Origin of the sequence: Limnothrix sp. FACHB-1083, assembly GCF_014696485.1 — a bacterium.
Lineage (GTDB): Bacteria > Cyanobacteriota > Cyanobacteriia > CACIAM-69d > CACIAM-69d > CACIAM-69d.
This window is the reverse complement of sequence record NZ_JACJQD010000012.1, coordinates 1-57671: the sequence shown is the minus strand read 5'-3', so window position 1 is coordinate 57671 and position 57671 is coordinate 1. Positions and strand designations below refer to the sequence as shown.

Genomic DNA, 57671 nt, shown 5'->3' with positions numbered 1-57671 from the left:
TTTCAAATTGGTGAGCTTTGTTCCCGAAATCCACTCCATGGTTAACACCCGCTTGCCGGTGTATTGCCAATAGATTTTGGGCACGTAAATTTCTGCCATGGAGCCATAGAGCTTGGCAAATTGTTCTGCGTTGTGCCCTTCTTGGGAATAGTCCATTTCCTCAAAAATGCGGGCCGCAAATTCATCGGTAATGGCAACTAGGTTGCTCCGCAGTCGCTTGACATTTTTCATAGCCCATTTGGCAAGGCCACGCATGATGTAAACGTCAAGTGTGATTTGCTCCGTGAGTCCGGGGCGTTGCACTTTCACGGCAACGGCTTCCCCAGTTTTCAATTTGCCGCGATAGACTTGCCCCAGGCTGGCGGCGGCAACGGGTTTTTCGCTGAGTTCGGCAAAGCAATTTTCGGGGCGATCGCCCAATTCTTCCTCAATGAATCGGTAGGCAATTTCATTTGGAAAAGCTGGCAATTGATCTTGCAGTTGGGTCAACTCTTCCAAATAAACCGGCGGCACGAGGTCGGGTCGGGTGGAAAGGGCTTGGCCCACTTTGATGAAGGCGGGCCCCAACTGGGTCAGTAATTCTCGTAACTGGCGAGCGCGGCGGGCTTCGTTGCGCTTGACTTGGTTGCTCTGGCGATCGCGCCAAATCGCAAAGGCAAACATGAAGCAGGGCCACAAAACGGCGATCGCCCGTTGCAGCACCGCCCACCAGCGTCCTCGATAGGCCGCGTCGATCGCGTCTGGGTCGTAGTGGGGCGATCGATAGGTTTCGATGTCTTCGTCGTCGGTGGGCCCCTGATTTGGCGATACCGGCGCGGAAACATCCTCTGCCACTGCCCGTGCCTCGATCGTGGCCCGTTTGGGATCCGTCGCATCAAACACAGGAGTCATCGCTGAAGTCATGGCGAACGTTGCCTGAACCAGTTACTTAGTAACCAATTGTAAATACTGTCGCCATCAATCGTTGGATTTCGATGGCGATTGATAGGAATTGATTGACAACGGGACAGCCTTAGAGGGCAAACGGGGAGCTGAGTTCAGTGGATCGCCACGGCCCGTAAGGCTCTCCGCGATGGTTCACGGTTAACCGAAATAATCAGAACCATTCCCGAGCTTTCCGATCTTTTTGACGAATCGTCTCGAATCCTTAAGGAACTGGGCCTTGGCCCATCGAAAAGCCCTGGTTTCCTCCATGATGGTTAATTGTTCTCGGCTTTTCGCGCCCTGCAACCCTAACGGAAACGTCGCTTGAAACGTTGGTGAATCAGGCATTGAACGATCCTGATTGGCTGGACTGAGGGGAGAAAAAGCCAAGGGCGAAAAGCCCAGAGTGCAAAACCAAAATCCAAGGGGGGCGTGATGATGTCGATCGGGCTGGAGGACGATCGCGATCGCAGTGTTTCTCCGCAACTTCAGGGATGCTGAAACTAATCAATTTCTCCAGCGATCGGATCTTTTTCCGATCAGTCCCTAGTCTCTCCCTGGAATCTAGTCTCTCCCTGGAATATTGATGTCTTGATCGGGTGCAAAACCTTAACCCAGTCCAGTTCAGGTCAGGTGCTTGACAAATTTTCCAAATTCAGGCCCAAAATTCCAAAACTAGGTTAAACTTAGGTTAAGAAGCCCTTAAGGGAGCTTCGTTCGCGCCCAACTCACGCCGTTACCGCGATCGCCCAGCGTTATCCTCCAACCAGGTGCAATCAGACCTTAACCCTCTGCTCTAACATCTTCCGGAAGCTCGCGATCGCCTCTTCGTCCATTCACAAATCGTGTATGACCTGGAGGTTATCCCATGAAAGACCATGCGACCTTTATCGCTCCTTGCTCCACCTATCGCGGCGTAGTTCGCCCCGAGAATTTGGTCTTTAACGCGAACCTCCAAGAGTTTGCCCAACGAGTTGGCTTCATTTGCAACTTGGAGACCAACGGCAAGCTCTCACCCGAGGAAGCTTTTCATGAACTGCAATCCCTGTGGGCTTCCCTGGAAGGGAGTTATGAAAACCTTGGCGTTGGCCAAGAACCTTTTGGATCCAATCCGCAATAGTGGCCATGCTCGCGACCAACCACTTTAGCGAAGGCTGTGGATGGTTGCGAGTGGTGTGGCGACCCAAGTTTGGGTTTTTGGCGGATCCACTGTTTGGACTCGTAGACTCACCATCGATGTATTCCCGATGCGCCATTGCGGCCTAGCCCCACGGCTGCGCGTAGTTGCTGAATGCTCCATGGTTCGATCGCCCTCCCCCTGCCAGAGACCGTTCTTGGCTAGGTTTGGCCCTGGGGAGAGCGTTAGACTTTGGAGCGTTCAAGCCGTGACTTCAGGGCGAGGGGCCTTCCGATGGTGTTTACAGAAGCTTGGCAATCGGGCAGTGGCGGACAGCAGCCATTTCCCCATCATTTGGCCCGTGCAATTCGGTTGATTGTGTTGGACATTGACGGCACAATCGCGGGTCGAAATAACCAAATTAATCCCCCGGTTCTGGCCGCGATCCAAGCGGCTCAGGCTCGGGGTTTGGCTGTCACCATTGCCACAGGGCGTATGTATTGCTCGGCGTTGCGGTTTCATCGGGAGATTCAAACCCCCCTACCGCTGATTGCCTATCAGGGGGCTTGGATGGATCAACCCGACCACAGCCAACCGGCCGATCGCCCTAAGCCCAAGCCACTGTTTCACCGCCCGCTGGATCGGACTGTGGCGCGGGAGGTGGTTGACTTTTTGGAGGAGCCGGCCTGGGGCGATCGCCTGTCGGTGCATTTGTATGTGAACGATCGCTTGCTGATTCGCCAACTGACACCGGCCAGCCAAGATTATGCTGATCGCACGGGCGTGACCCCGATCGAAGTGGGAGATTTGCGGCAAGTGCTGGCTCAGGGCCCCGAACCCACGAAGGTGTTGGCCCTCAGTCCCGATCGCCACTTAACCCGCGATCTTTTGGAAAAACTGCGCCAGCGCTACTGTGCCCAGGAAGCTTACCTCACCACGTCCGTGTCCACCTTTTTGGAGGTGGCGCACCCGGATGTGAACAAGGGCAATGCACTGCGGCACTTGGCGGAGCAACAGTTGGGTTTACGGCCGGATCAGGTGATGTTTGTGGGCGATAACTTCAATGATTCGGAAGCGATCGCCTATGCCGGTTTGGGGGTGGCCATGGGGGATGCGCCGGAACCGGTCAAGGCGATCGCCCAATGGGTTGCGCCGTCTGTGGAGGAGGATGGGGCTGCTCGGGCGATCGAGCAAGTTTTGGCCGCCAGTGGCTCAGTTCTTTAGTTTTTGATCAATAGCTGTCGATCAAGTCCTTGAGTTCAAGTCCTTGAGTTCAAGTCCTTGAGTTCAAGTCCTTGAGTTCAAGTCCTTGAGTTCAAGAATTCTTAATTCCAGAATTCGCCAATTCATTTGGCTCATAGAGAATCAAACGGTTCCCCGCCGGGTCGATCGCGTCAATTTCCCGGCCGTGGCTCGCAATGCGCACTGGCCCCGCCAAGGTGGCCCCCCGATCGCTCACCAGGGCGATCGCTTGATCCAAATTCACCACTTCCAAGCAGAGACAAAAGCCCCCCGTTGCGCCCTGAAAGCGTTCCATCTGTTCGGGTTGGGGCCGAAAAATTCCTAAGCGCAGACCGCCCGTTAGCCCAAATTCCCAATAGCCCGAACCGATCGATCGCACCGGATCTCCCAGGAGCGATCGATAAAACGCGCCCAACTGTCCCCCCATCCCATCCGCCAAAACCACCAGCGCTCCACGATAGTCCAACCGATCCACAGTGCAACTCCACAAGCCCGGCGCATCCGGTTAACTGCCCATTCCACCCTACCCCAAGCATCCCTTCAGAACATCAGTTTGGGCAAAGGTTGGGCAAAGAGAGGGATCAGCAAATTAGGGTCAACAGTCACGGGGCCATTAGCCGGTTTTCAACCTGGCATAAGCGTCTGATTTCGCAGTCAATCATCCTGTAGAAGTTGGGAGTTATTGCCAGGCTCGAATCGCTCTCTTGCAGCAGAGTCTTGCGGTTGTGATCCTAAAAAATTCCGCTAAAAATAATCTTGCAAATTTTCTTAGATTACCCAACTTTCTGCGGGAACTATCATGCATTTCACAGTAATTCAAAAAAATTATGGTCACAGACCCATGCAAAAAAATATCCAGAATTTTAGAAATTGAACGGGAACCAATTTGGGAACCCTTCGTCTGACAAGGCAGAGATGCCAAAAGCTCGTAACAGCAAACCGATCGACTCAGTAACTGACCTGAATCGATCGGCTATAGGAAATTTCAATCCTAAGCATTTGGGTGTATCGCAATTATTTCGATGCAGGCTGTGGGCTGTGAAATAACGCACCATCAGCAAATCATTGTTTCCCGATCGCTCGAAATACGATTGCCCAGCCCATGGACTGCGATCGAAATGGCAGGTGAACAAGCCCGTTCATCTGTCTCATCCAGTCGAGATCTAGGGACTTAATCAGCAATATCTGAGGACATCAACAACCATGGCTACAACACCCACCACGGACACTGTAGTTATTCCAACTTCCACCACCCCAACCACCACATCCGGAACCACGGGCACGACGGGAACCACCGGAACTACGGGAACCACGGGCACGACCGGTACGACGGGAACCACCGGGACGACCACGGGAACTACCGGGACGACCACGGGCACGACTGGAACCACAGGCACGACTGGAACCACAGGCACGACCGGAACCACGGGCACGACTGGAACCACAGGCACGACTGGAACCACGGGCACGACTGGAACCACGGGCACGACCGGAACCACCGGGACAACGACCGGAACCACAGGCACGACTACGGGCACAACGGGAACCACCGGGACGACTGGAACAACTGGTACGACCGGAACCACAGACACGACCGGCACGACCGGAACCACGAGTACCACGGGCACGACTGGAACCACGGGTACAACCCCCGATCCCACCGGAACCACAACGGGAGCCGCGATCGACCCGTCCCTTTGCTTCGACGAAAAGTTCTATCTGGAGCAAAATCCTGATGTGGTCGCCGCTGTGCAAAGTGGCTCCATCAAGAGCGCCTATCAGCACTTCCTAACGGTTGGACAGTTTGAAGATCGGGCCCCTTCGTTGGTCTTCGATCCGAAGGCATATCTGGAGCTAAACGTTGACCTGAAGATTTCGCTGAAAGCTAGCGGCTTCCGCAGCGCCTTCGAACACTTCATCAAAGCCGGTGTTCAAGAACGGCGGGTGGGCAGCTACTTCTTCAACCCCAATGAATACCTGAAGACTAACGGTGATGTTGACGGGTTCATTCTGTTCAACAATCTGTCGTTTTCCTACAGCTACAAGCACTTCTTGACTGTTGGGGTCAAGGAAGGACGCAACAGCGGCACATTCTTTGATGGCAAGTATTATCTGGAAGCCAATCCGGATGCCGCAGCGGCGGTTGCCAGCGGCCAATTCAGCAGCGCTTTTGCCCACTTCCAAGCGGTTGGTTTTGCCAAGGGTCTCAGCCCTTCACCCAAGTTCAACCAAGACCTTTACCTGGACTTCAACGAAGACCTTTCCAAGGCCTTCAAGGGCGGACAGGTCAAGAACCTGTTCAAGCACTTCCTAGAATTCGGCATCAAGGAAAAACGGGATGCAGATTTCACGAATTCGCCTTTGTCTGACCGGCCCAGCGAGGGAGATGATTTCTTCCGGGGTGGTTCCAACAAAGATGTGTTCAATGGCCTGGGTGGCGATGACAAGATCTTTGGCTTCGGTGGCGATGACATCCTGACGGGCAATGCTGGGGATGACCTGATCTTTGGCGGCGATGGCAATGACTTTATTGTCGGTGGCGCTGGCAAAGATATCCTGGTGGGCGATCAGGGCGATGATTCGATCCTGGGTGGCGAAGGTGACGACTCGATCGAGGGTGGCTACGGTAAGGATGCCCTGTGGGGTGGCGCTGGTAAGGATGTGTTCCTGTTTGGCAAGTTGGATGTGACGGCCACTACGGGTTCTGATTCGTTGACGGGCGGCACGAGCGGATCGACCACGGGCGGCACGACGGGTTCGACTTCCACCACGGGGACTACGCTCGGAACCACCACCGGGACTACGGGCACGGGTACGACGAGCACGGGTACAACTGGTACGGGCACGACGGGCACGACGGGCACGGGCACAGGTACAACTGGTACGGGTACGACGGGCACGGGCACAACCGGTTCCACGACGGGCAGCAGCTCGATCGACCCCTTGACCGGCGAAGCGACGATTTATGACTTCTCTACGAAGGACGATCGAATTGCCCTGGCGGCGAATTTGGGCTTCAAGTCCGGTGGCGATGTGCTGAAAGCCGTGACCCAAAAGGGCCGCGACGAAGATGGCAACTTCTTCTCGATCGTCAAGGTTTCCTCGGGCTTCTCGCTGAAGATCTACTCCGAAGCAGAATTGGTTGCCAGCAACTTCCGCATCTTTGGCCTGCCGGACACCAACACGGGCGGTAGCACGGGTGGTAGCACGGGCGGCGGTAGCAGCACAGGCGGCAGCACAGGCGGCGGCACTACGGGTGGTAGCCTCAGCGGTTCCACCACCAACGTGACGAACATCACCAATATTACGAACATCACCAACATCACGAACATCACCAACATCAGCTTGGGCGGTGGTTTGTTGGGTCTGCCGCCCGGATTGGCGAAACAGATCGTTGGTGGCAAGCGGACGTTTGACACCCTGCCCCCCGGTATTGGTAAGCGCTTCGGCAAGGGTGATGACGATTAAAACCTGAGCCATTGGGGATTGGGGCCAAATCGCAGAACGGTTCCCGATCGCCAAGATGCAGAGGAGCTAATCGGTTGCGCTGATTCGGCTGCGCTCATGTGGTGCGCTTGCATCGGTGGAAGCAAAACCGATAGAGTCTGAGGGGTGGACAGTGAGCCACCCCTTTGTTTGGGTATTCCCAACTTTTGGGCACTCCCAACTTTTCAAAGATCCCATTAGAGGATGTCTGAAAAGCCAAAACTACTGCTTTGTGGGTTTCATCAACCAGCCCAGACAAGGGGCTGAAGCTTCTTGCCCCCGCAACTGTTGGCGATTGGTTCGCCCCTCAGGCTACTTTTCGGGCACTCTCGTAATAGCCAAAAGAATGTTGAAAGCTCAATATCTGCAAGACAGCTAAATCTGAAAGATAGCCAATCTAAAAAACAACGAAGACAAAAAATAGCGAAGACAAGGGGAATGCAAGCGATGGATTTCAGTCAACTTTTGAATGGCAAAGGGCTGACGGAACTGGCGATCGAGGGGGCCAAGTGGACTTTGGTGGCCGATGGTCTGTTTTTGCTCTTGACCATTTTGGCGTTTGTGTTGGGCTGGGCCTGGCGATTTCGACTGGTGGGAGTCACCGCGTTCACGATCGTGGTGGCGGCGGGGTTGTTTGGTTTTGGCCTCAGCCTCCGGGAACGGCCGCGCATTGAGGGAGCCGCCCCCTACCAACTGGTTTATGACACGGGAGCAACCCTCGCCACGATCGCCGTTTCGCCAGATTTACCAGCGGAGGCGTTGGTGGCCACCCTCAAGCAAGCCGCGATCGACCTCTACTCCCCTGGACGAGTGGGGGGTAAGCCTTCGTTGACCATCCGTGCGCGATCGGTCACTCATCCTGAGGGTGGGATCTCGAAGCTCCAATACCTAGGGCAAATCGAGCGATCGCTCACCGTTCGCATCGATGAAAATCCCAAGATCACTCTGTTCTAGGAATTTAGTCTCTAGGAACTCAGCCCGCTCCCCGTTCGATCGACCGTGGCTTCCTGGATGTTGGTTAAACCATTGAGGAAGCCTGGCCGACTGGCCCAGTTCAGTGCCCAGTTCTACGTCAAGCAGCGCCCAGCTCTACATCAACATGCTGTCCATGTTGGGCTGCACCTTTGCTCGAATCAGCAGGGCCGTGATGTTGTCATGGCCATTGTGCTGATTTGCCAGCTCCACCAGTTGCGAAACCCCTTGGTCAAGGTTGGCGCGAGAGCTAATCAGTGGGGCTAAGTGGGTTTGCCAGTGGGTTTCAATCAAGTCGTTGTCGCTCAATCCATCGGAACAGAGCAACAACAGAGCATCTTCATCCAGATCCAAAAACTGGATTTCTGGATCCACTCCGGTGTTATCGCGGGGGCCCAGAGCTTGGGTGAGTTGATAGGCATCGGGGCGGCTGTAGGCGGCATCGGGGTCAATGCCGCGCTGAATTTCCCGCTGTCCGACTTCGTGGTCGGTGGTGATTTGCTCAAGACCCCGACGGCGGGTGAGCCGATAAAGCCGGCTGTCTCCCACGTGGGCCACGGCCACCTTGGAGTTGTGGACAAGCACTAAAACCAGGGTGGTTCCCATTCGTCCACTGCCCGATCGCTGCTCGCTTTGGTTTTCGTCGTAAATGGCCTGATTGGCAATGAAGATGCCCTCTCGAATGGCCTCGATCGGGGGCATTTCAGTTTGCCAATTGGTTTGGAAATAGTCCTGAAGGGTCTTGACCGCCAAGTGGCTGGCCACTTCCCCGCTGGCATGGCCCCCCATCCCGTCACAGAGAATATAGAGATTGTGGGCCCGAACCGTCCTGCCGTTGGGGGTTTCCAGGCGCTGGAAGTTGGTGTAAATGCCGAAGTAGTCCTCATTGTGATCGCGCTGGCGACCAATATCGGTGCGCCCCGCCTCATCCAGACTCGACAATTTCATGGGCAGGACGATCGTGGGCGTATCGTCCTCATCGTCATCCCGCAGGCTGCTGAGGGGAAGATTAGCGAGCGGATTGCCACCGTTAGGAACAACCGAGCTAGAAGGCATGGCCACGCTTTCGCTCAGGCTGGTGGCGGCGATCGCCGCTACGGGGGATTTTTGCTCCAAGTTGTCGGCAATGAGCCGCAGGTGCTGGCGCACCACGTCGGGGCTGGTGAACTGACCCCGAGCAATCAGTTGAGCCAGGTTAATTAGGGAGTCGGCTCCTGGGTGTTCCGCTTGGGTCAGCAACTGTAGCCAGGCTTCGCCCAAGTGCGTGAGGCTGCTGGCGGCGGTGGGCTGCTCCGGATGCGCGGTGGGGTCATGCAGACGCTTGAGGCTCAGAACGCTGTCTTCGTCAACACACAGGTTGTCGAGCACCAGCAGACTGGCGGTACATTGCACGGGAATTAGCTCTTCCCAAAGGTCGAGCATTTCGTAGAGATCGTGCAGGACTTGCAGGGTGGGTGTGTCGGGATCTCGCCACAGATCGCTCAGGGATTTCCAGTCCGATCGATCCTCAATCAATAGAACTTGCCAGCCTTCTCCTTGCCAGGTGTCGTAGACCTGGGGCAAGCGTTGGCCCAGTTGTGAATCGAGCAGCAGATAGGGTTGGGCAATGGAGGGAATCTGGGACTCGATCGAGAGTTCGTAAGTGGCGGGTTGAGAGCTGGGGGGCAAGGTGGGTTCCGCGTCGCCCTCGATCGGCTGGTGCAACCAGCGATCGAAAAATCGCAGTCGATAGGGCTGTTGATCCAGCACTTGGGTTTGATATTGGGCGCTGGCATCAATTGCCCGAATCGGAGTCAAGGGCTTGTAGCGCAGAAAAGGCTGGTCGGGATCATTGGTCTCGGGGGGATTTGGCCAAGCGGCATCCGGTTCCGGCGGCACCAAAAGAGCTTGCAGAACTGTCCCGATCGCCTCGCCACAGTCACTACAGGTGAGCTGACCGACGGGATTCTCAGTGCCGCATTCCGGACAGAGCAGTCGATCGAGCGAGGCACCACACTGCTGACAGTACTTGTTGTCATCAGGGTTTTCACATTGGCACTGGGGACAAATCTGCATAGCAGCCACTGTCAGAGGTCTCAAGAGTGATCAGGGTTGGTTGATCGATGGGTGATCAAGCTTGGGTGATTAAATCGAGTAATCAAATCACGAGGACTATTAAACGGAGCATCTAAACGAAACGCCTAAACAGAACGCCTAAACAGAATGCCTAAACAGAACATCGCGAATAGCCGTTGGCACGCCACCCTGATCGGAAATACTGGATCGAGTCAAGCCAAATGGGCCAGGTCAAAAGTGGCCGCCCCCGGCAAGATGTTTGACGATCTTTTCTGGATTCTAGCTGACTGCTCCTGGTCTCAATCGTAACGCTTCAGAGATTAAGGATCGTGTATAGATACCTCACTCTCTTGAATTGGCTTCGTTACGGCTTAATTAACGGTTTTGGGGGGCGAGCCTTGAATATGGAAATCCCAGCCAATTTAGGGCAGCTCCGGTCTCATACGCGCGATCACGATCGAATGGCATCTGCACCCAGCACCTGAACCCAGTTTTGGAGTTCACCGCGTTCCGTATCCGGCCCCGCTGAGCTAGTGTCCATCTCCGTGGTGCTCAGGGGGACTTAATCAGCCGCTGCTGACGCAAATTCCGTCTGTTTTAGCTTTTCTAGCGAAAAGTTGCCTGATCCGGCGAAGCATTTGCAAATTTTTCAAGATTTCCGGCCCAACTCCCCATCATGGCCCCAAAATCGACAACGCCCAACCTCCTGAACTCAGGTGTTGGGCTGAAAGTCATTGGGGTTTAAGGACTAGGGGCGGGTTCTGGGATCGGGGCGGCGCGGTTTGGCAGTTCCTGAAGGCTTCCTTGGCGGAAGGTGCGATCGCCCTGATAACCCGACAAATCCGCCAGGCGATCGAGCGGAGTCACCCCTTCATAGAGCTTGCCGCCAATTTTCCAGGAGGGGAAACTGCGAATTCCCGCCGCCCGACAAAGATCCGGTTTGGCGTTCTTGCCGTTAGGATCACACTCCACATAGGGCAGCTTTGCGGCCGCCTCCTTGCCAAACAGTTCTTTCTGCTCGTGGCAGTGGGGACACCAATAGGCTCCAAATTCCTGCGCCCCTGCTTTGGTCAGGTGCTCGGCTAAAGCAATTTCCGCTGGGCCGGAAGTGGTCTTGATGGTGAACATTTCCGAGCCGTTGGAACTGGATCCGCTGGGAGTGGCATAGACCCCCAAGGTTCCCACCAGTGTGATGATGGCCAGCCCGATCGCCGTAAAAATGGGTTTCCCTAAATCATTCCAACGGCGACTGCTGAGGGCCAGGCCAAACAGCGACAGGGAAAAGAACGCCGACCCCAAACAATAGAGACAAGTCTCGCGAATTTCCGAGACCATCACATACATCAAATAGCCGCTGAACGTGGCCATCGCTGCGCCGCCCGCCACCAACAGCAAGCCGCTCCACTCTTCAATCTGCACTTGCAGATCCTTACGGGCCTGTTGGGTTACCAGGGGAGCCAGCGCCAACAACAACATCGCGCCATAGCCCAACATTCCAATCAGCGGCAGCGGTATCCCCAACACCTCGGCATAGGGACTGTTCAGGACGCGATCGCACCCTTCTGTGGGGCAAGCCGCCTTTGCGCCCGTTAACTTCACCACGGTTAGATAGCTGGTGAGCACCAAACCGGTTCCGGCGATGCCCGCAATTACGGTGCGACCGTGGCGATGGAGCCAAGGCAGTTGGCGGCGGCGTTTTGTGCTAGAAGCAGTCATGGCAAGGCACAGAGAACCATCTCGATCGGGATACGGCAGAGCCGTCACTACAGACTTCAGGGTAGCGAACGGCCTTACCGCTGTCTAGGAAGGTCAACGAATCATTGCTTGATAGTGCGCAAATGACCGGCCGAATGGGCCAGAAAAAGCGATCAAAACGCAGAAAAGAGACAAAAGAAAAAGAGACAAAAAAGATGGCCAATGCTCAGCACTGGCCACCCAATCAGCTCGAAATGACAGTCAAATCAGGGCTAATTCCCGAGTTCTAGCGAGCCACCGACCAATTTTGGTCAACCCGGATGGGCGGCATCAGGAACAGGGCAATGAGCTGCCAAGCCGTGTTCAAAATCAACGGCAACTTTTGCAGGGTCTTCACAAAGCCCGGTTCGTTCGAGGCAGCGATTTCACCCAACTTGATGTTGTTGGCGGCACAGCGATCGAGCCGCTCATAGAACTCAGGGTTCTCCACATCCAGGACGATCGGGAACACCCGACCTGCCGTTTCGTTGGTCTTCTTAATCACTTCGATGTCATAGTCGCGAGCGTTCAGCCCGATCGCCGCGTAGAACCCGCTCCGTTGCAGATCGTTCAAGAACATCGTCGCAAACACCGACAGCAGGAAGAACCGACACCAGAGACGGGCTTTCCAGTCGTTCAGGAATTGGGGATTGGCCCGCAGCACCGCATCGAAAAAGTCGCCGTGGCGGTTCTCGTCTTGGCACCAGTTTTCAAAGAAGCGGAAGATCGGATAAATCCGGTCTTCGGGGTTCTTTTCCAGATGGCGATAGATCGTGATGTAGCGCCAGTAGCCGATCTTTTCCGACAGGTAGGTCGCGTAGAAGATGAACTTCGGTGCGAAGTAGGTGTAGCTCTTGCTTTGGGTCAGGAAGCCCAAATCTAGCGACAGGTTGAAGTCCGTCATCGCCTTGTTCAGGAAGCCCGCATGGCGTGCTTCATCCCGCGACATCAGCTCAAACCCTTCGGCCAGCACCGGGTTTTTGCCCTTCAGTTTCCGCGACAGTTCCTTGTAAAGCAAGAAGCCCGAAAACTCAGCGGTGCAGGAGCGCTCCAGAAACTCAATGAACAGCTCGCGGGTTTTGCCGTCAATGTGATCCCAGCTTTGGTTGAACTCCTCATCGCGCACGAAGTGGTGGCGGTTATAGTCCACCCGAAATTCTTCGATGATCGCTTGGAGTTCCTCTTCGTTGGCGGAGATATCCATCGCCGCCATTTCTTCGAAGTTGGTGGTGTAGAAGCGCGGTGTGAGGATCGTGTCCTTGGCGGGAACTTTGACTCCCGGCTGGACGGCTTGCGGTTTTTGGGGAGTGCTAACCATGAATTGCTTAGTGCGATCGAGGTACGGGTTGGGCGGATGACTGGGCCAAACAGGATCTGGATCGATCTGACTGGCGCAATCTGAACGGATCTATCAGCGTGCTAGGGAAGGGTCGTCAACGGGATGATCAGCAGCGATTTTTTCCTGACAACTGCACAGCGGTTGTGTGGGATCAAAGGCTGCGCTGGGATTTTAAAAACGGCCTGCCAAAGATCACTAAAGATCAAAAGCCTTAAAAAAACTGTTGTTTAGTCTATCAATCTCCTTTGGGGGGATGGGGGATGGGATATGAAGAGTTACAACAACAGGTAACAATCTGCAACAAATCTCAACTTCTAATTGCCCTAAAGTGCCCAATTGCCTGCTGATCCCCCCTATCGTTCGGGACTGGGGCGATCGGTGCGCACCTTCACGGAATAGCCATGGGACGGCAGACCCTCAGCTTCCGCCAATGCCTGCACCGCCGAAGACACGGACGACAGGGCCCCAGCGGAATAGGAAATGATGCTGGAGTGCTTCATGAAGGTTTCCGTGCTCAGGGGCGAGGCATAGCGGGCTGCGCCGGAAGTGGGCAGGGTGTGGTTGGGGCCCGCGAGGTAGTCGCCCACTGCTTCCGGCGTGGAGTGGCCCAGGAAGATGGCTCCGGCATGTTTAATCCGCTCCAGGAGATCCCAGGGTTCCGCCACTTCCAATTCCAAGTGTTCCGGTGCAAATTCGTTGGATAATTCCGCCGCCAGCTCCAGCGTTTCCACCACGACGACCAGGCCGAAATGGGCGATCGCCTTTTCCGTATCAATCCGCCGAGGATGATCCGCCAGTTGATCCTTGACCTCGTTCACCACCTTTCCGGCCAGGTCGCCATCGGTGGTGATCAAGATTGCGGCGGCCATGGGGTCATGCTCAGCCTGGGCTAGCAGGTCGGCGGCCAGGTGGGTGGGGTCAGCGGTGCGATCGGCAATCACGAGCACTTCTGAGGGCCCAGCGAGGGAGTCAATGCCCACCGTGCCGTAGACTTGCCCCTTGGCCAACATCACGTAAACATTGCCCGGGCCGGTGATCACGTCCACTTTCGGAATCGTTTCCGTCCCGTAGGCGAGGGCGGCGATCGCCTGGGCCCCGCCCACCCGGTAAATTTCCGTCACGCCCGCCTCTTGGGCCGCCACCAGCACGGCCGGGTTCAAAGCACCCCCGGGGCCCGGCGGGGTCACCATCACAATTCGCTCCACCCCGGCCACCTTGGCCGGAATCGCATTCATCAGCACGGTACTGGGATAGGCAGCCCGCCCACCGGGAACGTAGAGACCGGCGCGATCGACCGGCGTGTAGCGCTTGCCCAAGACCACATCTCGATCGCCAAATTGCACCCAGCTTTTGGGAACGCGCAGCCGGTGAAACTCCTCAATTTGTCGGCTTGCCAGTTGGATCGCCGACAGGAGTTCCTTGGAAACCTGTTGGTAGGCCGCATCCAGTTCCGACCCCGTGACGCGAAGTTGCTCGGCAGTTAAAATCTGCTTGTCAAACTCTTCCGTGTAGGCTAGCAAGGCCCGATCGCCTTGGCGCTTCACGGTTTGGAGGATCTGACGCACGGTGGCTTCCTTATGCGTCACCTGCTCATCGTGGGTGCGATCGCAAATCCGCCGTAGCTCCGACCGGGCCTCGGCCAATTCGGTAATAATTCGCAACATGGAGTCTTCGCGTCCTGGTCGTCCAATTCGGCGACCTCGCAGCGCCCCGTGGCTACCGACGAGATCGGCGTAGTCATCATTATAGAAACACTCGGCAGCCTGAAAACCTTGGCTCCTGAGAGCAAGGCTTAAAAAGCGATCGGGATTCTGGCGCGATCGCCGGGCTAATGCGGTGAGTATTAAAACATTTTTTAACAAAATTCCGGAGTTCTTTGCACGAGTTCCGGCAGTGGGTGTTATTATGGATCGCCGGGCAGTTCCAACACCGTCCAATCTCTCCTTGTCCAGCCTTGCCAAAGGGTGACTGCCAGAGCCGAAATTTTTTCTTGCTCACCAGCGTCACGACTCACCAGGCCCAAGGAACCAGTGCCGATGCTTCTTGACCGCTCATTGTAGCGGTGTCAGCCTGCGGAGCGACCCTGAGACTTTTCCTGGTCTCATCCTAGAACGAAGGCGCGGAAGACTCGACCACGAGAAACAAGCAAGAACCCAAATCCTCTGGTTTGGGTGTCCCCCTTGCCCCGGCATGGGAATCTAGTGTCAACGTTGCAATCGAAATCCTAAGAGATCGACCGTGGCTAATATTAAGTCTGCAATCAAGCGCGTTCAGATCGCAGAGCGTAATCGACTGCGTAATAAAGCTTATAAGTCGGCGGTGCGAACCCTGACCAAGAAATATCTGTCGTCGGTGGATGCTTACGCGGCTAACCCTTCGCCGGAAGCCCTGGAAGCTGTCCAAGCCAATCTGTCCAACGCCGCCAGCAAAATTGACAAGGCCGTGAAGCGGGGTGTTTATCACCGCAACAACGCCGCGCGCAAAAAGTCGAAGTTGGCCAGCTACCTGAAGAAGGCTGTCGCTGCTTAAGGGTTGGTTGGGCGATGGGGCCTCGCCACCCTTGGTGCGTTGTCCATCGCTGACTGAGACTGCTGGGCTGAGATCCCAAGCATTAACCCTTAGCCGTAGTCGAGGTGGGTAAACGCGCCGTGAAAGCGATCGACACGCACGTTCACGTTAATTTTCCCAACTTTAGTGATGATTTCAGCGCCGTTCGCCAGCGTTGGTTGGCGGCCGGCGTTGACGCGTTGGTTCACGCTTGTGTGCATCCGGGCGAGTTTGGGGCGATTCAGGCGATCGCTCAGGCTTGCCCTGAAGTGTTTTTCGCCGTTGGGCTACACCCACTGGAGGCGGAACATCAGTGGCAAGAGGCGTTGGGCGAGCAAATTCGCACCTTGGCTCAATCGGATCCGAAGGTGGTGGCCATTGGTGAAACCGGTCTCGACTTCTATAAATCAACGGCCCATCAAGTGCAGTTGGCGGCCTTTGGGGCCCAGCTTGATTTGGCCAGCGATTTGGGTCTGCCGGTGATCATCCATTGCCGCGACGCTGCTGAGGAAATGCTTGCGTTTCTGCGCGATCGCCCGGGTTGTCCGGCGGGAGTTTTGCACTGCTGGGGAGGTACCCCTCAGCAGGCATTGCAGTTTGTGGAGCTTGGGTTTCACATTAGCTTCAGCGGCACGGTCACCTTCAAGAATGCCCCAGACATTCAGGAATCCGCCAAGGTAGTGCCGCTCGATCGCCTGTTGGTGGAAACGGATTGCCCATTTTTGGCTCCCGTTCCCCATCGCGGTCGTCGCAATGAACCGGCCTACGTGGTTTCAGTGCTCAACCAGGTAGCCGCCCTGCGGAATCTTGATCCGATCGCCCTGGGTGAGCAGACCAGCGCCAATGCTCGCCAGTTGTTCCGACTGCCCCAGTCGATCGAACCCACCGTTCCCGCCCTGGCCCTCGCCTAGGGCCCCGCAGCCGGGCCGGGCGATCGCCCCTGCGATTTGCCCCTTGCCAAGCCCGGTCACCGTTGTTTTGCTGCTGTTTTGCTGCCCGCGTTCCATCTGCCAACGGGTTTGCACTTGGCATCACCGCCCCCAGGAGACGCATGACCGACAAACTCGCGACCACGACCCCTTCGTTTCTGCTGCCCGACCTGATTGAAATTCAACGGGCCAGCTTCCGTTGGTTTCTCGAAGAAGGCCTGATCGAAGAACTTGATAGCTTCTCCCCGATCACGGACTATACCGGCAAGTTGGAGCTGCACTTCATCGGCAAAAACTACAAGCTGAAGCGGCCCAAATACGACGTTGATGAAGCCAAGCGGCGGGATGCCACCTATTCGGTGCAAATGTATGTGCCGACCCGGTTGATCAACAAAGAAACCGGCGAAATCAAGGAGCAAGAAGTCTTTATTGGCGATCTGCCCCTGATGACGGAACGGGGAACCTTCATCATCAACGGCGCGGAACGGGTGATCGTGAATCAGATCGTCCGTAGCCCCGGTGTTTACTACAAGTTTGAAATTGACAAGAGCGGTCGCCGCACCTACTCTGCCAGCTTGATTCCCAACCGGGGCGCTTGGCTGAAGTTTGAGACCGACAAAAACGACATGGTTTGGGTGCGGATCGACAAGACCCGCAAACTGTCGGCCCAAGTGCTGCTGAAGGCCCTGGGCTGGACGACGGCGGAAATCCTTGATGGGCTGCGTCACCCGGAATATTTCCAACGGACGATCGAAAAAGAAGGCGACTTCTCCGAAGAAGAAGCGCTGATGGAGCTGTACCGCAAGCTGCGACCGGGCGAACCGCCGACGGTTTCGGGTGGTCAGCAACTGTTAGATTCGCGCTTCTTTGATCCCAAGCGCTACGACTTGGGCAAGGTGGGCCGCTACAAGATCAACCGCAAGCTGCACCTGAACATTCCTGACACGGTGCGCGTGTTGACCCCGCAGGATATTCTGTCGGCGATCGATTACCTAATCAATCTGGAATTTGACCTGGGCAGCACCGACGATATCGACCACCTGGGCAACCGCCGGGTGCGCTCCGTGGGTGAACTGCTGCAAAACCAAGTGCGCGTGGGCCTTAACCGGCTGGAGCGGATCATTCGCGAGCGGATGACCGTATCCGATGCGGATTCCCTAACGCCCGCTTCTTTGGTCAACCCGAAACCCCTGGTGGCGGCGATTAAGGAGTTCTTCGGCTCCAGCCAACTGTCCCAGTTCATGGATCAGACTAATCCTCTGGCGGAGTTGACCCACAAGCGCCGTCTGAGCGCCCTCGGCCCCGGCGGTCTGACCCGGGAGCGGGCGGGCTTTGCAGTGCGGGACATTCACCCCAGCCACCATGGCCGAATCTGCCCGATCGAAACACCGGAAGGCCCCAACGCCGGTCTGATCGGCTCCCTGGCCACCCATGCCCGCGTTAATCCCTACGGCTTCATCACCACCCCGGTCTTCCCGGTGGAAAATGGCCGCGTCCGGCTCGATCGCTCACCGATCTATATGACCGCCGACGAAGAGGACGATGTGCGCGTAGCTCCTGGGGATGTGCCCATGGACGAAAACGGCTACATCCTCGGGGAATCGGTGCCCGTGCGCTACCGCCAGGAATTCACCACCACCAGTCCCGACCAGGTGGACTACATCGCCGTTTCCCCGGTGCAGATTATCTCGGTAGCCACGTCCTTGATTCCGTTCCTGGAGCATGACGACGCAAACCGGGCCCTGATGGGATCGAACATGCAACGGCAGGCCGTGCCCCTGTTGCGGCCCGAGCGCCCCTTGGTGGGTACTGGCTTGGAAGCCCAGGCCGCCCGTGACTCGGGGATGGTGATCGTTTCCCGCACCGCCGGGGAAGTGGTCTACGTGTCCGCCAAGGAAATCCGCGTCAAGGATCCAGACGGCAACATCCTGGAATACGAGCTGCAAAAGTACCAGCGATCGAACCAAGACACCTGCCTCAACCAGCGGCCCTTGGTCTACAGCGGCGAGCGCGTGGTGGCCGGGCAAGTGCTGGCCGATGGCTCTTCCACGGAAGGCGGCGAACTGGCCCTGGGGCAAAACGTCACCGTCGTTTACATGCCCTGGGAAGGCTACAACTACGAAGACGCAATCCTAATCAGTGAGCGCCTGGTGGCCGAGGATGTCTATACCTCGATCCACGTCGAAAAATTCGAGATTGAAGCCCGCCAAACCAAGCTCGGCCCCGAAGAAATCACCCGCGAAATTCCCAACGTGGGCGAAGATGCCCTGCGCCAACTGGACGAGCACGGCATCATCCGGATCGGCGCTTGGGTGGAATCCGGTGACATCCTGGTCGGGAAAGTCACGCCCAAGGGTGAATCGGATCAACCGCCGGAAGAAAAACTGTTGCGGGCGATCTTCGGTGAAAAAGCCCGGGACGTGCGCGATAACTCCCTGCGCGTGCCCAACGGCGAAAAGGGTCGCGTCGTCGATGTGCGGGTATTTACCCGAGAACAGGGCGATGAGCTGCCCCCCGGCGCGAACATGGTCGTGCGCGTCTACGTGGCCCAGAAGCGCAAAATCCAAGTGGGCGACAAGATGGCCGGTCGCCACGGCAACAAGGGGATCATCTCCAAGATCCTGCCTGTGGAAGATATGCCCTTCTTGCCCGACGGTAGCCCGGTCGATGTGGTGCTGAACCCGCTGGGGGTGCCCTCCCGGATGAACGTCGGTCAGGTGTTCGAGTGCTTGCTGGGTTGGGCCGGTGAGCAGTTGGGGATGCGTTTCAAGGTCACGCCCTTTGACGAAATGTACGGGGCAGAAGCCTCCCGCTTGGCGGTGCATGGCAAGTTGCAGGAAGCCCGCGACGAAACCGGCAAGGACTGGCTGTTTGAGCCGACGAATCCCGGCAAAATCACGGTCTATGACGGCCGGACAGGGGAACCGTTCGATCGCCCCGTCACCGTCGGCAAGGGCTACATGCTGAAGCTCGTCCACTTGGTTGATGACAAGATCCACGCCCGCAGCACCGGCCCCTACTCGCTGGTGACCCAACAGCCCCTCGGCGGTAAGGCCCAACAAGGCGGTCAGCGGTTCGGGGAAATGGAAGTGTGGGCCTTGGAAGCTTTTGGGGCCGCCTACATTCTGCAAGAGCTGCTGACGGTCAAGTCCGACGACATGCAGGGCCGTAACGAAGCCCTCAACGCCATAGTGAAGGGCAAAGCGATCCCGCGCCCTGGCACGCCGGAATCCTTCAAGGTGCTGATGCGCGAATTGCAATCCCTCTGCTTGGATATTGCCGTCCACAAGAGCGAAATCCAAGACGACGGCACCAGCCGCGATGTGGAGGTAGACCTGATGATCGATATCCCCGGCGTTCGTCGTGCGCCCACCCGTCCCACTTACGAAGTGTTTGCCCGTGAAGGGTTTGACGACGAGTAAGGTGTGAGTTCTGCGGATCGATCGCCCCCTGAATCTTCTGTCTGGGGCGATCGACCCGATCCCGTTTGCCTGCTGATTGCCCACCGTCACCGAACAACCATGTCGAAACTCAAGCAGCGCTTTGACTACGTAAAGATCGGCATCGCCTCGCCCGAGCGGATTCGCCAATGGGGCGAGCGTACCTTGCCCAACGGTCAAATCGTCGGTGAAGTGACCAAGCCCGAAACGATCAACTACCGCACCCTGAAGCCCGAAATGGACGGGCTATTCTGCGAGCGGATTTTTGGCCCCGCCAAGGATTGGGAATGCCACTGTGGCAAATACAAGCGGGTGCGCCACCGCGGTATTGTCTGCGAACGTTGCGGCGTGGAAGTGACCGAATCGCGGGTGCGTCGTCACCGGATGGGCTTCATCAAACTGGCGGCCCCCGTCACCCACGTTTGGTATCTGAAGGGGATCCCCAGTTACATGGCCATCCTGTTGGATATGCCCCTGCGCGATGTGGAGCAGGTGGTGTACTTCAACTCCTACGTGGTGCTCGATCCGGGTAATGCGGCGGATCTCAGCTACAAGCAACTGCTGAGCGAAGAGCAGTGGATTGAAATTGAAGATCGCCTCTACGCCGATGACTCGGATCTCGAGGGCGTGGAAGTGGGCATCGGGGCGGAAGCGATTCAGCGCCTGTTGCAGGATATTCCCCTGGAGCAGGAAGCCGAGCGCTTGCGGGAAGAAATTGCCACGGCCAAGGGGCAAAAGCGGGCCAAGCTGATCAAGCGCCTGCGGGTGATTGACAACTTTGTGGCCACCGGGGCCAAGGCCGAGTGGATGGTGCTGGATGTGATTCCGGTGATCCCGCCCGACCTGCGACCGATGGTGCAGTTGGATGGGGGGCGGTTTGCCACCTCGGACTTGAACGATCTCTATCGTCGGGTGATTAACCGCAACAACCGACTGGCTCGCTTGCAAGAGATCCTGGCTCCGGAAATCATTGTCCGCAACGAAAAGCGGATGTTGCAGGAAGCCGTCGATGCGCTGATTGATAACGGTCGGCGCGGTCGGACGGTGGTGGGAGCCAACAACCGCCCCCTGAAGTCCCTGTCGGACATCATTGAAGGGAAACAGGGTCGCTTCCGCCAAAACCTGCTGGGTAAACGGGTGGACTACTCCGGCCGTTCCGTAATCGTGGTCGGGCCGAATCTGAAGATTCACCAATGCGGTCTACCTCGGGAAATGGCGATCGAGCTGTTTCAGCCCTTCGTGATCCACCGGCTGATCAAGCAAGGCCTGGTCAACAACATCAAGGCCGCCAAGAAGATGATCCAGCGCAACGACCCCGCCGTTTGGGATGTGCTGGAAGAGGTGATTGACGGCCACCCGGTGATGCTGAACCGCGCTCCGACCCTGCACCGGTTGGGGATTCAGGCCTTTGAACCGATCTTGGTGGATGGGCGTGCCATTCAGTTGCACCCGTTGGTTTGTCCGGCCTTTAACGCGGACTTTGACGGTGACCAAATGGCAGTACACGTGCCCCTGTCGTTGGAAGCCCAGGCGGAAGCGCGCCTGCTGATGCTGGCTTCTAACAATGTGCTGTCACCGGCAACGGGTCGCCCGATTATTACCCCTAGCCAAGACATGGTGTTGGGCTGCTACTACCTAACGGCCGAAAACCCGAACCAGAAGGCCGATGTGCTGCGCTACTTTGCCAACCTGGATGATGCGACGATCGCCTACGATCGGGGCAAGGTGGGCCTCCATACCTATGTTTGGGTGCAGTACAACGGCCCCGTGGAGCATGACGAGGGCGTTGGGGAGCAGTGGGTGATGGTGGGTGAAGACACCATTGATGTGTCCCTGAATGGTGAAACCCCCGTGATTAACAACGGCCATGTGGTGGTGGAAGGCACGGCTTTGGCGGCCGGTGTGAGTGCGCCCGCCACGGGGCAAGTGATTCGGATTACACCGGAGCAGGTGACGATTCGCGTGGCCCAGCCGGCCGAGTCGGTGACGATTCCCGCAGGCAGCACCGCCACCACCATCACCCTGGGCAAAAAGACCCGCCGCCCCCTCAGCCTTCGGCGCGAGTGCGATGGTGAACTGCTGGCCCAATATATCCGCACCACGCCGGGTCGCATTTTGCTGAACCAAACGATTCAACAGGCTGTCCTCAGCATCGGCTAATCCAGCCTGCGCGATCGCCCCGTTGGCCCTGGCCCCGATCGGGGCGATCGCTTTTCCCTGCTTGGCCCCATCACCGCAACAAGATCGAACCGATCATGGCTGACCAACCGACCCAACCCATCTTTTACAACCGCGTGATCCGTAAGGGTCAACTGCGGAACCTGATCGCCTGGGCCTTTACCCACTACGGAACGGCCCGCACCTCCCAGCTTGCCGATGCCCTGAAGGATCTGGGCTTTAAATTCGCCACCCGTGCCGGGGTCTCGATTAGCGTCGATGACCTGCAAATTCCGCCGATTAAGCGCCAACTGCTGGAAGCCGCCGAAGAGGAAATCCGCCGCACAGAAACCAAATATGTGCGCGGAGAAATTACGGAAGTGGAGCGCTTCCAAAAGGTAATCGACACCTGGAACGGCACCAGCGAAAACCTGAAAGATGAGGTGGTGCGCAACTTTGAATCCAACGATCCCCTGAACTCCGTCTACATGATGGCCTTCTCGGGAGCGCGGGGGAACCTGTCCCAGGTGCGTCAGTTGGTGGGGATGCGCGGCTTGATGGCGAATCCCCAAGGGGAAATCATCGACTTGCCGATTAAAACCAACTTCCGCGAAGGGCTGACTGTCACCGAATACATCATTTCCTCCTACGGGGCGCGTAAGGGGTTGGTGGACACGGCGTTGCGCACGGCGGACTCCGGTTACCTAACGCGCCGGTTGGTAGACGTGTCTCAGGACACGATCATTCGGGAAACCGATTGCGGCACGGAACGGGGGATTCCGGTTCGGGCCATGACCGACGATGAAAAAATCCTGATTCCGATTAGCTCCCGACTGTTGGGTCGGGTGGTGGCGGTGGATGTGGTTCATCCGCAAACCGGTGAGGTGCTGGCGGCCCGCAACCAAGACATTTCCGATGAGTTGGCCAAGGAAATCGAAGCGGCGGGCGTGGAAGAGGTGATCGTGCGGTCGCCCCTGACCTGTGAAGCGGCCCGATCGGTCTGCCAAAAGTGCTATGGCTGGAGCTTGGCCCACGGCAGCATGGTGGACATGGGTGAAGCGGTAGGGATTATCGCGGCCCAGTCGATCGGGGAACCCGGGACACAGCTCACCATGCGCACCTTCCACACGGGGGGGGTCTTCACCGGGGAAGTAGCCGGTCAGATTCGTGCGCCCTTTGATGGGGTGGTCAAATATCCCAAAAACCTGCGGGCCCGCTCCTTCCGCACCCGCCACGGGGAAGATGCCCTGTTGCTGGAAGCGCCCACCAAACTCACCGTGGAAGCCGGTGGCAAAAAGGAAACCTTCGAAGCTAGCCAAGGTTCGATCCTGATTGCCCGCAGCGGTGAAGAAGTGAAGCTGGGTCAAATGCTGGTGGAGGTGCAGGCCCAAGGGCGCACCACCCGGAAATCCACCGAAAAAGCCACCAAGGACGTGCCTTCGGACATGGCCGGTGAGGTGCTGTTCGATGGAGTCTATCCCGAAGAGAAAAAAGACCGCCAAGGCAACACCACCCGGATTGCTCAGCGGAGTGGGCTGATTTGGGTGCTGTCTGGGGAAGTCTACAACCTGCCGCCGGGGGCTGAACCCACGGTCAAAAATGGCAGCGTGGTAGAGGCCAACAGCATCCTGGCGGAAACCCGATTGGTGACGGAGCATGGCGGGGTGGTGCGCCTCCCGATCGAGGTGGCCGAAGCCGACGGCAAGGCCGGCAGCCGAGAAATTGAAATTATCACCGCCTCGGTGTTGCTGAACGAAGCTCGGATCCGCACCGAAAGCGCCCAAGGTCGCGATCACTACCTGATTGAGACCGATCGGGGACAACTGTTCTCCCTGATTGCCACCCCCGGCACCAAGGTGTTGCACAACCAAGTGGTGGCCGAGCTGATTGACGACCACTACCGCACCAGCACCGGCGGGATTCTGCGCTACTCCGGTGTGGAAGTGGCCAAAAAAGCCAAGGGCAAACAGGGTTATGAAGTGCTCCAAGGGGGCACGCTGCTTTGGATTCCCGAAGAAACCCACGAAATCAACAAGGACATCTCCCTGTTGATGGTGGAAGACGGCCAGTATGTGGAAGCGGGCACCGAGATCGTCAAGGACATCTTCTGCCAGAGCGCCGGGATCGTGGAAGTGATCCAAAAGAACGACATTCTGCGGGAAATTTCGATCAAGCCCGGTGATCTGCGGATGGTCGATGATCCGGACTTGGTGGCCACCGTCGATGGGCAAATCATCACCCCCGGTCAAGACATTATTCCGGGGCTGCCCGCCGAAGAGCTGGTTTGCGTGGAATATGTGGAAACGCCGGAAGGGTCGGGCCTGTTGCTGCGGCCGGTGATTGAGTTCACTGTGCCCGATGAGCCGGCCGTGCCGAGCCAAGATTCCGCCGAAGAAGCCGGGCGATCGATCAAACTGCGGGCCGTTCAGCGGATTCCGTTCAAGGACGGTGAGCGGGTTAAGTCCGTGGAAGGGATTGACCTGTTGCGCACCCAACTGATCCTGGAAATGGATAAGGGTACGCCGCAGTTGGCCGCCGATATCGAACTGGTGGATGATCCAACGGACGAAGACATCAAGCGCCTGCAACTGGTGATTTTGGAATCCCTGGTGGTGCGGCGGGATGTGTCTGCGGATCCGACCCAGGGCAGCACCCACACGCGCCTGCTGGTGAAGGATGGCGATCGGGTGGATCCGGGAGCCGTGGTGGCCCGCACCGAAATCCAAGCCAAAGACGGCGGGGAAGTGCGCGGCATTCGCGGCGACGGGGAAAGCCTGCGGCGTTTGCTGATCATGCGCCCCACCGATCAGGTGACCGTGGCGACCCAGGCAACTCCGACCGTCAAAGTGGATGACTTGGTGGTGGCGGGCAAGAGCGAAATTGCGCCCGGCCAGGTCAGCGCCGAATCGGGCCAAGTGCTGTCGATCGGGGAAGATCACCTGGTGTTGCGGGTGGCACGCCCCTACCGCGTGTCCTCCCAAGCCGTGTTGCACATTGACGATGGCGACTTGGTGCAGCGGGGTGACAATCTGGTGTTGCTGGTGTTTGAGCGCACCAAAACCGGAGACATCATCCAGGGTCTACCCCGGATTGAGGAACTGCTGGAAGCCCGGAAGCCCAAGGAAGCCTGCGTGTTGGCCCGTCGTCCTGGTACGGCCCAAGTGGTCTATGGGGAAGATGACACGGTGGAAGTCAAGATCATCGAGAACGATGGCACCTTGGCGGAATACCCAATTCGAGCCGGTCAAAACGTGCAGGTGGTCGATGGCCAAACGGCGAACGTGGCGGAACCGCTGACTGATGGCCCGGCCAACCCCCACGAAACCCTGGAAATCTTCTACAACTACTACGCGGAGTTGATGTCGCCCTACGAAGCGGCCCTCGACAGCTTGCAACGGGTGCAAAAATTCCTGGTGGATGAAGTGCAGTCCGTGTACCAGTCCCAGGGGATTGAAATCTCCGACAAGCACATTGAAGTGATTGTGCGGCAGATGACCTCCAAGGTGCGGATCGATGACGGTGGCGATACGACGATGCTGCCGGGTGAGTTGGTGGAACTGCAACAGGTGGAGCGGGTGAATGAAGCCATGTCGATTACCGGCGCGGCTCCGGCCCTTTACACGCCCGTGCTGTTGGGGATCACCAAGGCTTCGCTGAACACGGACAGTTTCATTTCGGCGGCTTCGTTCCAAGAAACCACGCGGGTACTGACGGAAGCGGCGATCGAGGGCAAATCCGACTGGCTGCGCGGCCTGAAGGAAAATGTGATCATCGGTCGTCTGATTCCGGCGGGTACGGGCTTCAATGCCTACGAAGAAGGCCTGGTGGATGAAATTAGCCCCTACGAAACCACGGGTTACACCCTGACCGATCCGCTCTACGGCGACGATGGAGAGCTGGCCGATGTGGTGCTGGACGATCGCACGGCGCGGGCCTATGAGCTGGAAGGGACGATCGACCTGGGCGCTGAGGCGGCCTATGGCCTGAGTCGCAATCCTGCGATTATCGATGATGAGGACATTGGTGGCAGCTACGGCAGCCGCTACACCAGCAGCGGCGATGAGGAAGAGGAAGTGAGCTACACCGACGGCGGCGAAGATTTCGACGACGAAGACTAGGTGCTCAACCCTGTGACCCGATCGCCCGGCTCATCGGGTAGTGGTGATGGGGGCAACACCTAACCTCAGCAACTTGATGCAGCCCCTTGATGCATCCTGATTAAGCGTTATTCCGAGGAGCGATCCAGATCATTGAGATCATGGGATCGCTCCTTTTTGATGGCGGCGTGACCAACCCGGCATAATGAGAAAGGCCCCAATTTCTACCCTTGAGGACAATCCCTTGAGCGCGATCGAGCTACGCCGTACCCCCTTGTTTGCCGCCTGTGTTGAGTTGGGCGCAAAAATGACCGGTTTTGGCGGTTGGGAAATGCCAGTGCAGTTTGCTGGCCTGATGGAAGAGCACCGAACCGTGCGATCGGGCGTGGGCTGTTTTGACATTTCTCACATGGGCAAGCTGGAACTGCAAGGCCCCTGGCAAACGGCCTTGGGGCAGTTAGTGCCCAGCGATCTCAGCCCGCTCCAGCCGGGGCAAGGGAAATATACGGTGCTGCTGAACGAGCAGGGCGGCATTGTGGATGACTTGATTGTCTATAGCGAAGGGGCCGATCGCGCCACGGTGATTATTAATGCCGCCACCACCGCTAAGGATCTGGCTTGGTTGGCGGCTCACTTGGATCCGGCGGTGACGGTCATGGATCGATCGCCCGAGCAAATCTTGATTGCGGTGCAGGGGCCAACCGCCGCCGCCACCTTGCAACCCTGGATCGCGGCGGATTTGGGACAACTCAAGTTCTATCGATCAATTCGCACGCACCTGGGAACGGATGCCGTTTTCATGGCCCGCACCGGCTACACGGGCGAAGATGGCTTTGAAATCATGCTGGATCTGGAGGCGGGGCAACGGCTTTGGCAGCGGTTAATTGCAGCGGGCGTGGCTCCTTGTGGGCTGGGATCCCGCGATACCCTGCGCTTGGAGGCGGCCATGGCCCTCTATGGTCAGGACATCACCGAGGAAACCACGCCCTTTGAAGGCAGCTTAGATTGGCTGGTGCATCTCGATCGCAAGGGAGATTTTCTGGGGCGGGCGGCCCTGGAGGCTCAACAGGCGGCCGGCATTCCCCGCCGGCTGGTGGGGTTGAGCTTGCCCGATCGCCACATCGCCCGCCATGATTACCCGGTGTTGCACCAGGGAGAGCCGGTGGGCATTGTCACCAGCGGGACATTTTCACCCACCCTCAACCGCCCGATCGCCTTGGCCTACGTGCCCACGGCCCTGGCGGAAGTGGGGCAAGCCTTGGAGGTGCAAATTCGGAATAAATTCATCACCGCTGAGGTGGTCAATCGTCCCTTCTACCGCCGTCCCAAACCCTAGTGGTTTGCAGATTGGCCCTGATCGCCCCGATTGCCCCGATCGTCCTGACCCGCCGCCTGATCCGTTGCCCGCCCGAGAGTGTCCCATGCAACCCGTTGATTACACCACCCTGATAGCGAGTTTGTGGGAACTGCGGCGCGACTGGTTACCGGCCCGCTTGGAACAGGTTTTTCAGCGCGATCGCTTCACGGTCTACCTTTGCCTGCGAACGATCGATCGGCGCGGCTGGCTGGGCATTTCCTGGCATCCCCAGGCGGCGCGGCTCTGCGTTGGGGCCGCGCCGCCCAAGGAACCGGACACCTTTACCTTTAGCCAACAGTTGTTGCATCAACTGAAAGGCTTGGCCCTGGTGTCTTTTGCGGAAGTGGCCCCTTGGGAGCGGGTGGTGGATTTGCAATTTGCCCGGCGACCGGGCGATCCGCCCCTGTGGCATCTGTATGTGGAAATTATGGGCAAGTACAGCAATGCCATTTTGACCACGGCGGACGGCACGATCGTCACCGCAGCCCACCAAGTGAGCGCCCAGCAGTCGCGGGTGCGGCCGATCCAAACGGGCGATCGCTACAGTGCGCCGCCCAAACTGACGGAGGCCACACCGCAACCAACCGAATCCTTTGATCGCTGGTGGGAGCGGGTTTCCCTGATTCCTGGCCCCATCAGTCGCCAACTGCTGAAAACCTATCGTGGCCTCAGCTCGCCCTTGGTCAAAAGCCTGCTGACCGCGGCCGAAATTGACCCCCAGCAGCCGGTGGAAACCCTGGAACTGGCAGGTCAGCGGCGGCTGTTTGAAGTTTGGCAAGGCTGGCTGAAACGGCTGGAAATGGGAGACTTTGCGCCCGGTTGGACGGAAGCGGGCTACGACGTGCTGGGGTGGCAGGAACAGCGATCGGCCCCATCGGTGCAAGACCTGCTCGATCGCTACTATGGCGATCGGCTCGATCGGGAAGCCTTCCAACGGCTTTGGCAACAGTTGCGGCAAAAGGTGAGCAACCTCGCCAGCAAGCTGCGCAAAAAAGTTGAAGAATTTACCGATCGCCTGGCCCAATCCGCCGAAGCCGACCAGTTTCGATCGCGGGCTGACCTGTTGATGGCCCATTTGCACCATTGGGAACCGGGGCTGGATCGAATCAGCCTGCCGGACTTTGAGACCGGCGCACCCGTGACCATCGCCCTAGATCCGGCGAAAACCGGTGTCCAAAACGCCCAACAGCTCTACAAAAAATATCAAAAGCTCGATCGCTCCCGCAGCGCGATCGAACCGCTACTGCTCGCCGCCCGCAGCGAATTAGCCTACCTGGAAGAGGTGGAAGAAAGCCTCAGTGAATTTGAGGACTACGGCGGCCCTGAAGATCTGAGCGCCCTCGAAGAAATTCGTGATGAACTGGTGCAGGAAGGTTATTTGGAGGATCCGGGCTATCGCCGGGCCTTGCCTGACCCCGGTGAAGGGTTCCGCAAATTCACCACCCCCAGCGGCTATGAAGTCTGGATTGGCCGCAACAATGCCCAGAACGATCGACTCTCCTTTCGGTTGGCCACGGCCTATGACTTGTGGTTCCATGCCCAGGAAATTCCCGGCAGCCATGTGCTGTTGCGGATGCCAGCGGGATCCCAGCCCGATCGCGCCGATTTGCAATTCACCGCCGACCTGGCCGCTCGCTACAGCCGGGCCCGGCAAGCAGAACAGGTTCCCGTGATTTACACGGAACCTCGGCATCTGTACAAACCCAAAGGCGCTAAACCGGGGCTAGTGATTTACAAGCATGAGCGGGTGATTTGGGGACAGCCACAGCGATCGCTGGTGGGCTAAGGATCTGGGCGGACTGAAGGGCGATCGCTCGAAATGCTTGATCGTTTTGCGGAAGACCCTGCCCAACCCCAGGGGCCAGACGGGGCGATCGTCCCCTGCTTCTGTTGGTTGCCCGCTGTCCAAGCAATCATCAATCTATGAATCTCTTGACCAATCACTGCGCACTATCGGCTTGGAGCCAGCGGGGCCGCCGCTTTGCTCTCCCGATCGTTCTGTTGTGGAGCTTGTGGAGTTCCGGGCCGGCCCAGGCGATCGGGATGCGAAGCTCGATCTCCCCGCGCCACCCCAGGGTCACCGCCTTTCCCCGCGCCCCCGTGACTGATCGGCTGGGCCCCTTGAGCCAATCGCCTAACGAACTCCCCTTCATTGGCCGGCGCTCCTTCAACTTTTTGGGAGGCAGCGGCACGGGGCAATCAATCACGATCGAGCCAGATGGCACCACCACCGTTGAGCGCCACGGCACGGCCAACAGCGCCATTGAGTATCGCGGCCGCTTTTCCAATCCCCTTTGGCTGAATGATCAACAGGGTCTTCTGATTGAAGGATCCCAAATCTATCAAGTTGGCCCCGATGGCCAGCGGCCCCAGAATTGCGATCGGGGGGCGGCTCCCTGTCGCGCAGAACTATGGGAACTCACCTCGGAAACCCCCGACCCAGCCGATTGGCCAGCCCCTCCGCCAGGGGAGCCTTTGGAGGATGTGGAAGATGAGCGATTCAGTCGCCAACCCTTTAATCGATCGCACTTTCAACAGGTGCAAGCGCTGAATCGGGCCTGTGGGTTTTATGACGTGACTTCCCCCTGCTCGGTGCGGATCTATCCCTTTAACAATCTGTCTCTGATAGCACGGCGGGATGGCACGGAATCCGTGGGCTACAGCCTGTCGTTTTATCGGCCCATTTCCCAAGCGGCCGCCTTAGCCTATGTGAAAATTCTGAACGATCATCAATCTTTCCGCCCGATCGAAACCCAGCGCCTGGCCGATCGCCTGGTGTACTATGGCTGTCCCTACGATGCAGGAGCCGAGCAACCAGCCCCCCTTTGTTCGGTGGAACTGTTTTATGCAACCCATTCGGGGTCTGATCGCTCGATCGAGCGATCGCCCAGCGGGGAACCCCTGATCAGCGGGCTGCGTTTTATCCAAAGCAGTCCCTAAGCAGTCCCTAGGTCGGGGGATGAGTTTGGGTTGATCAGTTTCAATCCCCTGTTTTGAATCAACCGTTGATGAACTCCGGAACTGGCATTTCTTGGCGGGCGGCGTTTCCAGGCCACCGCCCAACCGCAAGTGCTTACAATGTTAAGTCTGGTGGGGGCTGGAGCCAGATTCCAGAATGGGCGGTGTATGCTGCCTTTATCCGCAAAATCGTTAGCTAACTTGGTGCAGTGTTGAAATCAGTTTTGGTGGCCCTGGATCGATCGGCATTATCCGAGTCAGAAATTGCCATGCTGCGATCGCTCAATTTGAACGATCAGTGCAAAGTAATTTTGGTGCATGTGATTCCGCCCACCAGCACCGATCTAGATCAGCCGCTCGATCGCCCCCAAGGCACTGCACCAGATTTGTATCGCGAGATTGAAACCCAACTGGCGGCCTACCAAAAGCGCCTACCCTGCCCCAGCACCATTGAAATCATCAGTGGCGAACCCGCTGCGGAAATTGTTCGCTTGGCCAATATCCATCGCACCGATTTAATCATCATTGGCAGCCGGGGCCTCAGCGGCATTGATCGCATTCTGCAAGGTTCCGTCAGCAGCGATGTGCTGGAACAAGCGCCCTGTTCGGTGTTGGTGGTGAAGGCCAAAACTGCCGCTTGAGTTGTGCCCGATCGCCCTGAAACTGTCCAGCCCGATCGCCCCTTTTGCGTTGTGCTTGTGTTGGGTGTTGCCGGTTTTGGGTATTGCCCGTTTTTAGTTTTCCATCGCCTATCCTCGTTTTTGCCCGCATGTCTGCGTTTCTTGCCCAACTGAACCCCGCCCAGCGCCGCGCCGTTGAACATTACCAGGGGCCCCTATTGGTGGTGGCGGGGGCTGGGTCGGGCAAAACCCGCGCCCTCACCTTCCGCATTGCCCACCTGATTCAACACCACCGCGTGGATCCGGATCAGATTTTGGCCGTGACCTTCACCAACAAGGCCGCGCGGGAAATGAAGGAGCGGATTGAAACCCTCTTTGCCCAACAGGAGGCGCGATCGCGCTTTGGCAAACCCTTTGACCTGCTGCGGCCCGAGGAACAAACGCGCCTGAAATCCCAAGTCTATAAAGACACCATCAAGCACCTATGGATCGGGACTTTTCACGCCCTCTGTGCTCGAATTCTGCGGTTTGATCTGGAAAAATTTCAGCATCCCAAAGGCTATCGTTGGACAAAAAATTTCACGATTTTTGATGAATCCGATGTCCAAAGCCTGATTAAGCAAATTGTGACGAAAGACCTGAATCTCGACGATAAAAAATTCCAGCCGAGACAGGTACGTTTTGCCATTAGCAATGCCAAAAATCAGGGACTGTTGCCGGAAGAGGTGGAGCGCAATGATCCCACTTTTCGCGGTCGCACAATCGCCACGGTTTATGATCGCTACCAAGCGGCTTTGGCGGCGAACAATGCTTTAGATTTTGATGATTTGATTGGGTTGCCGGTGCAACTTTTTCAGCAAAATGAATCAGTTTTGGGTTACTGGCACAGCCGATTCCGTCACATTCTTGTGGATGAATATCAGGACACCAACCGCACCCAATACGACTTGATTCGGCTGTTGGTGACCAATGGGGAATCTTCCGAAAGCTTTGACCAGTGGAACCATCGATCGATTTTTGTGGTGGGCGATGCGGATCAGTCCATTTATTCGTTTCGGGCGGCGGACTTCACGATTTTGCTAGATTTTCAGGATGATTTTGGCGATCGACTGCCCGATGACGACACGCGGACGATGGTGAAGCTGGAGGAAAACTATCGATCGCGCGAAAACATCTTGCAGGTGGCCAACGAACTCATTGAACGCAACACAGAACGCATTGATAAAGTATTGCGGCCCACGCGCGGGGCCGGTGACCCGATCGCGGTCTATGAATCTGACCACGAAATGGATGAAGCGGAGTATGTGGTTCAGAAAATCCGCAAGCTGGAGCAACAAAATCCCGAATTAAATTGGGGCAGCTTTGCCATTTTGTATCGCACCAATGCCCAATCTCGTCCCTTTGAAGATGTGCTGCTGCGGTTGGGAATTCCTTACACCATGGTGGGAGGATTACGGTTCTATGACCGCAAGGAAATTAAGGACACATTGGCCTATTTGCGCCTGCTCACCAATCCCAACGATAGTATTAGCCTGAAGCGGGTGATTAATGTGCCCAAGCGTGGGGTGGGCAAGACAACGCTCGATCGCCTAGAGAATGCGGCCGATCAGTTGGGCGTGCCGCTCTGGGAAATTTTGAGCGATGAAACTTCGGTGAAAACCCTGGCCGGACGGACGGCTAAGCCCTTGTTGGAGTTTGTGCAAATGATTCAGACCTGGCAAGCCCAGGTGGATCAACAACCCGCCGCCACAATTTTGGATGGCATTCTTCAAGGATCGGGCTATGTGCGGGAACTGCAAGCGGAGGGCACGGACGAAGCGAGCGATCGCCTGGCGAATTTGGCGGAATTGGCCAACGCCATGACCCAATATGCGGAAGACACCAGCGACGGCTCCTTGACGAACTTTCTGGAAAATGCGGCGCTAGCTTCGGATTTGGATGACTTGAAGGAGGGCAAAAACGCTGTTTCTCTGATGACGCTCCATGCGGCCAAGGGGCTGGAATTTCCGGTGGTGTTTTTGGTGGGGCTGGAACAGGGGCTGTTTCCCAACTTCCGTTCCATGGACGATCCCCGATCGCTCGAAGAAGAACGCCGCCTTTGCTATGTGGGCATTACCCGCGCCCAGGAGCAATTGTTCTTAACCCATGCCCAGGAGCGGCGGCTGTGGGGAGGAATGCGCGAGCCTTCGGTTCCGTCGGTGTTTTTGGGCGAGCTGCCACCAGAGCACCTGATTACTGAGGGGCGGAGCAACCGCCGATCGGGGCCGGCGGCCTTGGGATCAGCAACGGGATCGGCCAATCGGCGATCGGCCGCGGCCCGCCCCACCCCCAAACCCAATCCGCGCCCGACCAAAACCACGCCGCCCCAAGCTTGGGAAGTGGGCGATCGGGTGATTCACGACACCTTTGGCGAAGGGAAGGTGATGCATGTGTTTGAAACCGGGCGCAAAGTCACCATTTCGGTGCGGTTTCCCGGCTTGGGTCAAAAAATCTTTGATCCCAACCTGGCTCCCCTCCAGCGCTTGGATTAGGCCACTGCCCGATCGCGAGGGTCGAAGTTTTTCTGATGCGATCGACCCAGGGAGGGATCCCCGAAAAATGGCGAAAACCGGTTGATTAACCCTTCAGAAAACTCGCTGGAAACCCCGCAAGCGCCCGATCGCCCATTGGGCCGTGCGCGATCGCCCAAATCGGCTAAGATGGCATCAACTAAACGTAACGTCGCTCTAACTTAAGGACAATACTGGGTGATTGACTTCGGACGAGTCATGACCGCGATGATCGTGCCGTTTGCCCAAGATGGCAGCGTTAACTACACGATCGTCGAGCAACTGACGCGCAATCTCGTGGCGCACGGAACCGACACGCTGGTGGTGTGCGGCACGACCGGTGAATCGCCAACCTTAACCTGGGACGAAGAATACGAACTGTTTCGCGTCGTTAAGCAAGCGGCGGGCCGTGCCAAGGTGATGGCCGGCACGGGATCCAACTCAACCCGCGAGGCGATCGCCGCCACCGAAAAGGCCGCTAAGCTCGGTCTGGATGGTTCGTTGCAAGTGGTTCCCTACTACAACAAACCGCCCCAAGAGGGACTCGCCGCCCATTTCCGGGCGATCGCCGCCGCCGTGCCCGAGTTCCCCCTCATGCTGTACAACATTCCGGGACGCACGGGCCAAAACCTGCTGCCGGAAACGGTGGCCCAACTGGCGGAATTGCCAAATATTGTGGCGATCAAAGAAGCCAGCGGTAACCTTGACCAGGTGAGCGCCGTCCGCCGTCTGACTCCGCCCACCTTCAAGATCTATTCTGGAGACGATTCCCTGACCTTGCCGATGTTGGCGGTGGGGGCTTCGGGGGTGGTCAGCGTGGCCAGCCATCTCGTGGGCGATCGAATTCAAAGCATGATTCGCGCCTTTGAAGCGGGTCAGGTCAACGACGCATTGACAGAACATTTGGCTTTGTTACCCTTGTTTAAAGCCTTGTTCTTGACCACGAATCCAATTCCTGTCAAAGCAGCGCTAGAACTGTTAGGCTGGGAAGTGGGGGAACCGCGCCTGCCGTTGATCCCTTGCCCGGATCCTGTTCGCCAAGCCTTGAAACAGGCAATGGCGGAGTTAGACCTGCTGCCACAGTGAACTAGCAACAGTCGCTGACAACCAACGGGCGAGCGATCAGTGATTATTGGGTCACTGATGGGCAATTAGCGGGCGATGAACCCAATGCGCGATCGACCCTTTCCCGATCGCCCCAAGCCAACAGGCGAAGGACAGCCCTAGGGCGATGACTGCACAAGCTATTGGGTCAAAGATTGAGCAAAATACTAGGTAGAAAGTACTGAGTAGAGTGTTAATCAACAACTGTTAACTTTGCTCAAAATCAGCAACACCAATCCGAAAAATTGCAAATTGGTTGCTTTGATGAATTTTTGAGTTAGTTTCAGATTGCTGATAGTTGAGTCACGGACTCTTGGACAAAATAAACTGCCCGATCGCTCAAACCATTCACTCACCATTATCCCGATCGAGTGGCATAGGATTAAATCATCCAAATTAAGTCATCCAAATTCCAGAACTTGGATTAGACTGAGAGCAAATTGGCACTGCCCAGCCCTGCAAAACTTGAAGGCAGCTTAAAATTAAAGAACTAGATTCCGGATTAACTAAAAGTTCTGACTAAAAATTTTGAATCAGCCGTTTGCTTAAGCAATGCAGTCCAGCCGGTTCATGAAACAGCTCCATTAAAAAAATCCCCTAAGCGGCTCCACTAAAATCTCGCTCAAAACCAACTAAAAAACCCAATTAACCCATTAAACAAGCCCATTGCCGTTAACCATGTTAAAAAACGCCCGATCGCTCAGCATGACTCAATCATCGTTTTCTGGACAATCTGTGAAATCTGCAAAATTTTCAACGGCTCATCGCGAGCAGGGAGCTGCAAGCTAATCATGAATCCGGAATATCCAACAGTGGCTTGTTTAATAAAAATGGGAGTCCCCGCATTTGATTGCTCTTAGGTCTGTTGAGGGGTTCGATTTTTTGAACAATCTTTTGAACGCTCTAAATCATCCTCATTTGGAATCCCCATTTGGAATCCTAATTTTGAGAGCAACCATTGTGTTGAATTTAGATTAATTGGCGGTGGTGAATTGGATCGATCAAACGGATCCACCGACTGATCTTGAAGCAAGTTTTTTTCCCAGATGGTTACTCCTTGATGCAATCCATGAGTTTGGTGAATGTGTTGAGCCTAGAAAATTCGGCACAGCATTCCACAGAATTTTGCCCAGCAGAATTTTGTACGGCAGGATTTTGCGCCGCTTTTCAGAAAGCGTCTTCTTGAAGAACTTTTGAAAAACCTTCAAGAAGGTTCTGCCAGCTTCGGGCCCCAATCCCGACCCAAGTTTCCCGCAGCAGCAACCCACCGCCGATCGCGTGATTCGGCTGGGGACGACGGGTTGATTGAGACAACCAGCTCAATCGTTTAACAGGCTGAGTACCGCCCATCACTAACCATCACGAATCAGGTTTGCTCCTTTCCCGATGAGAGGACATGACGGTACTCCCCAATTCGTTGCTAACAGTCTGGTGACCGATTCCAACGCCAAGTAGTGCAATTTTTGAGTGAAATTTCTGGAGGCAAATGACTCAAGTCAGAAAGCGAATTCGTCAGCAAACAGATTCCGAATCTTCCGTGGCTAACGGTGGCGAGCTGGCCAGCGAGTTGGCCCGTGGAGTGAATCCCGAAGTTTCCGCAACCCCGATCGCCCCTGGAAGTAAAAACGTGGCAGCAAAAGACGTGAAAGATAGCTCCCGTGATGATGTTCGGCGCTCTGCCCCTAGCGTAATTCGCAAGCGAAATTCCAACTCCCAAGCCACTCCCAAGAAATTGTTGCAAGCAGATCATGCTGCGACCTTGGATCAATCGTTTGCTCAATCAACCGATCGCACCTTTTCCCCCTCTATCCCTATGAGTCAAAACCTCGTGACTGCTTCCCCCAGAACTAACTTTTCGGCCGCTCAACCTTCAACCCAATTCATCAGTAACGGCAAGCCCGGAACGCTGAAAATTATTCCCTTGGGTGGCTTGCACGAAATTGGTAAGAACACCTGCATCTTTGAATATGAAGATGAAATCATGATGCTGGATGCGGGGCTGGCGTTCCCCACCGATGGAATGCACGGCATTCAAATTGTGCTGCCGGATATGACTTATCTGCGGGACAATCGCGAAAAAATTAAGGGCATGATTGTCACCCACGGTCACGAAGACCACATTGGCGGCATTGCCTTTCACCTGAAGCAAGTGGATATTCCGGTGATCTATGGGCCGCGGCTGGCGATGGCGCTGCTGTCGGACAAGTTGGAAGAGGCCGGCGTGAGCGATCGCACGGAAATTCGCACCGTGGGCCCGCGCGAATTTGTGCGGGTGGGAACCAAGTTTCTGGTGGAGTTTATCCGCAATACCCACTCGATGGCCGATAGCTTTTCGGTGGCGATTCACACGCCGTTGGGTGTGGTGATTCATACGGGTGATTTCAAGTTTGATCACACGCCCGTTGATGGTGAATATTTCGATCTTCAGCGGTTGGCGGAGTATGGTGAAAAGGGCGTTTTGTGCCTGATTAGTGATTCAACCAACGCCGAAATTCCTGGTTTCACCCCTTCGGAAAAATCGGTTTATCCGAACTTGGAACGGGCCTTTGCGAAAGCACCGGGTCGCCTGTTGGTGACAACCTTTGCATCGTCGGTGCATCGAGTGAACATGATTTTGGACATTGCCCACAAGCAAGGCCGGGTGGTGTCGGTGTTGGGTCGATCGATGCTGAATACGATCGCCCATGCACGCAATTTGGGCTATGTGAAATGCCCGGATGATCTGTTCGTGCCGATTCATGAGCTGCAAAATTACCCCGATCACAAGGTGGTGATTTTGACTACTGGTTCCCAGGGCGAGCCGCTGTCGGCCCTGACGCGAATTTCCAAGGGCGAACATCGCCAAATCAAAATCCGTAATGGGGATACGGTGGTGCTGTCGGCGAATCCGATTCCCGGCAACACGATCGCGGTGGTGAACACGATCGACCGGCTGATGATGCTGGGGGCGAATGTGGTCTATGGGCGCGACAAGGGCATTCACGTTTCCGGTCACGGCTCCCAGGAAGATCACAAGCTGATGATTAGCCTGACGCGGCCCAAGTTCTTCATGCCGGTGCATGGTGAGCACCGGATGTTGGTGAAGCACGCGGAAATTGCCCAGAGCTTGGGCATTCCGGCGGACAACATGGTGATCATCGAAAATGGCGATGTGGTGGAACTGACCCAGGATTCGATCAAGATTGGCGATCGGGTTCCTTCGGGGATTGAACTGGTGGATGCGTCTCGATCGGGCGTGGTGAGCGATCGGGCCCTGCGCGAACGGCAACAGTTGGCCAACGAAGGCCTGGTGACCGTTGCCGCCAGCATCTACAGCACGGGTCAGTTGGCCTGCGATCCTCAGGTGCATATGAGCGGTGTGGTCAGCAGCATTGACCCATCCAAGCTGACTGGGGCGATCGGGGCGACCTTGAAAAACTTCCTCAGCAACCGGTTTGAGCGTTTCGTCACCAACCCGGCTCGCCGCAGCGATGACGATATCGATTGGGGCGGTCTGAAGGTGGAACTGGAGCGCGAGTTCCAGCGGCTGTTGCGTCGTGACTTTGTGGGTACGCCTCAAGTGGTGGTGTTGGTACAGCCGATCGCGGCTCCGATTTCTGTGCGACGCGATCGCCCGGCTCCGGCCGCTCCGACGGGCAACACTGCCGTTGCCGCTGCCACCGACTCGATCGCCCCTGAGTCTCCCGCCACGCCTTCGGGTCGCCGCCGCCGCCGCACCGCTGCCAGTGTCGCCTCCTAAGGCCAACACCTGAAATCCGCTGATCGATTGCAATTTGTTGAAAGTTACTTGTTGAAAGTTGCTGATCGATCGCGGCAATTTCTAATTTCCTAATCTCCAATAGCACAGCAAGCTTCAGTGGCTGAGTTCAAAAATCCTCCAATTCTTGATCAATGTTGGTTGAGAAATGGGATGAGCCAGCCCCCAAAGACTGCTGTGCTACTGCATTGATGAATCGGTTATGAATTTCTTATGAGCTTGTGTCAGTACCCCAAAGTACTTCTCAAATATCCAAATATCCTCTCAGGGGCTTCCATTTAGGGGGCTTTGCCAGTCACGCAGAACGTCAAAATTCCAAGAATTCGATCGAGCTGATTGAGGTAATACTCATCTAAATCAATTTCTAAAATTAGTCTGCTGTCGCGATCATGTAGCCCTAAAAACTTCCAAGTGGTTCCAGTGGTCACCACTCCATAAACCGAGGAAATGGGATCATTGGCCTGCTGATTGAATCGCCAAGCTGCGACCATTTCAGCCACACATTGCCCCAAACCACTATTGATGTTTTCGTGCTTGGCTTCTACCAATATCGTCACAGGTGATTTCAGGAGCAATAGTTCGGGCGATCGTGCCACTAAAAAATCGCAACGGCCGTTCAATCCACAGCTCGGATCAATATCAAAATCAATCCCAGAAAACAGGCTAATTTGCCCTGCCAGTTGTCGCCGCAGCTCCACCAAGATAGGCGCAATAATCCATTCCGATCGGGCCTTGTCCGTATTACTGGCTAGGGCCAAAGGAACATTTTCTTGCAGCAGTTCCCGCAGGCGATCGCTCGGATTAATCGGCGGCACGGGCGCAAAATGATGAGGTCGATCGTAGAGATCCAGGGAAAATTGGTCGATCGCCTGAGCCAAACTAAAGTCGCTGTATGCCATAACCCGCTCTCGATCGATGAGGTATTACCGGCCGTAAGGAATTAGTTCCATCGCTCGTGCTGCCCCATGTGGGCTAGTTCTTTAATAGGGCATGGTTCCGATCGTACAGCGCTTCTCCATGGTTGCGAGTCACCGTTGATCGCGAGTCATTGCTATGCCTCAAGTCATTGCTATGCCTCACAAAGTTGCGGCTTCGATCGAGTTGGCGAGCTTATCAGCAATGCCCGCAATCCAGCGCTCGTCTTGGTTGGTGTAACTGCGGGGGGCGTTGGCTCCCAAAATCAACACGCCCCGATCGCCCAAAGGCTGCACAATCACGCCCTGGGTATTTTCGGGTAAATAGTCAAACTCAATGCGGCCGGGATAAACCTTCAAATCCACGAGATAGATCGGTTGTTGTTTATCGATCGCCCGCTGGACAATCGGCCCCGGCTTGACGATCGCTTGCGGGCCCAAAACACCGCGCCGAAGCAACGTTTGCCCAGCCGTGCGATCGCCCCGGTAAACCACCACCGATCGGGTCACCGTGTTGGTTAGCAACAGGTGGGAGGCCCAGGCCAGTTCCACCTGCAACGGGCGATCGAGATCAGGCGCTAGCTCAAACCCTTCCGGCCCCGTTAGCTCCACCGCGTCCGGCAACTTGGGTTGCACCCGCTGCCAGAGCAACCCCGTCAAAATTAAGAAAGCACAGGCGATCGTCCCGGCCACGTCCGATCTCGCCTGCCACTCACTGATTTGAGGAGTCCAGAGCCGATTCACAAACAGCCCCACCCCGATCGCCATGCCCACCGCGATCGGCAAATTTTGCAGCCAACGATTGGTTTGCGATCGCGCCATAGCTGCCTGGGGGCTGCCGGGCCCCTAAACCTCGTTTGCGTCCAGAATGCGTTGGAACAGGTAACCCGTGCCCCGCGCCGTCAGGATTAGTTCTGGATTGCTGGGGTCTTCCTCCAGCTTGGCCCGCAGTCGAGAAATGTGAACATCCACCACGCGGGTGTCCACATGGCGCTCGGGTGTGTAGCCCCAAACTTCCTGCAAAATTTCTGCCCGTGAGAACGGTTCGCCCGATCGCGACACCAACAGCTCCAACAGGCTAAACTCCATTCCCGTCAGCCGAATTCGTTCATCGCCCTTGTAAACCTGGCGCTTGTTGGTGTCAATGCGGATGTTGGCCACCTGAATCACGCCAGAGCTGGGAATTCCAGAGGCGTGGTTTTTGTCCACTCGCCGCAACACCGAGCGAATCCGAGCTTCCAACTCCTTGGGCGAAAAGGGCTTCACCACATAATCATCGGCCCCCAATTCCAGACCCGTGATTCGATCGGCCACATCGCCCAGCGCCGTGAGCATAATGATCGGAATATCCGATTCCTTGCGGAGTTCCTGGCACACGCCATAGCCATCCAGCTTCGGCATCATCACATCCAACACCACCAGATCCGGCCCCGCCTTCCGAAACACGTCCAAGGCTTCTTCGCCATCGGCAGCCGTGACCACCTCATAGCCAATCATGGACAGGCGGGTTTCTAGAATGCGGCGAATGCTGGCTTCGTCGTCAACAACCAGGATTTTTTCTTTGTGACTATCCAAGGAGAGGCCTCCTCCAATGGCTTTAACTTCTGCGTGAACTTTTGCGTGTTTTTGAATCGCTATCTTTCGGCTTTTATCGCTTTATTGTACCGAGGACATTTAAAGAGGCAATTCTAACCGCCGTTTCTCTTCCGTTTTGGAGATTATCAGTCGATCGCGGCGCAGGTTGAGGGCTGATTTCGTCAAAATGGATTGACAAATTACCCGCTCTGATGTGCGATGGGAGCGCATTTGACCCCAGTTCTTTGGAGTCGGGAATTGTAACTGATTGGGAACGCACCCTTTATTAAAAACAAGCGGGGTGTTTGTCGCAATGTTGCAACGAAATTGAAACAATTGCAGAAATTTCTTAATTTGTTGCGCTTTTGTGGATTCTCCTTTTGGGGGTTGCCATTCTAGGGGTTGCCATCCTAGGGCAGAGGCTAATTAACGGCAATCGAGGGCTGGGAGCACTGAATTGAACCAGCACCAATTGGGGTGGAAAACGGCGGTCAAGGTCTGGATCAACCAGGGCCGGATCAAGAAGGGCCGGATCAAAGGGGAGACGATCGAATGGCGAAGGTAAAAACCCGCTACGTTTGCAGCGCCTGCGGAGGCGTGGAGGCCCAAATGTTCGGGCGCTGTCCCAGTTGTGGCCAGTGGGGCACTTTGGTGGAAGAGGTGTTGGCTGCGGAACCCAGCACCACGGGCCGGGCCGCCGTGGCCGCCACGACCCGATCGCGCAAGGGATCTCGCCCCCAAGAGCCGGCCAGCCCGATCGCGGCTCGCACCTTGGCCGAAATTCGCGATCGCCCCCGATCTCGCTGGGCTTCGGGGTTTCGAGAACTCGATCGAGTCTTGGGCGGGGGAATTGTGCCCGGCTCCTTGGTGCTGATTGGCGGCGATCCGGGCATTGGTAAATCAACCCTGCTGTTGCAAACGGCTAACCAACTGGCTCGATCGCGCCGGGTACTCTACGTTTGTGCCGAAGAATCGGGACAGCAGGTGAAACTGCGGGCCCAGCGATTGGGGGTACAGGCTCCGGCGGCGGAACCGATCTCGGGCCAACTCCCGGAGGAATCGCCGGACGATCGCGCCGATCTGTACCTGCTGCCGGAAACGGATTTAGAGCCAATTTTGGCGGAAATTGAAAGCTTGCGACCGGCCATCGCCATCATTGACAGTGTGCAGGCAATTTATCTGCCCGCGCTGGCTTCTGCGCCGGGATCCGTGGCCCAGGTGCGGGAATGTACTTCGGCCCTGATGCGCCTGGCCAAGCGGCAGGATGTGGCCATGTTGCTGGTGGGCCATGTGACCAAGGAGGGGGCGATCGCTGGGCCCAAGGTGCTGGAGCATTTGGTGGATACGGTGCTCTATTTTGAGGGCGATCGATTTGCCAGTTTTCGCCTGTTGCGATCGGTTAAAAATCGTTTCGGCGCTACTCAGGAATTGGGGGTGTTTGAAATGGTCGATCGGGGGCTGTTGGAAGTCGCAAACCCCTCCGCCCTCTTTTTGGGCAACCGAGATGAGCGCGTGCCGGGCACGGCGACCATTGTGGCCTGCGAAGGAACCCGCCCGATCGTGGCGGAACTGCAAGCCCTCGTCAGCCCCACGAGCTATTCCTCGCCGCGCCGCGTCACCACGGGCATGGAATATAACCGGCTGCTGCAAATTTTGGCGGTGCTCGAAAAACGGGTGGGCGTGCCCCTCTCTCGGCTCGATGCCTACGTGTCCACCTCCGGCGGCCTGAGCGTGGAGGAACCGGCGGCGGATTTGGGTGTGGCCGTGGCCTTGGTGGCCAGTTTCCGCGATCGCATTGTTGATCCGGGCACGGTGCTGATCGGCGAGGTGGGTTTGGGCGGCCAAGTGCGTCCCGTTTCCCAACTGGAATTACGGCTCAAGGAAGCCGCAAAATTGGGATTTAAACGGGCGATCGTGCCCAAGGGGGCCGATGTACGAATTCGGGGAATGGAACTGATTCCCGTGGGGCGGTTGGTGGATGCGATCGGGGCGGCCATGGCGCGATCGATCGCGGCCGATGCCGCCCCTGATCCGGAAACCAGCGATTCGCACTCAAGCACACCCCAATCCCAAATTGAAGATTGAGTGAGCCTGTAGCGCTAACGGCCAGACAGCGTGAAATTGAAAAGATTTCCTAAAGCGATACCCAAGCCTGTGCTAGCGGAACCAGTGATTCCACCCCAAAATAACGCCCTGAGTTTTCCAACCATTAATCGCAAATTATCAATGGCAAAAAACTGTAGAGCAGATGCAATTAACGGCACTGTAATGGGCAAGGCCCAGGGAATGACCGCTAGCCCTGCGCCAGATGTGAAAACCAAAGCAACAACAATGACTACGCCACCCGCCAGTCCGCCAATTGCTAAAATTCGTAATCCCGCCACAATTCCAATGACTGGCAATACTAGGGGAATCGCCATAGAATAAGCCACACCTAGCAGCGACATAGAAAAGTCGGGACTGGTGAAAGCGGCTCTCAGAAACAAACCCGTGAGCAGATGGAAAAGACCACTTCCTGCAAGTTGTAAGTAGGCTTTTCTAGCGGCTGTTTGATCATCAAGAGAGCTAACAAGTCGGCTAATTCGGGTTTCTTTTTTCATTGGCATAACAAGCAATTGACTATGGATTGGAGGCAATGCCTTGTGATGACAGACTTTGGGGCTGATCCGAGGTATGCCGAAAACGAAAACGAAAAAGTTACGACAACCTCAAAAATAAGATTGTCTTGAAACCTGCTTCTACAGCAACGCAAGTTATTGCATTAAATTGGGCTGTTCGATTGTTTCTTGCACGGTTATACAAAAAATCCTCCCGGAATGAGGAGGATCTCAAAGATCTGAAACATGATCATGATCGAGATTATGATCGATGGCCCCGCCGTTTCAACGATGTTGCAGTCTGCACTGACTGGGTACTTCACCCGATCCGACAACTAGAAAATTTGTCTAAACCGGCAGTGGTTCACTGATCGCCCGATCGCGCGGAATTTTGCGATCGAACAAACTGCCCAAAACGGCCGCCGGGCGAGCACTGTGGGGCCAAGCAAACGCATGACGAAATGCTGCTTCTTGGCAGGCTTCCAGTTGCTCAAAATCAATCACATCCAAGGTCAGCAGGGTTTCGTATTCAAAGGGCAACCGCACATTATGTAAACCCGCATTGTCGGTGCAAATAGCAATCTCAACCCCCGCCTCAAAGCAGCGATCGAACACGGTTTTCAGTTCCCGTAAATCGCTCATGGTTCCCGTTTTGAGATAGGTGGTGGGACATACTTCCAAACATTGTCCCCGGCGGGCCAACTCGGGTAGCAGTTCGGGATATTGCAAGGGAATTTGAATCCCATGGCCAATTCGCATCAACAGCGGTAAAAGGTCGGGACATTGCCCCATGGGAGTTTCGTAAACATGGCCCGTGGTTTTGAGACCCAGCGATCGCGCTAATTCGTATAGCTCAATCCACTCATGCAATCGATCGCCGTACAAATCGTCACCGCCCGCCAGGTCGATCGCGCAAACATAGTCCCGCGACTGAGCTGCTAACTCCACGATCGCCCGATTCACCTCATAGGGCAACTTGACATGCATACATAAAATTTGGCTGGTGACGATCGGGCAATCCACCACCTGGCTGGCCTGGCCCACCGTTTGCACAATGTCAGCCATTCGATCGATCCGCTCTCCCATTGGCAAATGCTCAGGGGTGCGCAGATAGGGCGTGTAGCGCAGCTCCAAATAGGCCAAATTTTCGAAAATGTAGGCCCCCCGAATCAGGCGATAGATGAAATAGGGCAACATTTCCTGGGTCTGTACACTTTCCACCAATGAGTGCAGCTCCAAATACTCCGCCAGGGTTTTGCGAGGACGGGTGTAGAAATCCTCAAATGCCCCATAGTCTGGAAATTGGGTCGTTAAGTCCGATCGATGCCGTTCAAAATAGCGCCACAGCACCCGAGGCACGACCGAACCACCCAAATGCCGATGCAGTTCTGCATGTAATGCCATAGAAGCGTCCCCGAGAGTACTGAGTCTTGCGAGCAGTTGCGATCGAAGCTGGAAATCGTCCCGATCGGGCCCTGGGCCGGTCGTCAAATTGCCCAAAACCCCGATTCCACCGTGATCATTCCGGGAGAAACAAGGGGCTTAAGCCCCTTGTCTACGACGATTGGGGAACGGAAAACCAACCGTTTCAACCTCACCTCGAAAAATGACGATCGGGCCCAAGAACCGACGATCATTTCGATATTTTTATTGTTGCTTAAGAAAATTAAATCGGGCGCGATCGCCCGAGCCTATATCCCCCCGAGCGATTTCACCCAGTCACCGCCTCGATCGCCCGGTTGACACCTTTACACCTCGATCCTGATAATCGTCGTTTGTGTAAACTCAAACACCGCTAAACCGTTGGCTAACGTCGTTGTAATTGGGGCCCAGTGGGGCGACGAGGGCAAAGGCAAAATTACAGATCTCCTCAGTCGGTCGGCCGACGTGGTAGTTCGCTACCAAGGGGGGGTCAATGCCGGACACACGGTCGTTGTTCAAGACCAAGTGTTCAAGCTGCACCTCATTCCGTCTGGCATTTTGTATCCCGAAACCGAGTGCATCATTGGCTCGGGCACGGTCATTGATCCGCAAGTGCTGATTGAAGAACTCGATCAGCTCGTAGCGTTGGGTATTTCAACGGACAACCTGTTGATTGCGGAAACGGCCCACGTGACCATGCCCTATCACCGGCTGATCGATCGCGCGGCGGAGGAAAAACGCGGTAACTACAAGATTGGGACGACAGGGCGCGGCATTGGCCCGACCTACGCCGACAAATCCGAGCGTACCGGCATCCGGGTCATGGATTTGATCGATCGCGAGGCGCTGCCAGACTTGCTGCGTTGGACGATCGCCCAAAAGAACGTCATTCTCGAAAAGCTCTACGACCTGCCGCCGCTGGACGCGGAAGCGGTGATTGAAGAGTATTTGGCCTATGGCGATCGACTGCGGCCCCATGTGATCGACGCATCGCTCAAAATTGCCGACGCGGTGAAGCAAAAACGAAACGTTCTGTTTGAAGGGGCCCAGGGAACCCTGTTGGACCTGGATCACGGGACTTATCCCTATGTCACCTCTTCCAATCCGGTGGCTGGGGGAGCCTGCATTGGGGCAGGCGTGGGCCCCACAATCATCGATCGGGTGATTGGCGTGGCCAAGGCTTACACCACCCGCGTTGGCGAAGGCCCCTTCCCCACGGAAGCCCTGGACGAAACCGGAGAACATTTGGGCGAACGGGGGGCCGAGTTTGGCACCACCACGGGCCGCAAGCGCCGTTGCGGTTGGTTTGATGCGGTCATTGGCCGCTATGCCGCCCGGATCAACGGCCTGGATTGCTTGGCCATCACCAAGTTGGACGTGTTGGATGAGCTGGCGGAAATCAAAGTTTGCGTGGCCTACGAAATTGACGGCCAACGCTGCGAAAATTTCCCCGCCGGGTCGCACCAATTCGCCAAGTGCCAGCCGATTTACGAAACCCTGCCCGGTTGGCAAACTTCCACCAGCGGTTGCCGCAATCTGGAAGATTTGCCCAAGCAGGCGCTGGACTACCTGAAGTTTTTGGCGGAGTTGATGGACGTGCCGATCGCGATTGTTTCCTTGGGAGCCAGCCGCGACCAAACGATCATCATCGAAGACCCCATTCACGGCCCCAAACGCGCCTTGCTGTACGAAAACGGCCAGAGTTAGCCCTAAGAACCAGCGGCCACAATCATCCCCATCAGGGTTAGTCGCAATCCGTTAACCCTGGGGGGCATCTGGCTACGGGCCCTTGCCTGAAAATGCCCTGATGATTCAGGCTCCCTTTCAACGGCTCAAGCCTGGGGAATGGGGTTGAATTTCTGTTAATATTCTTTGGCTTTCTACGCCGACGATAGCTCGATCGCCCGCCGATTCTTGCTTGACTGAGTGCGATCGATCCCACAATAGGAGAACCATCCATGAGCCTTACTTTTGAAGCCCAAGTCCGTCCCGAAGGCAGCAAGCCCGGTGCTCTGCGTCGCGAAGGTTTGATTCCGGCGAACCTCTATGGTCACGACGGCGCAAACTCGGTGTTGCTGACGATCAACGCCCGGGATTTGGGTTATATGCTGCGATCGGTTAAGGTGGGCGAAACTCCGGTTGAACTCACGATCGCTGATTTGAACTGGAAGGGTTCCGTGGTGCTGCAAGAAGTGCAAAAGCACCCCTGGAAGTCAACCATGGTCTATCACGTCAGCTTCCTGGCCGCGAAGGGCTAAATCGCCTAGCAATCTAACTGGATGCTTGATGAAGCGAGAGTAGGGCAATTGAGTTTCGATTGCCCTACTTTGTGTTTTGAACATATTTGGAGCGCATTTGGAACGTATCTGGAACGTATCTGGAACGTATTTTGGAACCCATCTTGAATTGGGAGTCCTGGGCGTTCAATTCGGCTGATTGAGGATTTGTTGAAAGCTTGTTAAGAGCTTGTTGAGCGCTTGTATTGAAAATTTGTTGCATTGCATTCGCTGCACTGAACCTGTTGAATGCAAGCAGCGAGATTGAGCCAGTCCCCCTCAGGAGTTTTGTGCATGGATTCGACGCTGCCGCCCTTGGTGCAACAGATGCTTCAGCCGGAATTCTATCCCCATCCGGTGCAGGAGCCGATCGCCCTGATTCAAACCCACGTTTCCTTTGTGTTCATCACGGGAGACTGGGTTTATAAACTCAAAAAGCCGGTGAACTTTGGCTTTTTGGACTATTCCACCCTGGAGCGGCGTAAGGAATTTTGCGCTCAAGAAATTGCGCTCAACCAACGCAGTGCAGCGGAACTCTATGTGGGCGTAGTTCCCATTATTCAAACGGGCGATCGCTACCAATTGGCGGAAGTGGGCGAAGCTGAAGCCAGCAATGGGGCGGTGGAATATGCCGTCAAAATGCATCAATTTCCTCAGGAAAATTTGATGAGCGCCCGGTTCGATCGCGGCGAAATCACCGAAGCAGAGATCATTGAGCTGGCCCGGGTGGTGGCGGAATTTCACCGCACCGCTCCCACCAGTGATTACATCAATACCTTTGGGGAAATCCCGCAAATTAAAGTTTCCTTTGATGAAAACTTTCAACAAACCACGGGTTACATTGGCGGGCCCCAAACCCAAGCGCAATTTGACCTGACCCAAAGTTGGACGGAAGCTTTTTTTGCGGAAAATGGGGAGCTATTCCAAAGTCGTGTGACCGGCGGGTTCATTCGCAATGGCCATGGCGATTTGCACCTGGGCAATATCTGTTGGCTGAACGATCGCCCGCTGTTGTTTGACTGCATTGAGTTCAACGAACCTTTCCGGTTTGTGGACACTATTTACGACGTGGCTTTTTTGGCCATGGACTTGGAAGCTCGGGGCCGCATTGATTTGGCCAATGCCTTTGTCAATGAATATGCGGAGCGATCGGGCGATTGGGCTGGTTTGGCCCTGTTGCCGCTGTATCTGAGCCGCCAATCCTACGTGCGGGCCAAGGTCACCTCCTTTTTGCTGAATGACCCGGCGATTCCGGAGGCCGATCGAGCCGCCGCCCACGATCGGGCCACCGCCTACTATCGCCAAGCGGCCAGCTATGCCCAACCTCGATCGGGTCAGGTAATTTTGATGTGTGGCCTGTCGGGATCGGGCAAATCAACCGTGGCTCGGCAATTGGCTCGCCAAACCAACGGGATTCAGATTCGATCGGACGCGGTGCGCAAACACTTGGGCGCTGTGCCCCTGGACCAAAAGGGGCCGCAATCCCTTTACAGTGCCGAAATGACCGCCAAAACCTACGATCACCTGCTGCAATTGGGGCTGGATCTGGCCAGTCGGGGCGAAACGGTGATTCTCGATGCCAAGTACGATCGCCGAGCCTTGCGCCAAACGGTGATTGCCGCCGCCCAAGAACGGGAATTGGATTTGGAAATTGTCCATTGCCAAGCCCCGATCGAGGTGCTGCGCGATCGACTCAATCAGCGAACCGGTGACATTGCCGATGCCACGGCTGATCTGTTGGCGGCTCAAGTGGCGGCCTTCGAGGCCTTCAGCAACGAGGAACGCCTTTGGGTGCGCGAGGTAGACACAGCCCGGGGGAGCGATTTAAAGTTGCAGTAGCTGATTTTCCCGGTGGCGGCTGTTGGCCCTGCGCAAGTTGCCTGCGGTCATTGGTGCTGAGTAAATTGGTGCTGAGTAATTTGGTTCCCAATTCGCGCTCAGTACTTGGCAAACTTGGCAAATTTGGGCAACGGCCGCCCCGATCGCGACAATCCCCAGACCCGTGAGCTATCTGTATCAAGGCTTAGTTTGGTTCTTGCTGTTTTGGCTTGCCCTGGTGGGGGTGGGCTACAGCACGCTGTCAGCTTTGGTGCTGGCGATTTTTGGTGGCGCTGCTGGATCAATTATTTCCGTGTGGTGGCAGCAGCCGGCCGCCGATCCGGTGGTGACGCGGCGAACGTTCGATCGGGTGGAGCGTGCGCCGCGTCCCTATCCTTACGAAACCCTGGAATCTTCGCGCCTCAAGCGCCAGGGCCGTCGCCGTCGCCAAATTGGCTGGCTAGATCAGTGGTTGCGGGTGCGGCCTCGCTAGGGTTGAATAACGGCTGATCGGTATTACCCAGCGGCAGGAAATTTTTTCAGGGTAAGTGCCTTGTTTTCAGGGTAAGTGCATTGTCTTAACCCAAGTGCTCTGACTGAGAGCTGACCGTTGTTACGGAGTTCAACAGTCGGCAGCACCCACCGAAGAGGAAACAAGCACCGTGTGGCAATGGGGTCAATGGCGCGATCAACGCCTGCCCTGGCAAACGCGCCAGGTCGCTGATGTTTTGTTGGTGGCGGCGGTGGCCGGTGGCTTGCTGTTGGCTCGCTCTTGGGGCTGGCTCCAGCAGGCGGAATTGGTGGCCTATGACTGGCTGATTCGGGCCCGATCGACCCCGCCCCTGCGCGATCGGGTGGTGATTGTGGGGGTGGATGAACCGGATATTCAATTTTTGAAGGTTTGGCCCGCCCGCGATCGAGACTTAGCCAAACTGCTGGAAACACTCGTGGCGGCTCGTCCCGTGGCGATCGGGCTGGATATTTACCGAGATTTGCCCCTACCCCCTGGTCAGGAACGCCTAGAGGAAATTTTTCAGAACAGTCCTGTCCCGATCGTCGGCATTCGGCTGATGCCCGACTCGGAAAAAAAAGGAATCCTGCCCGCAGCGTCCCTGGCTCGCTATCAGCAAATTGGGTTTAACAACATCATCATCGATCCCGATCGGCTGGTGCGCCGCCACATCCTCTATTGGTGGCATACGGATCCAAAAACGCGCCAACGCCAAATGCATCAGAGTTTTGCCTTTGTGTTGGCCCAACTGTATTTGAAACAGCGCCAAGTGACCCTGACCAAAACCGAAGATCCCAAACAACTGCAACTGGGGCGGCTGCGGTTGTCCCCGATCGACCCCAACAGTGGCGGCTACCAGGGCATTGATGCCGGTGGTTACCAAATCCTGGCCGATTGGCGGGGCCCCTCCAGAACCGTGCCGGTGGTTTGGTGGCGGGACGTGGTGCAGGGGAAGGTGTCGCCCGCGCAACTCAGTGGGCGAATTGTGGTCATTGGGGCCATGACCGAAAGCCTGAAGGACTACGCCTACACGCCCTATAGCAACCAAGGACGGGATTCGGCCCAACCCATCTTTGGGGTGGAATTGCAGGCCCAGGCGATCGAGCAACTGTTGGAGTCCGCGATCGAGGGGCGGCCGCCCATTCGCACTTGGCCCGACTGGGTGGAACAGGTTTGGATTTTGCTGTGGACTGCGGCCGGGGCGATCGCCGTGAAGCGATCGCGCTCCATGGGCCAGGCGGCTTTTCACCTGGCCTTGGCCCTGTTAGGCATCGGCAGTTTCACCAGCCTGAGCCTGGGGTGGGGGTGGTGGATTCCGATCGTGCCGGTGGCCATGGGCACGCTGGCCAGCGCCGGGGGGCTGTGGCTGCTGGCCTTTCAGCGGCAACAGGAACAGACCCGATCGACCCTCTTTTTTCAGCAAGTTTTGGCCGCCATTCCCGAGCCACTGTTTGTGAAAGACCAAAATCGGCGCTGGATTGCCGTGAATCCTGCCTTTTGCAACTTCACGGGGCTAACCACCACCGATCTGTTGGGTAAAAGGGCAGAGGATGTGTTTTCTCCTGAGTTGGCCGCTGCCCTCACGGCGGAAGATCAACGGGCGATCGACCAGTTGGGGCCCGCCGAAACCCAATTCGCCTGGCCCGATCCCTTTGGTCGAGAACGAATGGTGAGCACCAAGCGCACCCTCCACCGCGATCGGGCCGGGAATCAGTTCCTGGTGGGGGTGATGCGCGACATTACCGAGCAGTGCCGAGCCGAAGCGGAATTACGCCGCACCGCCGCCGAACTGCGGGACTATACCCAGCAACTGGAGCTAGCCCACGATGTGTTGCAATACCAAGCTCGCCACGATGGCCTCACGGGATTGGTGAACCGTAAATATTTCTATGAGCGCTTGGATGTGGCGCTGCAACAAGCCCGCCAGGATCGGTTCATGAGCGCGGTTTTATATCTGGACTTGGATGGGTTCAAGGCCGTGAACGACACCTTGGGCCATCGGGCCGGCGATCTGTTGCTGATTGAATGTGCCCAACGCCTGACCCAAAACCTGCGAGGCAGCGACACGATCGCCCGATTTGGCGGTGATGAATTTGTGGCGTTGTTGCCGGCCATTCCCCAAGGGGACGTGGCGGCCAGGGTGGCCGAAAAACTCCTGGCCGCCGTCAGCAAGCCCTATCGCGTTGAGGGCTGTGATTGCCAAATTACGGTCAGCATTGGTGTGGCCCTGTTTCCCGACGATGCGGAAACGGCCGATCAGCTCATTGAATATGCCGATTCCGCCATGTTTGCGGCCAAGGGGATGGGAAAAAATGCGTTTTGTCTCTATGGCGAGCTGCCAGCCGAGCCTGATCGGGTTTTGAGAGGGTAGTAGCGCGACATCCTTAAAATATTGGGTCAAAGTTGCGGAGCCAGTCGTGGTAACAAGGGGCTTAAGCCCCTTGCTGCTTAACGATCAAGTGACGGTAACAGCCATGTCATTTAACCCAGTGAATTAAGGCAGCCATGCTAGTAGGCGCAGCCTGAACCGATCGGCCAGGCTGCACCAGCTTTCAGGAGAGGCCTAGCTCGAGAACTTCGGGCCCAAGCCGATCGCCCCGGCATAAACCGCCCGATCGCCCAGTTGATCCTCAATTCGCAGCAGGCGGTTATATTTCGCTACCCGTTCGCTCCGACAGAGAGAACCGGTTTTGATTTGACCGGCGCGCGTGGCCACGGCCAAATCGGCGATCGTCGTGTCTTCCGTTTCGCCGGAACGGTGGCTAATCACCGAGCGCAGGCCGCTGCGGGTGGCCAGGTCGATCGCCTCCAGGGTTTCCGTCAGCGTCCCGATTTGGTTCAGCTTAATCAAAATGGCATTGGCCGCCTTCAGCTCAATCCCCTTTTGCAAGCGCGTTGGATTGGTCACAAACAGATCGTCGCCCACCAGTTGGGTGCGGCTGCCCAGGCTGGCATTCATCGCCGCCCAGTTGTCCCAATCGTCTTCGCTCAGGCCGTCCTCGATCGACACGATCGGGTACTGGCTCGCCAACTTGTCCAAATAGGCGATCGTTTCCGCCGGGCTGTGGGTTGCCCCATCAAAGGCATAATTCCCACCCTTGTACAACTCCGTCGAAGCCACATCCAGCGCCAGCGCCACTTGCTCGCCCGGTTTGTAGCCGGCCTTCTCGATCGCCGCAATCAGCAAATCGAGCGCCTCTTGGTTGGAACCCAAGTTCGGCGCAAAGCCGCCCTCATCGCCCACGCCCGTCAGCAGGTTTTTATCCTTCAGCACCTTGCTCAGGGCTGCAAACACTTCCGCCCCCCAGCGCAGGGCCTCCGCAAAGCTGCTGGCCCCGTGGGGCACAATCATGAATTCTTGGATGTCCACATTGTTGTCCGCGTGGGCCCCGCCGTTAATCACGTTCATGAGGGGCACGGGCAACACATTCGACAAGGGGCCGCCCAGGTAGCGATAGAGGGGCAACCCGGCGGTGGCGGCGGCGGCCTTCGCCGTGGCCAGCGACACGGCCAGAATGGCATTCGCACCGATTTTGGACTTGTTGGGCGTGCCATCCAGCTCAATCATGGCCAGGTCAATGCTGGCTTGATCAAGCGCATCCATGCCGTAGAGTTCCGGCGAAATTTGCTCTTCAATATTTTCAACGGCTTTCAGCACGCCCTTGCCACCATAGCGGCCGAGGTCGTCATCCCGCAGTTCGTGTGCTTCAAAAGTGCCGGTGGATGCGCCGCTGGGAACCTGAGCCAGGCCGGTTACCCCCGATTCGAGGGTGACTTCGGCTTCGACGGTGGGACGACCCCGCGAATCCAAAATTTCTCGCGCGTGAATTTCGACGATCCCCGTGTCGGTCATTTCCATGCGTTTTCTCCAAATCCAAAAGCGAACTCGATGCGGGCCGTTGGGATGGGCATTGTGCCCCGCGATCGGGTGGCCAAGTGCGATCGCCCCATCCAGCGGTCAATTGCCAGAATCAGAATAAGTCTTCATGGGTCGTTTGCGCGGGTTTTGCGCGTGAGATCCCGTGAACCTGCTGTGATGCTTCTAGGCGGCTCTGGTGCTTTGATGGCAGCGAGCTTTGGGGTTTGGACTTGGACAGATCAAGGCCGGAGCACTTGAATCCCAAACTTAAACCTCAAAAGTCGGAACTCTCAAAACCTCAGCTCCGAGGTCTGAACACTGAAGCTGGCCATTGTTGACCTTGGGTGATCTGTTCTGCTGCATCAACCATTACGGCTTGGGCAGCCAATTGGGGTCTGAAATGGGCCTTGGTGGCACTTCCGTCAGTTAATTGAGTTAATTGAGCGGTATCGGACTGATTCTGGCTCTGTCGTAACCGTAAGATCGGCCGATCGCCCCAAAACTTTAGGGATCGATCGGGAGCTGATGCCCCGACCATCCTGATCGCCCCGATCGATCCAATTCCTCCAGCCGTGACCCGCAAGCTAGTTCGTTAGTGCATGAACTGAGATTAGGGCTTGGATTAGGGCTTGCTGAGATTAATTGGCTGGAATTAATTGGCTGGAATTAGTTGGCTGAGACTGGCTTCGCCAAAATCCCCTACACTGAGACTGCTACTTTGCTCGATCGCTCGAATGCTGGTTAAAGCCAAGCCCCAGCCCCTAGCCCCCCGTTGGCAAAAACCCCGATATTCCAGTTGGGAACGGCAGAAGGACGTGACGATCGCAATCGGGCGATTTGTCTCGGCCCTGTGGTGGGATCGTGTTCGCAAACAAAACAGCAGTGAGCAACGCAGTCGCCGGGCCCAGTGGCTAGCCCAGACCCTGGTGAACTTGGGACCCGCGTTTATCAAAGTGGGACAGGCCCTGTCCACCCGCCCCGATCTGTTGCCGGGGGAATATATCACCGCCCTCAGCCGATTGCAGGATGCCGTGCCGCCCTTCAGCACGGATCTGGCGATCGCCACGATCGAAGCAGAGCTGGGCCAATCTGTTCAGGAACTCTTTCTAGAATTTGAACCGGAGCCGATCGCGGCGGCCAGTTTGGGGCAAGTTCACCGGGCCGTGCTGCCTGGGGGCGATCGGGTCGTGGTCAAAGTTCAGCGCCCGGGTCTAGAGCCGCTGTTTGATCTGGATTTCAAAGTTCTGCGGCGTTTAATTCACTGGAGCGAGCTGCTCTTTCCCTGGACTCAGCAATACGATTTGGAGTCCATCTATCAAGAATTTTTTCGGATTCTCTATCAAGAAATTGACTACGTTCACGAGGCCCACAACGCCGATCATTTTCGCCAAAACTTTCAGGAATTTCAAAATGTCCGAGTTCCCAAAATCCATTGGCCCTACACCACTTCCCGCGTGTTGGTGATGGAATATCTGCCGGGAATTAAGGTGGATGACTGCGAAGCGCTGGTGTCCTGCGGCATTGACACCAAAAAGCTGAATCAGTTGGGCGTTTGTTGCTACTTAAAACAGCTTTTGCAAGATGGTTTCTTTCAGGCAGATCCCCATCCGGGAAACCTGGCAGTGACCCAAGATGGATCGCTGATTTTCTATGACTTTGGCATGTTTGTGGAAGTGAAATCCCTGGCCAAAGAACAGATGCTGCAAACCCTGTTTGCGGTTCTGAAAAAAGATAGTGAATCGGTGTTGGAATCCCTAATTTCCATGGGATTAATTGAGCCGGTTTCGGATATGCGACCGGTGCGAAAACTGCTGCAATTTACCCTGGAACGGTTTGCAGAGCGGCCGGTGGATGTGAATGCATTCACGGAAATGCGCCGGGAAATTGCCACTTTATTTGAGCAGCAACCGTTCCGACTGCCGGCCCAAATGACTTACATTTTGAAGTCGATTACAACGCTGGATGGCATTGCGCGGCGACTGGATCCGGAATATAACCTGATTGCGCTGGCCAAACCCTTTGTGAAGCAGTTTGCGGGCATTGATCCCAATCGATCGCTCGCGGAAGGGCCAGGAGCCAACAAAACCCAAAAATGGCTGGGCTTGGCTAAGTTGGCCCTGGATACGGTGCAAGCGCAACTGAGCAAGCCGAATCCAACGGTGCTGGCAATTCAGCGGCTGGAGCAACGAATTGAACGGGGTGAGCTGGAACTGCGGGTGCGATCGACGGAAACTGATCGGGCCCTGAAACGCCTGAACCTGTCGATCGAATGTTTGATGTACACCTGCTTGGCGGGCTGTTTGTTAATTAGCGGGGCGGTTTTGGTGACGGGGCCCCTGGCTCACTGGGCGGCCTTTGTGTTTGCGGGGTCGGGAGTGGCGGTGGTGTTGCTGGTGCGGGCGTTGGTGCGGCTGTCGGTGCGCAAGCGGCTCGATCGATTCATGGAGTAGCTATGGCCGATCGGGAACGGATTCTGGGCCTTGATCCGGGGCTAGCCATTTTAGGATTCGGGGCAATTAGCGTTCCTGTCGTTGGGGATCCGGTTTTTGGGAGTGATGGTTCGTTGGGTTGGCGATCGAGCGATCCGGTGGCGATCGACCCGGTGGCGATCGAATTGATCGACTTTGGTATCATTGCCACCCCTGCCGGCCAGCCCATTGGCGATCGGTTGGTGACCCTTCACGACGATTTGCACGCGGTCATTGACCAAATTGAGCCGGATCGGGTGGCGATCGAAAAACTCTTTTTTTATCGGATGGGCAACACGATCGCCGTAGCCCAAGCCCGTGGGGTGGTGTTGCTGGTTTTGGCTCAACGGCAACTTCCTTGGGTAGAATTCACACCGGCCCAAATTAAGCAAGCCCTCACCGGCTACGGCAACGCCAAGAAGCCCGAAGTGCAAGCCGCCGTGGCCCGGGAACTGAATTTGACCACCTTGCCCAAGCCGGACGATGCGGCCGATGCGTTGGCCGTGGCGATCGCCGCTTGGGGGGCGGAGGCTGCCAATCGCGGCTAGGAGCCAAGCGGCTCACGGGTAGCGTTAATTGGCTAGAAACCAGTTGGTAGCAGGTTGTTGGAGTTGCAAAGTTGCGGGGCGAGAGCGATGTTGCGAATCAGTCAGGGGCTGGAAACACCACAACTGATCACCTCGGGAAACGCTGCTCGCAAAAGCTGCCAAATCGATCGCACGCTCCTGGAGCCGGAACACCCCCAACATCAACATTGGATGGGTCACGCCTTGCAATTGGCCGCCGCTGCCGGGGCCGCTGGGGATGTGCCCGTGGGGGCGATCGTGGTGGATGGACAAGGCCAAGCGATCGCGCAGGCCGAAAACCGCAAGCAACGGGATGGCGATCCCACGGGTCATGCGGAAATTTTGGCGCTTCAACGGGCCGGGCGATCGCGCCAAAATTGGCATCTAAACGATTGCGTTCTTTACGTCACTCTGGAGCCTTGCCCCATGTGTGCGGGGGCAATTATTAACGCTAGACTTGGGTTGCTTGTTTTTGGGGCGATCGATCCCAAAGCGGGAGCCATTTGTTCTGTGCTTAATTTGCCCGCCAGTGCCGCTTCTAATCACCGATTGCCGGTTATTGGCGGTGTCTTGGGCCAAGACTGTCAGCAACAATTACAAGCCTGGTTTCAACAGAAGCGTCCCGATCGATTCTGTACCCCGCCTTCGGAAAGCACCTGAATAGTATCTTGGAGTACTTGCCAAACGCCAGTTGTTGTGAAATTAAAAACCGCAGCCTCTTATTTTTACTGCTAGATTCGTTGATTTATAAACTTTTGATATGTCGATTTTGATTTTTCAAATATCCCTATTGGCACTATTGTCTCATTCATTTTAAAAATCTCCAAATCCATCATTTGATGAATAATTCAATCAATTAATTATCAATTTAGTAATTAATTTCTCGAATCAATCTTTTAAGTGAATGTTTAGGATTGATGTTTAAATCCAGAACTAAAAATTACATCTAAACTGATTATCGCGTTACATGGTAAATGCCATCAAGCAGTTAGTTGGTATGCAATGATCACCCTCCTAATTATTGGATCTGAAACTCATTCAAATCAAAATTCAAGAGATCTAATTTTCACTCATCCAGGCTATATCTTCTTTCACTAATTAACTCTGAGAAATCTGAAGGGCTGATCGGGGACGAACAAAATTGAAAGAGATAGGGTCGTACGTCAATCTAATGTGGGATTGATAGAGTAGAGAGACTGATGGATGAAGGTTCACGCCATGGAATGCCCTCTGTGCGGTCACAGCAAAGCCCATAAACACGGCAGGATGCCCAATGGACAT

40 protein-coding genes (1 of these 40 running past the window's edge) are annotated in these 57671 nt (G+C 56.2%); 27 read left to right on the top strand and 13 right to left on the bottom strand.

What is annotated here, in order from left to right; genetic code table 11:
• On the bottom strand, nt 1-903 hold the start of the coding sequence (locus tag H6F46_RS15150) for an AarF/ABC1/UbiB kinase family protein (protein ID WP_190355567.1). It extends 1119 nt beyond the left edge of the window; 903 of the gene's 2022 nt are visible here — the first part of the coding sequence; the start codon lies at nt 901-903; its stop codon lies beyond the left edge, outside the window.
• Nucleotides 904-1083: 180 nt separating this feature from the next.
• Nucleotides 1084-1314 carry a hypothetical protein gene (locus H6F46_RS15145; RefSeq protein WP_190355566.1) on the bottom strand — a complete coding sequence of 77 codons (231 nt, stop codon included), beginning with the start codon at nt 1312-1314 and terminating at the stop codon, nt 1084-1086.
• A gap of 478 nt (nt 1315-1792) precedes the next feature.
• Here H6F46_RS15145 and H6F46_RS15140 point away from each other — a divergent pair, with 478 nt between their 5' ends.
• The 3 genes from H6F46_RS15140 to H6F46_RS15130 all read left to right on the top strand — a co-directional run bounded on the left by H6F46_RS15140 (nt 1793) and on the right by H6F46_RS15130 (nt 3265).
• The gene (locus H6F46_RS15140) at nt 1793-2044 is read left to right on the top strand and encodes a hypothetical protein (protein WP_099534583.1); all 252 of its coding nucleotides are present in this window, start codon (nt 1793-1795) and stop codon (nt 2042-2044) included.
• A 5-nt stretch (nt 2045-2049) separates the two neighbouring features.
• Entirely contained in the window at nt 2050-2190 is a 141-nt protein-coding gene (locus tag H6F46_RS15135) for a hypothetical protein (RefSeq protein WP_190355565.1), read from the top strand.
• A 145-nt stretch (nt 2191-2335) separates the two neighbouring features.
• Entirely contained in the window at nt 2336-3265 is a 930-nt protein-coding gene (locus tag H6F46_RS15130) for a Cof-type HAD-IIB family hydrolase (RefSeq protein WP_190355564.1), read from the top strand.
• 91 nt (nt 3266-3356) lie between these two features.
• On the opposite strand, the gene H6F46_RS15125 is transcribed toward H6F46_RS15130, so the two are convergent.
• Nucleotides 3357-3758 (bottom strand): VOC family protein, encoded by a 402-nt coding sequence (locus H6F46_RS15125; RefSeq protein WP_199291598.1) that lies wholly within the window; start codon nt 3756-3758, stop codon nt 3357-3359.
• Nucleotides 3759-4486: 728 nt separating this feature from the next.
• Between H6F46_RS15125 and H6F46_RS15120 the strand changes: the two genes are divergently transcribed.
• Nucleotides 4487-6751, top strand: coding sequence for a calcium-binding protein (locus H6F46_RS15120; protein WP_190355563.1), 2265 nt, complete (start codon nt 4487-4489; stop codon nt 6749-6751).
• A gap of 465 nt (nt 6752-7216) precedes the next feature.
• Nucleotides 7217-7723, top strand: a complete 507-nt coding sequence (locus H6F46_RS15115; protein ID WP_190355562.1) for a Ycf51 family protein — start codon at nt 7217-7219, stop codon at nt 7721-7723.
• Between the two features lie 135 nt (nt 7724-7858).
• Here H6F46_RS15115 and H6F46_RS15110 read toward each other — a convergent pair whose 3' ends face one another.
• From H6F46_RS15110 to hisD, 4 genes are all read right to left on the bottom strand, one after another.
• Complete coding sequence (locus H6F46_RS15110) at nt 7859-9796, bottom strand: serine/threonine phosphatase (RefSeq protein WP_190355561.1); 1938 nt, start codon at nt 9794-9796, stop codon at nt 7859-7861.
• A 741-nt stretch (nt 9797-10537) separates the two neighbouring features.
• Nucleotides 10538-11512 carry a vitamin K epoxide reductase family protein gene (locus H6F46_RS15105; RefSeq protein WP_190355560.1) on the bottom strand — a complete coding sequence of 325 codons (975 nt, stop codon included), beginning with the start codon at nt 11510-11512 and terminating at the stop codon, nt 10538-10540.
• Nucleotides 11513-11777: 265 nt separating this feature from the next.
• Nucleotides 11778-12848, bottom strand: coding sequence for a magnesium-protoporphyrin IX monomethyl ester (oxidative) cyclase (gene acsF, locus H6F46_RS15100; RefSeq protein WP_099534587.1), 1071 nt, complete (start codon nt 12846-12848; stop codon nt 11778-11780).
• A gap of 374 nt (nt 12849-13222) precedes the next feature.
• Nucleotides 13223-14533, bottom strand: a complete 1311-nt coding sequence (gene hisD / locus H6F46_RS15095) for a histidinol dehydrogenase (RefSeq protein WP_099534588.1) — start codon at nt 14531-14533, stop codon at nt 13223-13225.
• 574 nt (nt 14534-15107) lie between these two features.
• On the opposite strand from hisD, the gene rpsT reads away from it, so the two are divergent.
• The 12 genes from rpsT (at nt 15108) to H6F46_RS15035 (ending at nt 38366) form a co-directional block, all read left to right on the top strand.
• Entirely contained in the window at nt 15108-15398 is a 291-nt protein-coding gene (gene rpsT, locus H6F46_RS15090) for a 30S ribosomal protein S20 (RefSeq protein WP_099534589.1), read from the top strand.
• A 119-nt stretch (nt 15399-15517) separates the two neighbouring features.
• Nucleotides 15518-16327, top strand: coding sequence for a TatD family hydrolase (locus H6F46_RS15085; RefSeq protein ID WP_099534599.1), 810 nt, complete (start codon nt 15518-15520; stop codon nt 16325-16327).
• A 140-nt stretch (nt 16328-16467) separates the two neighbouring features.
• A complete protein-coding gene (rpoB, locus tag H6F46_RS15080) occupies nt 16468-19767 on the top strand; it encodes a DNA-directed RNA polymerase subunit beta (RefSeq protein WP_099534590.1) in 3300 nt (1099 codons plus the stop codon).
• A 99-nt stretch (nt 19768-19866) separates the two neighbouring features.
• On the top strand, nt 19867-21945 hold the full coding sequence (locus tag H6F46_RS15075; protein ID WP_190355606.1) for a DNA-directed RNA polymerase subunit gamma: 2079 nt from the start codon (nt 19867-19869) through the stop codon (nt 21943-21945).
• A gap of 95 nt (nt 21946-22040) precedes the next feature.
• Nucleotides 22041-26060 carry a DNA-directed RNA polymerase subunit beta' gene (locus H6F46_RS15070; RefSeq protein ID WP_190355559.1) on the top strand — a complete coding sequence of 1340 codons (4020 nt, stop codon included), beginning with the start codon at nt 22041-22043 and terminating at the stop codon, nt 26058-26060.
• A 184-nt stretch (nt 26061-26244) separates the two neighbouring features.
• Nucleotides 26245-27375: a glycine cleavage system aminomethyltransferase GcvT gene (gene gcvT, locus H6F46_RS15065; protein ID WP_190355558.1), complete on the top strand. Its 1131-nt coding sequence runs from the start codon at nt 26245-26247 to the stop codon at nt 27373-27375.
• An 85-nt stretch (nt 27376-27460) separates the two neighbouring features.
• Complete coding sequence (locus H6F46_RS15060) at nt 27461-29182, top strand: NFACT family protein (RefSeq protein WP_190355557.1); 1722 nt, start codon at nt 27461-27463, stop codon at nt 29180-29182.
• A 137-nt stretch (nt 29183-29319) separates the two neighbouring features.
• Complete coding sequence (locus H6F46_RS15055) at nt 29320-30336, top strand: hypothetical protein (RefSeq protein WP_190355556.1); 1017 nt, start codon at nt 29320-29322, stop codon at nt 30334-30336.
• Between the two features lie 227 nt (nt 30337-30563).
• Nucleotides 30564-30995 carry a universal stress protein gene (locus tag H6F46_RS15050; protein WP_099531907.1) on the top strand — a complete coding sequence of 144 codons (432 nt, stop codon included), beginning with the start codon at nt 30564-30566 and terminating at the stop codon, nt 30993-30995.
• A gap of 128 nt (nt 30996-31123) precedes the next feature.
• Nucleotides 31124-33505 (top strand): DNA helicase PcrA, encoded by a 2382-nt coding sequence (gene pcrA / locus H6F46_RS15045; protein WP_190355555.1) that lies wholly within the window; start codon nt 31124-31126, stop codon nt 33503-33505.
• A gap of 216 nt (nt 33506-33721) precedes the next feature.
• On the top strand, nt 33722-34609 hold the full coding sequence (dapA, locus tag H6F46_RS15040; protein ID WP_190355554.1) for a 4-hydroxy-tetrahydrodipicolinate synthase: 888 nt from the start codon (nt 33722-33724) through the stop codon (nt 34607-34609).
• 1504 nt (nt 34610-36113) lie between these two features.
• Nucleotides 36114-38366 carry a ribonuclease J gene (locus H6F46_RS15035; RefSeq protein ID WP_242027981.1) on the top strand — a complete coding sequence of 751 codons (2253 nt, stop codon included), beginning with the start codon at nt 36114-36116 and terminating at the stop codon, nt 38364-38366.
• 296 nt (nt 38367-38662) lie between these two features.
• Here the strand turns inward: H6F46_RS15035 and H6F46_RS15030 are convergent, their stop codons facing one another.
• The 3 genes from H6F46_RS15030 to rpaB form a co-directional block, all read right to left on the bottom strand.
• On the bottom strand, nt 38663-39283 hold the full coding sequence (locus H6F46_RS15030) for a hypothetical protein (RefSeq protein ID WP_190355553.1): 621 nt from the start codon (nt 39281-39283) through the stop codon (nt 38663-38665).
• A 177-nt stretch (nt 39284-39460) separates the two neighbouring features.
• Nucleotides 39461-40120, bottom strand: coding sequence for a cofactor assembly of complex C subunit B (locus tag H6F46_RS15025; RefSeq protein WP_099531902.1), 660 nt, complete (start codon nt 40118-40120; stop codon nt 39461-39463).
• Nucleotides 40121-40144: 24 nt separating this feature from the next.
• Nucleotides 40145-40873: a response regulator transcription factor RpaB gene (gene rpaB, locus H6F46_RS15020; protein ID WP_099531901.1), complete on the bottom strand. Its 729-nt coding sequence runs from the start codon at nt 40871-40873 to the stop codon at nt 40145-40147.
• A gap of 552 nt (nt 40874-41425) precedes the next feature.
• Between rpaB and radA the strand changes: the two genes are divergently transcribed.
• Nucleotides 41426-42958 carry a DNA repair protein RadA gene (gene radA / locus H6F46_RS15015; protein ID WP_190355552.1) on the top strand — a complete coding sequence of 511 codons (1533 nt, stop codon included), beginning with the start codon at nt 41426-41428 and terminating at the stop codon, nt 42956-42958.
• Between the two features lie 14 nt (nt 42959-42972).
• On the opposite strand, the gene H6F46_RS15010 is transcribed toward radA, so the two are convergent.
• Nucleotides 42973-43473 carry a hypothetical protein gene (locus tag H6F46_RS15010; RefSeq protein WP_190355551.1) on the bottom strand — a complete coding sequence of 167 codons (501 nt, stop codon included), beginning with the start codon at nt 43471-43473 and terminating at the stop codon, nt 42973-42975.
• 345 nt (nt 43474-43818) lie between these two features.
• Nucleotides 43819-44874, bottom strand: coding sequence for an adenosine deaminase (locus tag H6F46_RS15005; RefSeq protein WP_190355550.1), 1056 nt, complete (start codon nt 44872-44874; stop codon nt 43819-43821).
• Nucleotides 44875-44910: 36 nt separating this feature from the next.
• On the opposite strand from H6F46_RS15005, the gene H6F46_RS15000 reads away from it, so the two are divergent.
• The 6 genes from H6F46_RS15000 (at nt 44911) to H6F46_RS14975 (ending at nt 51868) form a co-directional block, all read left to right on the top strand.
• The gene (locus H6F46_RS15000) at nt 44911-45213 is read left to right on the top strand and encodes a hypothetical protein (RefSeq protein ID WP_190355549.1); all 303 of its coding nucleotides are present in this window, start codon (nt 44911-44913) and stop codon (nt 45211-45213) included.
• 60 nt (nt 45214-45273) lie between these two features.
• Nucleotides 45274-46599 carry an adenylosuccinate synthase gene (locus H6F46_RS14995; RefSeq protein WP_190355548.1) on the top strand — a complete coding sequence of 442 codons (1326 nt, stop codon included), beginning with the start codon at nt 45274-45276 and terminating at the stop codon, nt 46597-46599.
• A gap of 251 nt (nt 46600-46850) precedes the next feature.
• Nucleotides 46851-47150 (top strand): 50S ribosomal protein L25, encoded by a 300-nt coding sequence (gene rplY / locus H6F46_RS14990; RefSeq protein ID WP_099531898.1) that lies wholly within the window; start codon nt 46851-46853, stop codon nt 47148-47150.
• Nucleotides 47151-47462: 312 nt separating this feature from the next.
• Nucleotides 47463-49007: a bifunctional aminoglycoside phosphotransferase/ATP-binding protein gene (locus H6F46_RS14985; RefSeq protein ID WP_190355547.1), complete on the top strand. Its 1545-nt coding sequence runs from the start codon at nt 47463-47465 to the stop codon at nt 49005-49007.
• Between the two features lie 163 nt (nt 49008-49170).
• Complete coding sequence (locus H6F46_RS14980; RefSeq protein WP_099531896.1) at nt 49171-49479, top strand: hypothetical protein; 309 nt, start codon at nt 49171-49173, stop codon at nt 49477-49479.
• A 169-nt stretch (nt 49480-49648) separates the two neighbouring features.
• Nucleotides 49649-51868 (top strand): CHASE2 domain-containing protein, encoded by a 2220-nt coding sequence (locus H6F46_RS14975; RefSeq protein WP_190355546.1) that lies wholly within the window; start codon nt 49649-49651, stop codon nt 51866-51868.
• 192 nt (nt 51869-52060) lie between these two features.
• Here the strand turns inward: H6F46_RS14975 and eno are convergent, their stop codons facing one another.
• Nucleotides 52061-53350: a phosphopyruvate hydratase gene (gene eno, locus H6F46_RS14970; protein WP_190355604.1), complete on the bottom strand. Its 1290-nt coding sequence runs from the start codon at nt 53348-53350 to the stop codon at nt 52061-52063.
• A gap of 740 nt (nt 53351-54090) precedes the next feature.
• Between eno and H6F46_RS14965 the strand changes: the two genes are divergently transcribed.
• The 3 genes from H6F46_RS14965 to tadA all read left to right on the top strand — a co-directional run bounded on the left by H6F46_RS14965 (nt 54091) and on the right by tadA (nt 57050).
• Nucleotides 54091-55806, top strand: a complete 1716-nt coding sequence (locus H6F46_RS14965) for an AarF/ABC1/UbiB kinase family protein (protein ID WP_099531892.1) — start codon at nt 54091-54093, stop codon at nt 55804-55806.
• A 2-nt stretch (nt 55807-55808) separates the two neighbouring features.
• Complete coding sequence (gene ruvC, locus H6F46_RS14960; RefSeq protein WP_190355545.1) at nt 55809-56372, top strand: crossover junction endodeoxyribonuclease RuvC; 564 nt, start codon at nt 55809-55811, stop codon at nt 56370-56372.
• 87 nt (nt 56373-56459) lie between these two features.
• Nucleotides 56460-57050, top strand: coding sequence for a tRNA adenosine(34) deaminase TadA (gene tadA / locus H6F46_RS14955; RefSeq protein WP_190355544.1), 591 nt, complete (start codon nt 56460-56462; stop codon nt 57048-57050).
• Nucleotides 57051-57671: the final 621 nt, after the last annotated feature.

Coding starts and splice junctions, on each gene's coding strand:
- H6F46_RS15140 (WP_099534583.1), top strand. CDS start 1,793: ATGAAAGACCATGCGACCTTTATCGCTCCTTGCTCCACCTATCGCGGC.
- H6F46_RS15135 (WP_190355565.1), top strand. CDS start 2,050: ATGCTCGCGACCAACCACTTTAGCGAAGGCTGTGGATGGTTGCGAGTG.
- H6F46_RS15130 (WP_190355564.1), top strand. CDS start 2,336: ATGGTGTTTACAGAAGCTTGGCAATCGGGCAGTGGCGGACAGCAGCCA.
- H6F46_RS15120 (WP_190355563.1), top strand. CDS start 4,487: ATGGCTACAACACCCACCACGGACACTGTAGTTATTCCAACTTCCACC.
- H6F46_RS15115 (WP_190355562.1), top strand. CDS start 7,217: ATGGATTTCAGTCAACTTTTGAATGGCAAAGGGCTGACGGAACTGGCG.
- H6F46_RS15110 (WP_190355561.1), bottom strand. CDS start 9,796: ATGCAGATTTGTCCCCAGTGCCAATGTGAAAACCCTGATGACAACAAG.
- H6F46_RS15105 (WP_190355560.1), bottom strand. CDS start 11,512: ATGACTGCTTCTAGCACAAAACGCCGCCGCCAACTGCCTTGGCTCCAT.
- acsF (WP_099534587.1), bottom strand. CDS start 12,848: ATGGTTAGCACTCCCCAAAAACCGCAAGCCGTCCAGCCGGGAGTCAAA.
- hisD (WP_099534588.1), bottom strand. CDS start 14,533: ATGTTGCGAATTATTACCGAATTGGCCGAGGCCCGGTCGGAGCTACGG.
- rpoB (WP_099534590.1), top strand. CDS start 16,468: ATGACCGACAAACTCGCGACCACGACCCCTTCGTTTCTGCTGCCCGAC.
- H6F46_RS15075 (WP_190355606.1), top strand. CDS start 19,867: ATGTCGAAACTCAAGCAGCGCTTTGACTACGTAAAGATCGGCATCGCC.
- H6F46_RS15070 (WP_190355559.1), top strand. CDS start 22,041: ATGGCTGACCAACCGACCCAACCCATCTTTTACAACCGCGTGATCCGT.
- gcvT (WP_190355558.1), top strand. CDS start 26,245: ATGAGAAAGGCCCCAATTTCTACCCTTGAGGACAATCCCTTGAGCGCG.
- H6F46_RS15060 (WP_190355557.1), top strand. CDS start 27,461: ATGCAACCCGTTGATTACACCACCCTGATAGCGAGTTTGTGGGAACTG.
- H6F46_RS15055 (WP_190355556.1), top strand. CDS start 29,320: ATGAATCTCTTGACCAATCACTGCGCACTATCGGCTTGGAGCCAGCGG.
- pcrA (WP_190355555.1), top strand. CDS start 31,124: ATGTCTGCGTTTCTTGCCCAACTGAACCCCGCCCAGCGCCGCGCCGTT.
- H6F46_RS15035 (WP_242027981.1), top strand. CDS start 36,114: ATGACTCAAGTCAGAAAGCGAATTCGTCAGCAAACAGATTCCGAATCT.
- H6F46_RS15030 (WP_190355553.1), bottom strand. CDS start 39,283: ATGGCATACAGCGACTTTAGTTTGGCTCAGGCGATCGACCAATTTTCC.
- H6F46_RS15025 (WP_099531902.1), bottom strand. CDS start 40,120: ATGGCGCGATCGCAAACCAATCGTTGGCTGCAAAATTTGCCGATCGCG.
- radA (WP_190355552.1), top strand. CDS start 41,426: ATGGCGAAGGTAAAAACCCGCTACGTTTGCAGCGCCTGCGGAGGCGTG.
- H6F46_RS15010 (WP_190355551.1), bottom strand. CDS start 43,473: ATGAAAAAAGAAACCCGAATTAGCCGACTTGTTAGCTCTCTTGATGAT.
- H6F46_RS15005 (WP_190355550.1), bottom strand. CDS start 44,874: ATGGCATTACATGCAGAACTGCATCGGCATTTGGGTGGTTCGGTCGTG.
- rplY (WP_099531898.1), top strand. CDS start 46,851: ATGAGCCTTACTTTTGAAGCCCAAGTCCGTCCCGAAGGCAGCAAGCCC.
- H6F46_RS14985 (WP_190355547.1), top strand. CDS start 47,463: ATGGATTCGACGCTGCCGCCCTTGGTGCAACAGATGCTTCAGCCGGAA.
- eno (WP_190355604.1), bottom strand. CDS start 53,350: ATGACCGACACGGGGATCGTCGAAATTCACGCGCGAGAAATTTTGGAT.
- H6F46_RS14965 (WP_099531892.1), top strand. CDS start 54,091: ATGCTGGTTAAAGCCAAGCCCCAGCCCCTAGCCCCCCGTTGGCAAAAA.
- ruvC (WP_190355545.1), top strand. CDS start 55,809: ATGGCCGATCGGGAACGGATTCTGGGCCTTGATCCGGGGCTAGCCATT.
- tadA (WP_190355544.1), top strand. CDS start 56,460: ATGTTGCGAATCAGTCAGGGGCTGGAAACACCACAACTGATCACCTCG.